This window comes from Mesorhizobium sp. C120A (assembly GCF_030323105.1).
Lineage (GTDB): Bacteria > Pseudomonadota > Alphaproteobacteria > Rhizobiales > Rhizobiaceae > Mesorhizobium.
Genome location: NZ_CP100476.1, coordinates 400812 through 457369 on the forward strand (window position 1 = coordinate 400812; position 56558 = coordinate 457369).

The following is a 56558-nucleotide window of genomic DNA, read 5'->3' on the forward strand; positions in this document are numbered from 1 at the left end:
TTCCGCCACCAGCTTTTCGCCCGGATCGTGGGTTTCGAAGCGTTCGGCAAGCTCGCTCATCGGCGTGCCTCCTTGTCGCGGATGCCATCTTTTTCGCGGATGGCGGCGCGGATGCGCGTCGGCGTCGCCGGAACCTTGGTGATGAGAACGCCGGTGGCGTGGCGTATGGCGTTGAGGATGGCGGGTGCGGTCGGGATCAGCACATGCTCGCCCAGGCCCTTGGCGCCGAACGGTCCCTCCGGATCGGGAACCTCGATCAATATGTGCTCGATCTCAGGCACATCGCCGATGGTCGGGATGAGATAGTCGTGCAAATTCTCGGTGCGGCCGGGGATGTATTCCTCCATCAGCGCCATGCCGATGCCTTGCGCGATGCCGCCTTCGATCTGGCCTTCGACCAGCAGCGGGTTGATAGCCTTGCCGACATCGTGCGCGGCGGTGATTTTCAAGAGCTTCACCGTGCCGAGCTTGAGGTCGACCTCGAGTTCGGCGATCTGCGCGCCATAGCCGTAGACGGCGTAAGGCTTGCCCTGGCCCTTGGCATCGAGCGGCAGCGTCGGCGGATCGTAGGTCTCCTCGGCGCGAAAGACGAAACTGTCCGCATCGACATCGAGCGCGGCGAGATCGATACGCCGAGTGGCTTCGCCCTCGCGAATGACGATCGCCGGGCCGTCCAATTGCAGGCTCGCGTTCTCCGAGACATTGGCAAAACGCAGGATCTTTTCGCGCAAGGCGCGGCCGGCCTTCTCGGCCGCCTTGCCGGTGACAAAAGTCTGGCGCGAGGCCGATGTTTTGCCGGCGTCGGGGCTGATCGCGGTGTCGGCGCTTCTCAGCTTGAATTTTTCAAGCGGCAGGCCGAGTGCGTCGGCGCAGATCTGGGCAATGACGGTGTTGGAGCCCTGGCCGATATCGACGGCGCCCTGATGCAGGATGACCTCCCCCTCTGGCGAGATACCGACCCTTATGGTCGACGGATTGGGCAGCGAAGTGTTGCCGCAGCCATACCAGCAGGACGCGATGCCGACGCCGCGCTTTTTGCTCGTATTGGCATTGTTGAAGGTATCTGCGTCGGCCGTCGCGCGAGCCCAATGCGGCCGCAAGGAGTCGAGGCACTCGAAAATACCGACTCCCGACTCCAGTCGCTGTCCGGTAACCGTTTCGGATCCGTTCCGAAGGCAGTTCTTCAGCCGAAAATCGAGCCGGTCCATGCCCAGCTTGCCGGCGAGCTCATCATAGAGCGTCTCCTGCATGATCGTCGCCTGCGGCACGCCGAAGCCGCGGAAGGCGCCGGAAATCGGCCCGTGGGTGTGGATGGCGCGGCCTTCGGCGCGGTAGTTCGGCGTCGCATAGGGACCGGAGGCATGCACCGGCACGCGGTTGGCCACAGTCGGCCCCCAACTGGCATAGGCGCCGGTGTTGAAATCGCCGGAAAAGATCATGCCGGTGACATGGCCTTCGGCGTCAGTGCCGATCGTCGCCTTCATCTCGGCGGGGTGGCGCTTGGTGGTCGACATCATGGATTCGTTGCGGGTGTAGGCAAGCGCCGCCGGCCGGCCGGTTTTCAGTGCCACAAGGCCGATGAGCGGCTGTAGCGACACGTCGAGCTTCGAGCCGAAGCCGCCGCCGGTCGCGGTCGGCACGATGCGCACCTTGTCGACGGCAAGACCGAGCACCTTCGCCGTTTCGTCGCGATCCATGTAGGGGGCCTGGGTGCAGGCGACGACGACCAGCGTGTCGCCATCCATATAGGCATGGCCGGCTTCCGGCTCGATGTAGGCGTGCTCGACATAGGAGGTGTCGATGGCACCGGACACTGTGAAGGCAGCCTCGCCAAGCGCCGCCTCGGGGTCGCCGCGCTCGACAAAGCCCTTGGTCAACAAATTGGCCGGGCGGTTCGCGTGGATGAGCGCCGCCCCTTCTGCCTGCGCGTCGCCGGGCTGCAGAAAATGCGGCAGCTCGGTCCAGCGGACCGGGAAATCCTGGAGGTCGAGATCGAGCATGGCCTCGCGCTCGCCGGCGACCAGCGCCACTGCCTCGCCGCGCAGTCGCGCAAAGCCTTCGGCCAGCGCCGGCTGGTCGGCAAACGGACCGATGACGCCGAAACAGTTTTTTCCCGGAATGTCGGCGGCGGTGAAGACGCCGACGATGCCGGAATGCGACTTCACCCAGCCCTCCAGGTCGCCGAAGGCGAAGCCGGCATGATAATGCGGCGAGCGGACCACCAGCACGGCCAGCGCATCGGCGGGAAAGGCATCGGCGCCGAATTTTTCAGCGCCGGTGACTTTTGGCACGCCGTCGAGCCGGACCGGGGAGGCGCCTACAGCATTCCCTGTGGTTGGCATTCTACGTTCAAAGTTGAATTCCAACGAATGACGTTGGCGCTGCCCCTCACCCTTACCCTCTCCCCGTGAAGAACGGGGAGAGGGGACCGTCGGCGCTGGAGCACTTCCCTTCTCCCCGTCACTATACGGGGTGAAGGTGCCGGCAGGCGGATGAGGGGCAGCGCCGTCGGTCGACGTCTCGAACCGTCCCGCATCCATCACTGCCGCAATGATCTTTCTGTAGCCGGTGCAACGGCACAGGATGCCACCCAGCGCATCCTGCACCTCGGTCTCGGTCGGATTCGGTGTGCCATCCAGCAGCGCCGTTGCCGCGACCAGCAGCGCCGGCGTGCAGATGCCGCATTGCGCGGCGCCATGTGCCAGGAAGGACGCCTGCAGCGCCGAGAGAAGGCCATCGGCGAGGCCTTCGACGGTCGTTACGGACGTCCCGGCTGCGGAGGCCGCCGGCATCAGGCAGGCGCAGACGGCGTCGCCGTCGACCAGCACCGTGCAGGCGCCGCAATCGCCGGCATCGCAGCCGATTTTGGTGCCCGTCAGCTGCAATTCGTCGCGCAAAACCTGCGACAGACGGCGCAGCGGCGGCACATTGACCGAGACGGCGGCGCCATTGACGGCGAAGGCGATCTCGGCGCGATCGAGGCCGACGTCCGGCACGAGGTCGGGCAGAGCTTCAAACATCTCGGAGTGGCTCATGCCGCCACCATGCTGTTGTCGTTCGTCAGCCCGCAAGCCCCCAGCACGGCGCGGGCGACAAGCTCGCGCGCTGCGTCGAGCCGGTATTCGGCGCTGCCGCGCACGTCGGCGATCGGCGAGAGCTCGTTCATCGGCGCGGCCAAGATCGCACCGGCGAGTGCCGGGCGGACAGGCTTGCCCACCAGCACGGCTTCGACAGCGGCGAGCCGCTTGGCCACGGCCGAGCAGGACCCGACCGCGACAGCGGCTTCCATGACGATGCCAGCCTCGGCAACGAGGCGCGCCGCCACCATGGCGATGGAGATGACGAGGTAGCGCCGCGCACCGAGCTTGACGAAGGCCGACGTGCCGGCGGCCCTGGGCTTCGGCACCCGGATGGCGGTGACCAGCTCGCCCGGTAGCAGCGCGGTGCGGCGGTTGCCGAGAATGAACTCCTGCAGCGGCAGATTACGCGTCGCGGCTGCAGAGCGCAGCTCGACCTCGGCGTCCAGCACCAGCAGTCCCGGAACGCCATCGGCGGCAGGCGAAGCATTGCAGAGATTGCCGGCGATCGAGGCGACATTCTGGATCTGCAGGGAGCCCACTTCGCGCGCGGCCTGCTTCAGCGCATCGAAAGCCGCCGGCAATGGATGGCGGACAAGGTCGGTCCAGGTGGTGCGGGCGCCCAAAACCCAATGGGTTTCGGTCTCGGCAATGCCGCGCAGCGAGTGCAGGCCGTTAATATCGAGAACATTCTCGCGGAACGGTTTGGCGCCCTGCGCTGGATAGAAATCGGTGCCGCCGGCAAGCACGCGCCAGGCGCCCTCGCCCAGCAGAGCGAGCGCCTCGTCGAGCGTGGTGGGTTTCGCGTAACGGATCACGCTTTGCCTTCCAAAAAAATCGGCCTTCCCATTGGGGCCTTCAAAGGTGGGGACTTCCCGAACCCGCCAGTGTCTGATCAGGCCAAATTCATTCGTATGCAAATGATATCAAGCTGGCGGAAATTGTCAAAGCCGGAGTTTAAGGGAACCCGGCCGCCAAGCATTTCTTACGCTTGCAGAGGTTGACGCAGGCGGCCATCCGGTCAAGTTTCAGCATCCGGTCGCATCAGCGGCGTATTTCACTCGATCCCCCGTTCGAGACGTAGAAGAGGAGAGGCGCCATGGCCGACGAAGCGCTTGTTGTCATCGACCTGCAAAACGACTTCTGCCCCGGCGGCGCACTGGCGGTTGCCGGCGGCGACGAAATCGTGCCGCTGGTCAACGATCTGATTCGGCATGCCGAGCATGTCGTGCTGACGCAGGACTGGCACCCGGCCGGTCATTCGAGCTTTGCCTCCAGCCATCCGGGGGCGCAGCCCTTTAGCGCGATCGAGATGCCCTATGGGCCGCAGACGCTGTGGCCGGACCATTGCATCCAGGGCAGCCTCGGCTCGGATTTTCACTCGGGGCTCGCCTGGACCAAGGCCGAGCTGGTGATCCGCAAGGGATTTCGCCCTGATATCGACAGCTACTCCGCCTTCTTCGAGAACGACCACAAGACGCCGACGGGGCTCGCCGGCTACCTCAAGGAGCGCAGCATCGACAGTGTGACCCTGGTTGGCCTGGCGACCGACTTCTGCGTTGCCTTTTCGGCCCTCGACGCGGTCAAGCAAGGCTTCAAGACGACGGTGCGGCTCGACGCGTGCCGCGGCATCGATCTAAACGGTTCGGTCGAGGCGATGCTGAAGAGGATGCGCGATGCCGGGGTGAAGCTCGAAGACCCGATCTCGGAGTGACTGGATCGTGACGCATCGAGGGGGCTGCACACAGTTGGGGAAGGCTTTCGCGGCAGGTGTACTCGCTTCCGCTGTGTCTCCGCAAATGGCCTTCGCGGCCGAGGCCCGCGGCCTGCCCGATGCTGCCATGTCGCTGTGGTGGGCGCTGCCTTTCGCCGGCCTGCTGCTCTCGATCGCCACCGGACCGCTGCTGTTCCACTATGTCTGGGAGCATCATTACGGCAAGATCGCCGCCGGCTGGGCAGCGCTGGCGGTCATCCCGCTGATGGTTGCATTCGGCGTTCCGGTAGCCGGTGAAGCCGTGCTGCACACGCTGCTCACCGAATACATGTCCTTCATTATCCTGCTGTTCGCGCTCTACACCATTTCGGGCGGCATCCTTGTCGCCGGCAACATCCATGGCACGCCGCTGGTCAATGCCGGGCTGCTGCTCGTCGGGGCGATGCTGGCCTCGGTGATCGGCACCACCGGCGCCTCGATGATCCTGATCCGGCCGATGCTGCGCGCCAACGACAACCGGCAGTTCAACGCCCATGTCGTCATCTTCTTCATCTTCCTGGTGTCCAACATCGGCGGCTCGTTGACGCCCTTGGGCGACCCGCCATTGTTCGTCGGCTTCCTGCGCGGCGTCGACTTCTTCTGGACGTCGGCGAACCTCTGGCGCGAGACGCTGTTTACCGGCGGCCTGGTGCTGCTTGTCTTCCTGGCCATCGACATCATGCTGCATCGCCGTGAAGGCGGCGCGCCGAAGATCAAGGATCCGACGCCGGATACGAAGGTGCGCCTTCGCGGCCTGGCCAATCTGCCGCTGCTGGCCGGCGTCATTGCCGCGATCCTGCTGTCGGCAGCGTGGAAGCCGGGCGTGAGCTTTTCAGTGCTGGGCGTGAGCCTCGAACTGCAGAACCTGGCGCGCGACGCCATTATCCTGGGGCTCGCCGGACTGTCGCTTGTCGTGTCACTCAAGAGCCATCGCGAGGCCAACGGCTTCACCTGGGGCCCGATCGCGGAGGTGGCGAAACTGTTTGCTGGCATCTTCATCTGCATCGTGCCGGTCATTGCCATCCTTCGCGCCGGCCATGACGGCGCGCTGGCGCCGCTGGTCGCGCTGGTGACGTCACCCACCGGGCAGCCCAATGATCTCGCCTATTTCTGGCTGACCGGCGGGCTGTCGTCCTTCCTCGACAATGCGCCGACCTATCTGGTGTTCTTCGAACTCGCAGGCGGCGACGCGCGGCACCTGATGACGGAGGCGGCCTCGACGCTGGCCGCGATCTCGGCCGGCGCGGTGTTCATGGGGGCCAACACCTATATCGGCAATGCACCCAACTTCATGGTCTACGCCATCGCCCGACACCGCGGTGTGAAGATGCCGGGCTTCTTCGGCTACATGGCATGGTCAGGGCTGGTGCTGATCCCGATCTTTTTGATCGCCGGGTTCCTGTTTTTCGGCTGATCAGCCGACGCCGACATAGCGCCTGACTGCCGATGGGTCGGCGCGCAATTGCTCGACATCGACGGTCTCGCGGTTGCGGCCGTTTTCGATGAAGCAGACGCGGTCGGCGACCGACAGCACGGCGTCGACGCGCTGTTCGACCAGAATGGTGGAGACACCTAGCTCACGCAGCTTCACCACCGTCTCGCGGATCTTGGCGATCATCGACGGCATCAGCCCTTCGGTCGGCTCGTCTAGCAACAGCACCTGCGGCTCCAGACAAAGCGCGCGGGCCATGGCCAGCATCTGCTGTTCGCCACCGGACAAAGTGCCGGAGCGCTGCCGCAGCCGCTGGCGCAGCAGCGGGAAGAGGTCGAGCACGCTCTCGCGCGTCGCTCTTCCCTTGCCGCGCGCCATCAGGCCGATCTCGATGTTTTCCGCCACCGTCATCTCGGCGAACAGCCGCCTGCCCTGGGGCACATAGGCGACGCCGGCCTTGGGCACCTCATGCGCCGCCAGGCCGGTCAACTCCTTGCCGGCGAGCCGGATCGAACCGGCGCTCGACCGAACCAGCCCCATGATCGCTTTCAGCGTCGTCGTCTTGCCGGCGCCGTTGCGACCGAACAGGCACAGCACCTCGCCCTTGTTGAGCACTAGGTCGAGCCCATAGAGCACCTGAACCTCGCCATAGAAGCAGTCGAGCCTGGAGATAGTCAGCGCTTCAGTCTCGTGGGCTTCAGTCTTGGGGGCTTCGCTCATGGCGCCGTCCCCAGATAGGCTTCCTGCACCTGTGTGTTGGCGCGAACCTGTTCGGGCGTGCCTTCGGCCAGGATCCTGCCGGCGTTGAAGACCGTGATGCGGTCGGCCAGCTGCATGACGACAGGCATGTTGTGCTCGATCAAAAGCACGGTGGCGCTCTTGGCGATCTCGCGCACCAGTTCGATGAAATTGTCGATCTCGCTGTCGGCCAGCCCTTGCGTCGGCTCGTCGAGGATCAAAAGCCGCGGCTTCAGCGCCAGGCCCATTGCCACTTCCAGCAGGCGCTGATGGCCGTAGGAAAGCTGGCCGGCCGGCATATGGGCGCGGCCGGCCAGTCCGGTGCGTTCCAGCGCGGCCATGACGCCGGTGCGCACCGCACCTCTCGAGCGGGCATCGGTCAGCGTGCGCTGCACCGGCAGCGCGACATTATCGTAGGCAGAGAGGTTGGCGAAGACGCTGGTGATCTGGAAGGTGTAGGCGATGCCCCGGCGCACCCTGAGATAGGCCGGCTGGCTGGTGATGTCGGCGCCGTCGAAGACGATCATGCCGGACGATGGCTGAATGCGGCCGCTGACCAGGCTGACGAAGGTGGTTTTGCCAGCGCCATTGGGACCGATGACGGCGCGGATCTCGCCCGGCATCAGCTGAAAATCGACACCGTCGACGGCGCGCAGGCCGCCGAAACTGCGCGCCAGGCCTTTGGTGGTCAGCAACGGCATCATGGCAGCCACCCGAGCCAGCGCTGGCGGATGGTGCCCAGAATGCCTTTGGGGAAAAACAGCACCAGCAGGATGAGCGCAATACCGACGATCAGGAGATAGGCGGAGGTGTAGCCGCTGGCGGTGTCGATGACATAGTACATGAACACCGTGCCGAGCAGCGCGCCCAGCGTCGTGGCGGCGCCGCCGAGCAGCACCCAGAGCAGCGGCAGGATGGAATACTGCACCGAGGCAAAGCTCGAGCCGACATAGCCGAACAGCAGCGCATAGGCCGCACCCGAGGCGGCGCAGATGGTGCCGGAGACGACGACGGCGATCAGCTTGTTGGAGAAGGTGTCGTAGCCCAGCATTTTCGTGCGCTCCTCGTTCTCGCGCACCGCGACCAGCACGCGGCCATAGCGGGAGCGGACGATGGCGAGGGTGATCAGCAGCACGACCGAGAACAGCGCCAGCGCGCTCATGTAGCGCACGGTCGGGTTGGTGAGGTCGAGCGATGTCGAGCCGAAGGCCAGAACCCGCGCCGGCTGCGGCACCACCAGACCCTGGTCGCCGCCGGTCCAGGCGGCGAAATAGAGGATGGTGAGGTAAAACACCTGCGCGAACATCATGGTGACGATCATGAAGGCGACGCCGGTGGTGCGCAGCGCCAGCAGGCCGATCACAAGTGCCAGCAGCGCGCCGCAGGCGATACCGGCGAGGAAAGCCAAAGGCACGCTCCAGCCGAGATGGATGACGGCGAGACCAGCGCCATAGAGCCCGGCGGCGAAGAACATGGCGTGGCCGAGGCTGAGCAGGCCGACATAGCCGAACAGCATGTTGTAGCCCATGGCGAACACCGCCAGCACCATGATGCGGGCGAGCAGGCCGTGATGATAATCCGGCAGGACGAAGCTCAGGGCGAACAGCAGCGCGATGGCGCCGATATGCAATGCATACGCTTTTGCCGGCGAAGCTTCGCTCATCGCGGCGCCTGCCCGAACAGGCCTTGCGGCCTGAACACCAGCACCATGGCCACCAGCAGCGTGGCTATGATCTTGGCCAAAGTCGGCGAGAAGAACACCGAGATGATGCCATCGGACAGGCCGATCAACACGGCGGCAACGACGGTGCCGCGCAGCGAGCCGAGGCCGCCGATGATGACGACGATGAAGGACAACAGCAGCGGGTCCTGCCCCATCAGGTAGTGCGCCTGACTGATCGGCACGATCAGCACGGCGGCGATGGCCGCCAGCATGGCGCCGAGCGCGAAGACGCCGGCATAGACGCGGGCGACCGGAATGCCGAAGGCCTGCGCCGTCTCGCTGTCATATTGGGTGGCGCGCATGATGAGGCCGATCTTGGTGCGCGTCAGCACCAGCCAGGTGGCGATGAGCAGAAGGGCCGAAGCGGCAATGATCGACAGCTTGTAGCCGGAATAGCCGAACCAGGGCAAAAGGATGCGGTAGCTGAAGGGCGGCTCCACCGGGCGGGCTTCCGGGCCATAGAAGCTCAACGCCAGCTGCTGGATGATGTAGAGCATGCCGATCGTGGCGACGATGGTGGCTTCCGGATTGTAATTGAGCCGCCGCAGCACAAGCCGCTCGGCTACCAGCGCAATGGCGCCGACAATCAGCGGCGCAATCACCAGCGCCGCCAGGAAGCCGAGCGTGGGATGGCCGGGTATCGCCGTCGAGATCGCCCAGGCCAGCACCGCGCCCAGCATGAAGAACTCGCCATGGGCGACGTTGACGACGCGCATGACGCCGAACACCAGCGACAGCCCAAGCGCCGTCAGCGCCAGCACGGCTGAGGTGACAAGGCCTTCGAGGGCGGCGAGGAGGAGATGGGGTCCGAAATGCATTCAGGGCGCCCTTACCCTCCCCTTGTGGGGAGGGTGACCGCGCAGCGGTCGGGTGGGGTTGGGCACGGGCCGTCGCGACCCCCACCCCGTCTCGCAAGCTTCGCAAAAGTGCGAAGCTTGCGTGCCGACCCTCCCACAAGGGGGAGGGTAAGGCGCCTCACAGCGCCTGCGTCGTATAATCCCCTTCGGCCTCGTAAAGCCCGTCCTCGATCTTGGTCTTGTGGACGACATTCAGCTTGCCACCTTCGACCTTGGAGATGTTCTGGATGCCAAAACACTGGTGGATCTTGCCGTTGAAGGTCTTCGGCCCCTGCGGATGCTCCGGCCCTTCGGCGAATTCGGTCAGCGCCTCGGTCGCCTCGACCAGCTTGGCGCGGTCTTCCAGGCCCTTGTAGCCGGCGTCTTCCATCGCCTTCTTGACGACATAGAGCGTCTCCCAGCAGCCGAACATGTGGGCGGCGGTGGAGACGTCCTTGGGGTCGCCGACGGCAGCGCCATTTTCGTCGATGCCAACGGCGGCGCGGTAGGCTTTCTGCGCGGCCGAGTCATTGGCCTGGGCATAGCGCGGCGAGCCTTCCCAGAAATGGCTGCCGTCCAGGAATTCGAGGCCGGGGCTGTTGATGTCGGTGGCTTCGAGCGAATCGATGAAGCCGAACAGCTGCGGCCGGTTGGAGCCGTAGAACTCGCCGAGTTCCTTGACGAAGGTGAGCACGGCCGGGCCGACCATCACGTGGTAGATGACTTCGGTCTCGGCCGGTATCTGCGGGAAGTATTTCGTAAAAGACGACTCTGTCGGCGGGATGGCGATCTGGGCGATGACCTCGGCGCCTTGCGCCTTCAGCGCCGGCGGCAGGTAGTCGCGATGGTCGTAGCCGAAGGCGAAATCCGGGAAGATCTGCGTCACCTTCTTGCCGGCATTGGCCGCGATCCATGGCGCCATCGACTGGATCTGGCTCTTCACATCGGTGATGCCGGGCTGGAAGACGTAGCGGTTGAGCTTGGTCGAAGCGACATGGTGGCCTTCGCTGACGACGAAATAAGGGATCTTGTTTTCGCCGGCGGCCGGCGCCGAGCCGATCACGACATGCGAGAACAGCGTGCCGAAGACGATGTCGGTCTTGTGCTGGGTGGCGAACTTGCCGACCACTTCGGCGCCACGGCCGGGATCGGTGCCGTCATCCTCGATCACCAGTTCGACCGGCCGGCCGTTGATGCCGCCGGCATCGTTGATCGCCTTGACCGCGGCGGCACTGGTCTTTTCGTACCAGCGGCCATAGGCGGCGCCGATGCCGGTGCGGTGCGACTGGAAGCCGATCTTGATTGGCGCCGAACTCTGCGCCTGGCTGTAGCGGACGAAGCCGGGCGCGAGCGTCAGCCCGGCGCCGGCGGCGAGACCTTTCAGCGCGGTGCGGCGGCTAAGGGTGGATTTGGAGAGATCGAAAAACCCATTCTTGTCAGTCACGGCAGTTCCCCTGTTTTTGAGTTTTGACTGTCTGTAACGAGGCAAGGCCACTCCCTTGCAGGAGGGGCAGAAATTGCATGTGTACAAACTAAATCACCAAAGCACAGAGCTTGCAAGCGGGCTTTCCGCAAAGGCATGTTGATCAGCTTGTCTCATCCGGCCGTCGGCGTGGCAAGCAACCACAGGCCGAAGATCGTGTAGGCAATCATCAGCATGGTGAGCGGCAACTGGCTGAGGGCGGCGCGCGATGGCACCTGGTGCAGTCGCCAGGCCAGTCCATGGGCAACGAGCACCGCCAGCATATGGCCGGCGATGATGATGCCGGCCTGCAGGTTCCACAGCCACCAGGCGGAGTGGGCCCCGGCGACGATGCCGGCCTCGATCTGCATGTCGGCGGCGCCGAACAGGTTCCATCCCAGCGCGAACGGGTCGGACAGAGCGGCGATCGCATACTGGCCGTCGACCAGCAGCGCCGTCAGATAGTGCGCGACATGATAGGCGAGCGCGATCGGCACGATCGACCACACCAGCAGCCTGGCGGCCTCGCGGAGGGAATGTCGGCTGCCGGCGAGGCGCTGGCCGAGGATGACGGCCAGCAGGAATGCCGCCGCCAGCAGAACGAAGGTCAGCACGAGGCCGAAGCTGCTAATGCCGATGAGCGCGGTGCGGCCGGGATATTCCAGCGGGTTGATGCCGGACAGGCCGAGCCAGAAGAAGGTTTTCGACAGGCCGTCGAAGGACACCGATGACAGGCTGAGCAGCAGGAAAGCGATGCCGCTTGCCGGCAGGGGTGCCGCGCCGAGCAGTTTTGAGCCCGGCCAGCAGAGAGCGAGCCGCCCGTGTTCATTGCGCTCGACGATGGCGAAGCGCGCCACCATGGCGAAGAACACCGTCAGGAATTCGCCGCGCCGGCTCCAATCGCGGTAGCCGAAGGCGAGCATGGCGATGAAGGTAAGCAACCAGTAGAGGCCGGCGGCATAGGCCAGCCGCGCCGGGTCGTCGGGCGCCGGGTCGATCAGCTCGAACCAGGCAAAGGCGAAGAACAGGATAACGGCTGGCCAGCAGCCGAGCCATGAAGGCAAACGCAATTTCTGTCCCTCACCGCCACGAAGCTTGAACAGGCGGCTTACGATCCGCCACGGGCCATACCATGGATTCGGCCACGACCAGACATCGCCGAACAGGCCTTGCGCGATGGCAAGGCCGACCCAGAGCAGCGTCCAGATGGTCAGGGGCAGCGGATTGGAGAGCGGATCGCGGCTGCCGAACAGGCCGGCGGCGATGAGCGTTGCGAAACCGGCAAAGGAGATGAGGCTGATGATTGTGCGAGGGGTGTCGGCGAATGGGAAGAGCGGCAGGCGGCGGCGCCAGAAGCGGTCGAGGGTTGCGGGTGGCAGCAGGGCGAGGACGAGGAAGCTTACCGCGACGGCAAGCGCGCCGCCGGCGATGTAGTAGCCGGTCGGGAGGAGGAGGACGTGGCCGCGGTCGGAGGCGTGGGCGAAGGCAGGGGTGGGGAGGAGTGTGAGGGTGGGGGAGCAGGCGACATATGTCAGCCTGACGCGATCCTTCACACCCCCCTCTGGCCTGCCGGCCATCTCCCCCGCAAGGGGGGAGATTGGATGTCGCCGGGGCTTTCGCCAACTTTCAAGGGTAAAGAAAGAGGCGCGGTACTCGATGCTGCCAATCTCCCCCTTGCGGGGGAGATGTCCGGCAGGACAGAGGGGGGTGGGCGGCAACTCACGCTATCGCGATTTCCATTTCGTCCAGCAAGGCACCCGCCGACCCTCAAACCTTGACCAGCTGCTCCACGCGGTCCTTCGCCCCAAAAATCCGGAGATAGCGCTCGATCTCCTTCTTGTCGCCCGTCGCTTTCGCCGGATTGTCCGACAGCTTCACCGCCGGCCGGCCATTGGCCTCCGTCACCTTGCAGACCAGCGATATCGCATCCAGGCTGTTGGTTTCGGTCGGCGCGCAGCCTTCGAAATCGTTGGTGAGGTTGGTGCCCCAGCCGAAGGACATGCGCACCTTGCCCTTGAAGTGCCTGTAGGTCTCCTCGATGGTTTCGACCTCGAGACCGTCGGAGAAGATCAGCAGCTTCTGCCTGGGGTCCTTGCCCTTCTCGCGCCACCAGTCGATGATTTTTTCGCCGCCTTCGATCGGCGGCGCGCTGTCGGGGCGGAAGCCGGTCCAGTCGGCGACCCAGTCCGGGGCGTCGCGCAGGAAGGATGCGGTGCCGAAAGCGTCGGGCAGCACGATCAGCAGGTTGCCGCCGTAATAGCGCTGCCAGTCCTGCAGCACCTTGTAGGGCGATTCCTTCAATTCCTTTTCCGACTTGGCAAGGGCGGCAAAAACCATCGGCAATTCATGCGCGTTGGTGCCGAGCGCTTCGAGGTCGTTGTCCATGGCCAGCAGCACGTTCGAGGTGCCGGTGAAGGCTTCGCCAATGCCTTCCTTGAGCGCCTCGACGCACCAGCGCTGCCACAGGAAGGAATGGCGGCGGCGGGTGCCGAAATCGGAGATGCGGATGCCGGGCAGCGCCTTCAAGCGTTCGGTCTTGGCCCACATCTTCCCCTTGGCGCGTGCATAGAGCACGTCAAGCGCGAAGGGACCGAAGGCGCGCATGGCGGCGCGGGAACGAAGCTCATTGATGATCGCCAGCGCCGGGATTTCCCACAGGGTGGTGTACATCCAGGGACCGCTGAAGGAGAGCTCGTACTGACCGTCGCGCTTGGACAGCTCGTAGTCGGGCAGCCGAAAACCTTCCAGCCAGGCGAGGAATTCCGGCTCGAAGATCTGCTTGCGGCCATAGAAATTGTTACCGCCAAGCCAGATCATCTCCTTCTTGGAGAAGCGCAGCGTGCGGGCATGGTCGAGCTGGTCGCGCAATTCGCCTTCGTCGATGTCGTCGGCCAGGCGCACCGAGGTGGTGCGGTTGATCAGCGAAAAGGTGGCGTCGACCTTGGGGTACATGCCCCAGATCATCTGCAGCATCAGAAGCTTGTAGAAATCGGTGTCGAGCAGGCTGCGGACGATCGGGTCCAGCTTCCAGGTGTGGTTGTAGACGCGCCGCGCTATATCGGTTCTTGCCATGTCCTGCCGTCGCCTTCGCTGCTCACGTCTTTCTTACGCAATTCCGGACGGGAAACCGCCGCACAGTTTTCCTGGAATTGCCGGGCAAGAGCTTATTAGCATTGAATTTTTGAAAGCGCCTCCCGCTTTCCGGGCTGGCCCGACAAAAAGCAGCCGCTCAGGTCCAGCCTCAACTCTTGGCGCCCACCACCCGCAGCGCCGGACGCTTCCTGCGGCTGCCGATGCGGCCGGCCACCGGCGCGTCGGCCCGGCTGTCGGCCTGTTCCTTTTCGGCAAACAGCCAGTCGACGAACAATTGCACGATAGGCGCCGAACGCATCTCGTTGCGGCAGACGACGTAGAAATCATCGACCGCCGGCACCGACAGGCTGAACGGCGCCACCAGCAGGCCCCTGGCGAGCAGCATGCTGGCGGTGACGGAATCGCCGAGAGCCACGCCATGTCCGTGCACCGCGGCTTCGATCGCCGTACGGGCGTCGCCGAGATGGTGGCGGCGGCCACGTTCGAGGTCGAGCCCATCGGCGGCGGCCAGCCAGGTGTGCCATTCGCGGCCATCATCGCCATGCAGGATGACATGGCCAGCAAGATCCCGGCAGATGCGGAGCGGCCGGTTGTTGATCAGCGTCGGGCTGACCACCGGGAACAGTTCGAGGCCCGACCATTTGCGCATCCAGCAATCGGTCCAGCTGCCGTCGCCATAGAGCACGCAGACATCGACCTGTGGGGCGCGGATGTCCTTGGGGTCGTTGGACGGGATCAGCGTCAACCTGATATCAGGATATTGCGCCATGAAGCTGCCGAGCCGCGGCGTCATCCACAGAAGCAGCAGCGCCGGCACGCAGGAGACCGACAGCGTACCGGCGCTGGCTGGCCTGGTCATGCGCTGGGTGGCGGCGGCGATGCCGTCGAAGGCGGTCGAGACCGCCGGCAGCAATTCGGCGCCGTGCGGGGTGAGCTTTACCCGCTGTCCGGTGCGTTCGAACAGTTTTACGCCGAGTGATTGCTCGAGCGCCTTGATCTGGTGGCTGATTGCGCCGTGGGTGACGTTGAGCTCACTCGCCGCCTTGGTCAGCGAGGCATGCCGCGCCGTCGCCTCGAAGGCGCGCAAGGGATTCAAGGGGGGCAGACGCTTGGCCATGAGCAACCGGATACTCTGTGAGATTTTCTCACAATCAGCACCGTAACAATATCAATTGATTTTTCAATGCGGCTGCCGGACACTTTGGCAGGTCAACAGCATCAATGACGTGAAATCTAAAGGCAGCCAGCGGGACAGCGACCCGGCCGGATGATGGTCAGTTCGCAGATGTCGCCACGGCCGCATGCATCAGCCCGCAGGAGGAGACCGACATGGGTTATGACAGAGGCAAGCTGGAAGCCTTGCGCCGCAAGTATGGCGAGAGCCATGGCGGCGAGATGTTCGACCCGAAGTTCCGCAAGGTCGCGGACAAGATCTTCTCCAAGAGCGGCACAAGGCTGGCGCCCTATGCCGGCATCCCCACCTTCCTCGCCGCGCCCTACCGTGAAATCGCTGCCGACAATCCGGATTTCGGCGATTTGCAGGTGGCGATCATCGGCGTGCCGATGGATCTCGGCGTCACCAACCGGCCCGGCTCGCGCTTCGGGCCAAGGGCGCTGCGCGCCATCGAGCGCATCGGCCCTTACAATCATGTGCTGGAATGCGCGCCGACGCATGAGCTGCGCGTCGCCGACATCGGCGATACGCCGTTCCGCAGCCGCTACCGGCTGGAGGTCAGCCACGAAGATATCGAGCGCCGCACCAACCAGATCGTCGATGCCGGCGTGCTGCCGCTCTCGGTCGGAGGCGACCACTCGATCAGCCATCCGATCCTGAAGGCGGTCGGCAAAAAGGCGCCGGTCGGCATGATCCATATCGACGCTCATTGCGACACAAGCGGGCTGTTCGACATGACCAAGTTCCATCATGGCGGACCGTTCCGCAACGCGGTGCTGGACGGCGTGCTCGACCCCACCCGCACCATCCAGATCGGCATCCGCGGCTCGGCGGAGTATCTGTGGGAGTTCACCTATGAATCCGGCATGACGGTCGTGCATGCCGAAGAGGTGACGGGTCTCGGCATCCCGGCCATCATCGAGAAGGCGCGCAGAATAGTCGGCGACGGCCCGACCTACATTTCCTTCGACGTCGACAGTGTCGATCCGGCCTTCGCGCCAGGCACCGGCACGCCGGAAATCGGCGGCCTGACGACGCGCGAAGTGCTCGAACTGCTGCGCGGCTTGAAAGGCCTCAACATCGTCGGCGGCGACGTCGTCGAGGTGGCGCCGCAATATGACGCGACCACCAACACCGCCCATGTCGGCGCCCAGGTCCTGTTCGAGATCCTGAGCCTGATGGTGTTCAGCCCGGCGATCACCGGCAAGGGGGCCTGACGGATTTCACATGCAAAGGCGGCCGCCGCGCTGGAGCCGGCGGCCGTTTCCAAAACAAACAAGCTTCCAGAAGGGGAATACCAATGACAATCCAAATGAAATCAACCATCGCCGCCGCGCTGATGCTCGCCGGCCTCGGCTTCGCCGCCCAGGCCAATGCCGACGCCGTCGACGACATCACCAAGGCCGGCGCCATCAATGTCGGCATCTTCTCCGACTTTCCGCCCTTCTCCTCGGCCAGCGCCGATATGAGCATCAAGGGTTACGACGTCGACGTCGCGCAGGCGATCGCCGATTCACTCAAGGTGAAGCTCAATCTGGTCAGCGTCACCGGCCAGAACCGCATCCCGTATCTCACCGACAAGCGCGTCGATATCCTGATGAGCGTCGGCTATTCCAAGGAGCGCGAGGAGGTGATCGATTTCGCCGCCGCCTATGCGCCCTACTACATCGCCGTCATCGGTCCGGCAGCGCTTTCGATCAAAGGCAAGGAAGATCTCGCCGACAAGTCGATCGCCGTCAATCGCGGCACGCTCGAGGATACGTCGTTGACCGAAGCGGCGCCGTCATCGGCCGACATCAAGCGCTTCGACAACTACAATTCCGTCATCCAGGCCTTCATCTCCGGCCAGACCCAGCTGATGGTGGTCGGCAATGATGTCGGCGCCCAGGTGCTGGCCAAGCAGGACGCGCTGAAGCCGGAGCAGAAGTTCCAGCTCTTGACCTCGCCTTCGCATATCGGCCTCAACAAAAAAGAGGACCGGCTGAAGACGGCGGTCAATGATGCGGTTGCCAAGATGCTGGCCAACGGCAAGCTCGACGAGAGCTCGAAGGTCTGGCTGAAGACGCCGCTCAATCCCGACAACCTCAAGGATTGAGTTCTCGTGGCTTTTGCCTGGCTCCCAGGTGCTGTGGGCGACATCGCGCGCGGCGCGGCCACGACGATCCTGTTGATCGTCGTGACCACGCTCGTGGGCACGCTGCTCAGCATCCTGGGCGCTGCCGGCCGGCGCAACGGCCCGGTATTCGTGAAGCGCGCCATCGCGGTGTATGTCGAGGTGATGCGCAACACGCCGTTCCTGGTGCAGCTGTTCTTCATCTTCTTCGGACTGCCCAGCCTCGGCATAAGGCTCGATCCGATCCTGGCAGCCATGTTGGCAATGACGCTCAACATGGCGGCCTACACCATTGAAATCGTCGGCGCCGGTCTCGATGCCGTGCCCGGCGGACAGACGGAAGCCGCCTTGGCACTCGGGCTTCGGCCACGCCAGGTGTTTGTCAAGATCGTGCTGCCGCAGGCGCTCAAGGTGATCTATCCGGCGCTGACCAGCCAGATCGTCATCATGATGCTGGAATCGGCCGTGGTGTCGCAGATCGCCGTGCGCGAGCTGACCTATGAGGCCGACATGCTGCAAGCCCGCACCTTCCGGTCCTTCGAAACCTATTTCGTCGTGACCTTGGTCTACCTCGTCCTGTCCATGGCCTTGCGCCGGCTGCTGGTCACAGGCGGGCGCCGCGTGTTGGGGGCAGGTGTCACATGATCGAATTCACCTTCTGGGACATCGTTCGCAATCTGCTGCTCGCCGCCCGCTGGACGGTGCTGTTGTCGCTGGCGGCCTTTGTCGGCGGGGCGGTGGTAGGGCTGATCGTGCTGTTCTTCCGCATCGCCGAAAATAAATGGAGCCGGCGCATCGCTTCCGGCTACATCGCCCTGTTCCAGGGAACGCCGCTGTTGATGCAGCTGTTCCTGATGTTCTTCGGCCTGCCGATGCTCGGCCTGCGCATCGAGCCATGGACGGCAGCGGTGCTCGGCCTGACCTTCTTCGCCAGCGCCTATCTGGCCGAGATCTGGCGCAGCGGCGTCGATGCGCTGCCGCGCGGGCAGTGGGACGCTGGCGCCAGCCTTGGGCTGCACCGTCTGCAGGAGCTCAGGCTGATCATCCTGCCGCAGGCGTTCTCGATCACAAGGGCGCCGATCGTCGGCTTCCTGGTGCAGTTGATCAAATCGACGGCGCTGACCTCGATCATCGGCTTCGAGGAGCTGGTCAGAACCTCCAACGCCATCAACAACGCCACCTTCGAACCGTTCAAGGTCTACGGGCTGGTGGCGCTGATCTTCTTCGTCATGTGCTTTCCACTGACGCAATACGCCCGTACGCTCGAACAACGAGCGGCGGCCCACTGACGCCAGGCGGCGACAGTGCGTGAAGGGAACCTGCCGGAATAGAACGGCATCAACTGAGGAGAAACCAGATGAACAGACTGATTGGAAAATCCCTGACACGGCGCGGCGTGCTTGGTGCGGGCCTCGCTACAGCCGGCGTGCTCGCCATGCCGTCGATCCTGCGCGCGCAGGACAAGTCGCTGAAGGTCGGCGTCTATGGCGGCTATTTCAAGAAATCCTTCGACGAGCACGTCTTCCCCGATTTCACCAAGGCCACCGGCATTGCAGTGGAATCGGTCGCCGAGCCGACCGGCGAAGCCTGGCTGGTGCAGCTCGAACAGGCGTCCAAGGCAGGCCAGGCGCCGGCCGACCTTTCGATGATGTCGCAGACCTCGACGCTGAAGGGCCAGTCGACCGAATTGTGGACGCCGCTCGATACGTCGAAGTTCAAGCACTACAATGACCTCTTGCCGCGCTTCGTCAACAAATATCCGGATGGCCGTGTTGCTGGCATCGGCGCCGTCGCCTGGTGGATCACGCTGGTCTCCAACACCGACGTCTACAAGGATGCGCCGACCTCATGGGAGACGCTGTGGGACAAGGCCAATGAGGACAAGCTCGGCCTGCTGGCGCTTGCCTCGAACTCGTTCCTGCTCGAAGTGACGGCCAAGACCTTCATGGGCGGCACCAATGCGCTCGACACCGAGGACGGACTGAACAAGGCGTTCGAAAAGCTCGCCGAGCTCAAGCCGAATGTCCGGCTGTGGTATCGCGACGAGGCGCAGTTCGAGCAGGCGCTGAAGTCGGGCGAGATCCCGATGGGCCAGTATTATCACGACGTCACCGGCCTCGCGGTCGCCGACGGCTTCCATGTCCGCTCGACCTTCCCGAAGGAAGGCGGCATCCAGGACTCCGGCAATTGGGTGCTGTCGCGCGCCTCGACCAAGGTCGACGAGGCACATGCATTCATCGACTATATGAGCCAGCCGTCAATGCAGGGCCTGATGTCGCGCAAGGTCGGCACCACGCCGACGCTGAAGAAGGAGGTGCTTGATCTCAAGCCGGAAGAGTTCGCCGCGGTGTCGTCGGATATCGATCCGATCATCCCGCGCTATGACCTCTATACGTCGAAGGCCGACTGGATCAACCAGAAGTGGACCGAGCTCATCGTCGGCTGAGCCGTTCGATCCGCTTAAAAACTGATCGGCCGCCGGACCTCTTCCGGCGGCCATTTCCTGGAATTGCTCCAGCGCACAGCCTGAGAGGGATGAGCATGTCCGGACTAGATATCAACGCCGTCACCAAAAAATTCGGCAACTTCGCCGCCGTCGACAATGTCCAGCTCAACGTGCCGCATGGCATGTTCGTGTGTCTGCTCGGCCCATCGGGCTGCGGCAAGACCACGCTGCTGCGCATGATTGCCGGACTGGAGGAGCCGACCAGCGGCGCCATCGTCCTCGACGGCGAGGACATCACGCCTTTGCCGACGCACAAGCGCAATCTCGGCATGGTGTTCCAGTCGCTGGCCCTGTTTCCGCATCTCTCTGTTGGCGACAACATTGCCTATGCGCTGCGCATTCGCGGCGCCTCGAAGGAGGAGCAGAAGAAGCGCGTCGACGAGTTGCTGGGCCTCACCCATCTGACCGGCTTTGCCGACCGCCCGGTGGCCAAACTGTCGGGCGGTCAGCGCCAGCGCGTGGCAATTGCACGGGCCTTGGCGCTGTCGCCGAAACTGTTCCTGCTCGACGAGCCGCTGTCGGCGCTCGACGCCAAACTGCGCGAGGCCATGCAGGTGGAACTGCGCCAGTTGCAGCAGCGGTTGGGCATCACCACCATCGTCGTCACCCACGACCAGCGCGAAGCCATGACCATGGCCGACCTCGTCGTCGTCATGGGCCACGGCAGGATCCTGCAGGCGGCGCCGCCGATCGAGATCTACCGCAAGCCGGCCGACGCCTTCGTCGCCGACTTCATCGGCATCACCAATCTGCTGCCGGCCGAGATCGACAGCACCGGGCGCACCACCATTCTGGGCACAGCCATTCCAGGTCTTGCCATGCCGGCGGGTCAGACTAAAGCGTCTGTATCGGTCCGCCCCGAGGATGTGCATCTCGGCAGCCCCGGCGGCTCGGCCATCACCGGCGAGGTGAGTTTCGTGCGCGATCTCGGCGGCACCATCGAGACCTTCGTCGACGTCGGCGGCACCAGCATCATTGCGGTGACGACGCCGCGCGAGCGGCATGACGTGCCGGTCGGCGCCAAGGTCGGCGTCACACTGCCGCCGGCAAGCTGCGTGGTGCTCGGCGCATGAGACGCGAAGCGCCGAAGTCGATAGCCGACTACACGCCGCTGTTCTTTCCGGCGCTGATGCTGATCGTCTTCTTCGTCGTGCCGTTCTCGACGATGATCGCGGTGAGCTTCTTCAAGCGCAACCCGTCCGGTTTCTACACGCCGGATTTCGTGTTCGACAATTACGCCCGCTTCCTGTCGGTGTTCTTCGGCGGCGTGCTCGGCTTTTCGCTGCTGCTGGCGGTGCTGGTCGCCGTCTGCTGCGTGGCCATCGCCTTTCCCTTCACCTACCTTTTGACCCGTCGGCCGCGCCGTGTGCAGACGCTGTGGCTGGTCGGCCTGCTGTCGGTGCTGTCGCTGTCGGAAGTCATCATCGGCTTTGCCTGGTCGACGCTGTTTTCGCGCACCGCCGGCATCACCAATTTGTTCGTGGCGATCGGGCTGATGGACAAGCCGGTGGCGCTGCTGCCGACCTTTGGCGCGGTGCTGACCGGCATGGTCTACCAGGCGCTGCCCTATACGATCCTGGTGCTGTACCCCGCCCTCGTGCGCCTCGACCCGACATTGCTCGAGGCAGCGCGCACGCTCGGCGCCTCGCCGATCCGCGCCTTCTTCAACGTCGTCGCGCCGGCATTGCGCAACACCATTGTGGCGACACTGATCATGGTCTTCGTGTTCGCCCTCGGCTCGTATCTTTTGCCGCAGATTCTGGGACGGCCGCAGCACTGGACGCTGTCGGTGCTGATCACCGACCAGGCGATCTACCAGTCCAACATGCCGTTCGCGGCCGCAATGGCGGTGTTCCTGGTGCTGATCTCGCTGGCGCTGGTCGGACTGACGCTGCTCGTCGGACGAAGGGAGAACGCCCTATGACCGCGACCTTGCTGCGCCGTGTCTATTTCACCATCGTCGCTTTGTTTCTGGCGGCGCCGCTGATCGTCGTCGCCGGCGTGTCGGTGAATTCGCGGCAGGAGCTCAGCTTCCCGCCGGTCGGCTTCTCGCTCGCCTGGTACGCCCAGATCTTCACCGATCCGGAATGGCGCCTGGCGCTGATCCATTCGGTGACGCTGGCCGTCTGCTCGGCGGCGATTGCCGTGGCGGTGGCGCTGCCGCTGGCCTGGTTCCTGTGGCGGCGCATCGCGCCCTGGGCAAACATCTTTCAGGTGCTGGGGCTTGCCCCCTTCATCCTGCCGCCGGTCATCACCGCGCTTGGCTTCCTCTCCTTCTGGGCGACGGTCGGGCTGTTCGGCCAGTTCTTCACCGCCATCATCAGCCACGCTATCTTCTTCGTGACGCTGCCGCTGGTGACGCTGTCGCTGGGCTTTGCCTCGATCGACCGCTCGCTGGTAGAGGCCGCCGCCACCATGGGCGCGGACGACCGCACGTTGCTGAAGACCGTGGTGCTGCCGCTGATCCTGCCCTACCTCGTCTCGGGCTACGCCTTCGCCTTCGTCTTGTCGCTCAACGAATACATCGTCGCCTACATGACGATCGGCTTCACCACCGAGACGCTGCCCATCAAGATCTTCAACGCGCTGCGCTATGGCTACACGCCGACCATGGCTTCGGTGTCGGTGTTCTTCGTGGCGGTGGCGGCACTGGTGTTCGGCTCGATCGCCAGGTTCGGCGATATACGCAGGCTGCTCGGCGCGATGTCGTCGGACGGGAGCTGAGCGCATTCATTTGTAACAGCACCAGTACAGCACCCCTCGATCGCTGCTCAGACCACCAATGCCATGAAGGTGCTGAGTGCACCCTCGCGCAGGCGGCAGCTTCGCGCCTCATCTCGGACTCAGGGGTGAACCTAAGTGCTCCTCGAAAGCGGACAACTGACTTCTTCGCCCGACTAGTCGCCAGGGTCGAACTCACCTTTGAACAAGACTGTCTTCACCGGCCCGAGGGGATTGACGATCCGGCTCTCCAGGACTTCGACAAGTTTGCGTCCGACACCCGCTATGTCCACGAAATGAACGCCGATCTTCGCAGGCAAGAAACGTGACAGCCGCGTGCTGTCCCGAGTGACAATGTGGATGTCACTCCCGGGCGCGAGACCTCTTCTGCCAAGAGCGTGTAGTGCCCCCAGAAGGCCCAGTTCGTTGGCGCAAGCCAAGCCCGTCGGCGGATCTGACCAGGCCAGCATGCGATCGAACCAGGCTGCGCTCGATTCCATGGTGAACATTCCATGACCGATCAGCGACTGGTCGATCGGAATACCAGCCTCGGCCATTGCCCTTCCATACCCGGAAAGACGCATGGCACTCGCCTGGTCGCCCGGAACGAGAAGTTGCAGCGCAATGCGTCGGCAGCCCTTGTCCATGAGCCGCCGGGTCGCCTCGTAGGCAATCTGTTCATTGTCGATGTCGACATAAGGATATGCTGTATCCAGGTCAGTTCTTCCAAACGCGACGAATGGCATGCCTCTATCCAGCAATAGCTTAACGCGTGGATCACCCGAGACCATGCGCGTGATAATCAGTCCGTCTGTGCTGCCCGCCTGAAGCTGTCGCTGCACACTCTCGATGGGGTCATCATCGGGCGTGGTGGAGTAGATGGATAGACTATAACCCGCTTGCCGCGCCGCCAGCGTCATGCCTTCGATTAACGGAAGCTTCAACAGATCGGACAGATGATCTTGTGTTTCCATCGGGTAGATTGCTGTCATCGTCAGCGTGCGGCCAGTTTTGAGCGCGAAGCCATGATGATTTGGCACATAGCCGACCCGCTGCGCCACTTCCTTGACGCGAGCGATGGTGGCGGGATGAACCTCCGGCCCATCCTTCAGCGCGCGGGATACGGTGGTCACCGAAAGGGAAAGTTCCGCCGCGATCTGTTTCAGGTTGGTCATGTCGCCCGACCTCATTTGCGAAAGCGCCGGCTGATTTGCTGCCTTCCACTACGTGACCGAATTCCACCTCACGGTCAATCCAAGCTCTCGCTAAAGCAGCTTGACTCTCCTGCAATTGGATGCAATCGTAACGTTACGATTGGCAACAATTGGCCATTTTTAGCGCGTCTCAACAAATTCTAGGGAGGAGAACCTATGTCTTGGTTACGCATTTCATTGACGGCATTCGCATTCTCGGCCGCCGTGCCGGTCTATGCCCAATCAGTCACCATCACGACCGCGGGCGGCGATTATGGCAACGCCATGAAGGAAGCCATGTGGGCCCCCGCTGCAAAAGAGCTTGGCTATGCTGTCCGCGAGGAGACCCTCAGCGACGGCTTGGCCGCCCTGAAGATGCAGGTTACCTCGGGCGCGGTCACAACCGACGTCATTCACCTGGGCTCACCGGAGGGCGCGCAGGCCGCCGCACAGTCGCTGCTGGAGCCGCTCGACTACACGATCATCGACCCAAAGGCCGTGCCGGACGGCGCAAAGTCCGACTACTGCTATCCATTCGACTCCTATGGCACCGTCTTGTCGTGGAACACCAAGACCTATGGCGAAAACCCGCCGAAGACATGGGCGGAGTTCTGGGACGTTGCCAAATTCCCCGGCCGTCGTGCGCTGCGTGCCAATGCCCAGGACTCGATCGAGATCGCGCTGCTCTCCGATGGCGTAGCACCGGCGGACGTCTATCCCGTTCTCAGCACGCCAGAGGGTCTGGATCGCGCTATCAAGCGGCTCGAAGCACTCAAGCCAAATGTCGCCGTTTGGTGGACCTCGGGAGCGCAGTCGGCGCAGTTGCTGAAAGATGGTGAGGCGGATTTGGTCGTTACCTGGAACGGGCGGGCCCAAACCGTAAAAGCAGATGGCGGCGCGGCCGACTACACGTTCAAGGGTTCCGTCATTGGCACCGACTGTCTTGCGGTGCCGAAAGGGGCGCCGAACAAGGAAGCAGCTATGAAGCTCATCGCAGCGATGACACAGCCCGCGCGCGTGGCGAAGCTGACCGACTTCATAGCCTATGGCCCGGTCAATCCTGCTGGCTATGAGGGTGGCCTTATCCCCGAGGACCGTCTCAAGACGCTGGCGACCGCGCCTGAAAATGCCGGCACTTCGGTGTTTTCGAATTCAGAATGGTGGGTCAGGAATGGCGAGGCTGCCCAAAAAGCCTTCGATGAGATGATGGCCCGCTGAGTCTCAGCTCTAAGGCTTGAGCACATGATGAAGTCGCTCCCGATCACCATCGACAGCGTGCGCAAGACCTATGGATCTTACGTCGCGCTGGACGATGTCTCGCTCGATATTCGGGCTGGCGAATTCCTCACGCTGCTGGGGCCATCGGGATCGGGCAAGACCACGCTGCTCATGGCTCTGGCCGGCTTTGTCCGGCCGGATTCCGGTAGACTTCTGTTGGGCGATCGCGACATTACCCGCCTGGCCCCGAACAGGCGCAACATCGGCATAGTCTTCCAGAACTACGCCCTGTTTCCCCACATGAACGTTCTGGCAAATGTTGAGTATCCGCTGGTGCTGCGCAAGGTACCGAAAGCCGACGCCCGCCAGCGGGCGCTCGACACTTTGGACCGCGTGAAGCTCGAAGGTTTGGCGGAGCGCAACATTGCCGCATTGTCCGGCGGCCAGCGCCAGCGGGTTGCGTTAGCGCGGGCGATCGTCTTCGAGCCGCGCGTGATGCTGATGGACGAGCCGTTGTCGGCGCTCGACAAGAATTTGCGCGAAACCATGCAGTACGAGATCCGGCGTCTGCACGACGATCTGGGGATCACCACGATTTATGTGACGCATGACCAGCGCGAAGCACTGATCATGTCAGACCGGGTCGCGGTGATGAATTCCGGCCGTATTCAGCAGATCGACACGCCACAGCGGATTTATGATCGTCCATCGACCCGCTTTGTCGCGGAGTTCATGGGTGAGGCCAACATTGTGGCCCCGGGCGCGGTGCGCAGAATAGACGGCGCCGATGCATCAAGCGAAGCTCTGATGATCCGCGCCGAAAGTTTCCATCTTGATGCGAAGCTCGTCGGGCGAGACGGGGTGGCGCTCGAGGGAACGCTGCGCGCCAAGGCGTTTCGCGGCGAGAACTGGCTTTTGACGCTGGCACTTGACGGCGGGCAAGAGATTCTTGTCTGCGTTCCGGCGGCGATGGCCAGCGGCTGCGGCGAGCTTGCGACCGGTCAGCGAGTGACCGCATATGCACCGGCAGCGAAAGTTCACGCGATACCGGGAGCAGGAGCGTGACCGTCATCACCGATCCTGCGCTCGCGGCAGACGCACGACGCGAGCGGCGGTTCTTCCTGTCGCTTTCAGTGCCCGCGCTTTTGATCGTTGGGCTGGCGGCGATCCTGCCCATCGTCTGGATTATCCGGCAATCCTTCCTCACCACAGCGGGTGAATACACCGTCGGCAACTACGAGAAAGTGCTTTCGACCGGACTGACATGGTCGGCACTCGTCACCACCCTTGAGCTGTCCGTGGGCACGCTGGCGATCTGCATCCTACTCGGTACCCCCTTGGCGCTCGCCCTGGCCAGCACCAGACCAAGGGTGGCCAATTTGCTGATGGCCTTCGTCATGCTGCCGTTGTGGACCTCCATTCTGGTGCGCACCTATGGCTGGCTCGTTCTGTTGCGACGCGATGGCCTGATCAACGCGGCTTTGACCGGTTCAGGCCTGACAGCTGAGCCCTTGCCGCTGGTCTACAACTTAACGGGAACGCTCATCGGCATGGTTCACTACATGCTGCCGCTCTTCCTGCTCCCCGTTTATGCGGCGATGCGCGATATCGATGCAAACCTCGTTCGCGCGTCGGCGAGCATGGGCGCTACGCTCGGACAAACGATCCGCACGGTCATTCTGCCGCTTTCGGCCGGCGGCATCTTCTCGGGTTCGATCATCGTCTTCATTTACACCATAGGGTTCTTCATCACGCCCGCGGTGCTTGGCGGCGGCAAGGTAAACCCTCTTTCCACCCGGATCGAGCGCACGCTATCGACCTTCCAGGATTGGGGCTCGGCGAGCGTCCTGGGCATCCTGCTCCTCGTACTAATGGCGTTGGTGGGGGTGATGTTCCTGGCTGCGCGGCGGCTGATTGCCGGACGCAGCATCGGCACAGCCCATGCTTGAAGCCTATCCAGATAGCAGGCTGGCCCGCATCCTCCTGTGGAGCTTTTGCGCGCTCGTTATGGCGTTCCTGATGCTGCCGACGCTCGTCGTCGTGCCGCTCTCTTTTTCGGCGTCCAATCTTTTGGAGTTCCCGCCGCGCGCATACTCGTTGCGCTGGTACGAGGCTTTCTTCGGTTCGGCGGCATGGATGGCCGCACTCAGGACGAGCCTGATCCTTGGCACATTGACGGCGATGATCGCAGTGCCCCTGGGGCTGCTGGCCTGCATTTCGATAAATCGGCTCGGCGGAAAGGCCGCCATTGCCATTCAGGGTATTCTGCTAACCCCTTCTATCGTGCCGGGAATCCTGCTCGCGATTGGTCTCTTCTTTGTTCTGGCGGCCCAACGTCTGGTCGGAACGCTGTTCGGTGTCCTGGTCGGACATGTGGTGCTGGCCATTCCGGTCGCCTGCATTGTGTTGGTGCCCGCCTTGGCCCGCTTTGACTGGAACCAGGTTCAGGCGGCGCGCAGCCTGGGCGCAAACTGGGCAAGAGCCATTGGCGGAATAATTGTCCCCCAACTTCGGATAAGTCTGTTGTCGGCCACGCTGATGGCCTTCCTGACCTCGCTCGATGAATCCGTCATTTCGATCTTCGTCGCGAGTGGTCAAAACAGCACGCTGCCGAAGCTCATGTTCCTGTCGCTGCGCGATCAGATCGACCCGACCATTGCGGCGATTTCGACCTTGTGGACCGTCATCGTCGTGGTCGTTGTCCTCGTCGTGACCCTTCGCCAAAAATCCTGACCGAGATTGGAAACATGCCCAACAATCATCATGCAGCCGACGATCTGGCGGATCATTCAACGGACATACCCCAGGTGGGGTTGGCGATCATCACCGGCTCGGCGAATTGGGGTCTCGCCTTTCCGGAAGATGTCGAAGTCGATGGCGTCCGCACCTTGCAACGAGACATGAGTTTCGAAACCCCTTTCGGTCCCAGCGACAATTGGAAACTGCTCGAATTCGATGCATCTATTACCGTCGAGGGCAAAACGAAACGTGCCCTGTGCATGTATTCGCACGGCAATCCCCGAGACCATATCGACCATTCCTGTCATCGCCGCGCGTTCTGGGTCTTGATGAAAGCGGGTGTAAGGCAAGTGCTGGCCTGCTCGACCGTTGGCGCCGTCAACAAGGCGATCCAGCCCGGCGACATAGTCGTAAACGCCGATATCATCGAACTGTCGCAGACCCCGTTTTCACTTCTGCCTGGCCGCCAGAGCTTCGACTGCTCGGGCAAGCAGATCGTATGTCCAAGATGTGCGGCATTGTTGGCCGAGACCGCCCGGCGCCATTGGCCAGCCGGATGCCGCGTCCATGGCATCGAGCAGCAGCTGGTGGCTGCCCACTGCTACGGGCCGCGACTGACAACTCCCGCCGAAGCTCTGGCGTATCGACACATGGGAGCGGACGTGCTCAACCACTCGATCGCCCCTGAGGCCACCTTATCGCGCGAGATCGGCGCCTGTTTCGTGCCCCTGGCGTTCGTCACGGCCGGCTTCAACGACTATATGGACCGCGAGCGCCAGAAATTGCTGCAGGAGCACGTGCTGCCGAGCCTCTCTATGACAGCCTCGCGGGTTGCGCTGGAGACCGCGGCGCGACTTCCGGCCAATCCGGAATGCTCTTGCCACGGCTTGAAGTCGCCCCAACCGGCAGAGCGTTCTACCCGGTTCTGAAAAGCAGCGAGAGTCTGGGATCGTTCACTCGCAACGATGCTCGCGTCGAACTGAGAGTCCGCTTTTGAAGATCCCACGCCCGAAGCGTTCGGCCGCTTCCGGTCCAAAAGGCGACAACCAGACATCTGCTCTGCAGTGAATGCTTCGGGCAGTTGGCGGACCGCTTGGTGCGTCTTCAATGGCTGAAGACGAGCGGCGGTGCGATGCGGTCCCGCCGCAGCCAGCGCGCGAGCAGCAGCACCGCCACCACGGCGAGCCCCGAGGCCAGGCCGATCCAGATGCCGACGCCGTGCAGGCCGAAATGGAAGGCGAGCAGCACGCCGAGCGGCAGGCCGATGCCCCAATAGCCGATCGCGGCATAGATCATCGGCACCTTGGTGTCGTGCAGGCCGCGCAGCATGCCGGCGGCAACAGCCTGCGCGCCGTCGAAGATCTGGAACAACGCGGCAAAGGCCAGGAACGACACGGCCAGCGCGATCACCCTGGCGTTGGCCGGGGCGGTCATGTCGATGAAGGCGCTGATCAACAGATGCGGCCACAGCACCATCACCAGCGCCATCAGCGCCATGGACGAGACGCCGATGACGAAGGCGGTCCAGCCGGCGCGCGAAACGCCTGCCGGATTGCCGGCGCCGTGGGCCAGCCCGACGCGCACGGTGACGGCCTGGTTGAGACCGAGCGGCACCATGAAGGAGATCGAGGCGATCTGGATGGCGATAGCGTGCGCGGCAAGCGAATCCGCATCGATCAGGCCCATCAGCAGGGCTGCCGCGTTGAAGATCGTCACCTCGAAGGCGAGGATGCCGGCGATCGGCATGCCGAGCCGCAGCAGACCCTTGAAACGCGGCCAGTCGGAGCGCCAGAAGCGGCCGAACAGGCGGTAGCGGCGGAACTTCTTCTCCAGCATCACCACGGCTGCCAGGCCGCAGAACATCAGCGTGCTCGACAGCGTGGTCGCCAGCCCCGAACCGGCAATGCCCATCGAGGTGACGCCGAGATTGCCAAACATGAACACCCAGTTGAAGAAGGCGTTGCAGGCGACGGCGACGAAGACGATGATCAGCGCCCAGCCCGGCCGCTCCAGCGCCGAGATGAAGGAACGCAGCACGATATAGCCGTAGAAGGGCAGCACCGCCCATTCCAGCCAGCGCAGATAGATGCCGGCCTGATGTGCCAATGCCGGCTCCTGGCCCATGGCCAGCAGAATGGCCTCGCCATGCCACAGCACCATCCAGATCGGGATCGAGATCAGGATCGCCAGCCACAGGCCCTGGCGCACGGTACGGCGCAAATCGCGCACCGAATAGCGCCGGCGGCCAAGCTCGGTGGCGATCATCGGCGAGGTCGCCAGCATCAGGCCGAGGCCGAAGATCAGCGGCATGAAATAGAGGTTGGCGCCGAGCGCGCCGCTGGCCAGCGTGTCCGCGCCCAGACGCCCCATCATCATGACGTCGGTCGCGGTCATCGCGGTCTGGCCGAGATTGGTCAGCACCATTGGCCAGGCCAGCGCCAGTGTCGCCCTGATTTCCTGACGCCAAAGATTTTCCGGCGCACGAGCGCCGGCTTCGATCGCAGACATTGTCCTGCTCTTTTCCGGTTGCGGCGCGTCGGCAACGAGGCCGGAAGCCGCACTTCCAAACGGCAAAACCTTCGGTTTCGCGGCGTTTGTGTCGTTCTATTGGACGAAATGCGAGATGAAGGCAAGGGAGGACGGGCAGCCGGCGATTGAGCCAGAGGCGGGAACCCTCCTATCCGGCCGCCCTTGGATCAGCCGATGCTTTCGCCGCCGTCGATCACCAGCGCCTGGCCGGTCATGAAGGATGAGCGGTCGGAAACGAGGAACAGGATCGCTTCGGCGATCTCCTCGGCGCTCGCCCAGCGCCCCATCGGGATCTTGGTGCGGACATAGGTCTCGATCGCCTCGCGTCCGCCCATCTGGGCGATGAACGGCTCGTTGAAGGGCGTGTCGACCCAGCCCGGGCAGAGCGCGTTGACGCGCACATTGTGGCGGGCATAGTCGAGCGACATCTGCCTGGTCATCGCCACCACGGCATGTTTGGACGTGGCATAGGCGATCATCTCGCGGTCGTAGAACACGCCGGAGTTCGAGGCCGTGTTGAGGATGACGCCGCCGCCTTGCGCGACCATTGCCGGCATGACCAGCCGCGCGGCCAGAAACTGCGCCCGTACATTGATGCGCCATGACGCATCCATACCATCGACCTCGACCTCGGTCAGCGTGCCGCCGACCTGGATGCCGGCGTGATTGTGCAGAATGTCGATGCGGCCATACTTGCCGAGAGTGCCTGTGATGAGCTTCTCGACCGCGGCGTCGTCAGAGACGTCGGTGACAACGGCCTCGGCCTGCCCGCCCACTGCCCGGATGTCCGCCGCCGTGGTCTCGCCGCTGGCCAGATCCCGGTCGGCGATGACCACCAGCGCGCCTTCCCTGGCCATGATCATGGCGCCGGCGCGGCCGATGCCGGAACCGGCGCCCGTCACCACGGCGATGCGGTCTTTGAGGAGCATGAATTTGTCTTTCAGCTGGATGGCTTGTTCAGTTTGACGGCTGGCGCTGGCGCAGCTGCCATTGGGCAAGCACCACCAGCAGGACCGAGGCGACGAGCACGATGGTGGCGATGGCGTTGATTTCCGGCGTCACGCCGCGCCGGATCGAGGCGAAGACATAGATCGGCAGCGTCGTCTGCGCGCCGGCGACGAAGAAGGCGACGATGAAATCGTCGAAGGAGAAGGTGAAGGCGAGCAGGAAGCCGGCGATCACCGCCGGCATGATCTGCGGCAGCACGATCGAGCGAAACGTCGTCAGCGGCGTGGCGTAGAGATCGCTCGAGGCCTCGACCAGGTTGCGGTCGAGGCTGGCGAGACGCGTGCCGACGATCATCGTCACCAACGCCATCGAAAACAGGCCGTGGGCGGCGATGATCGATCCATAGCCGAGCGACAGGCGCGGCGGCTGGTCGTTTGGCCAGATCGAGGCGAGGAACGGGTTGAGCACGCCAAACAACTGGACCAGCGCGACGAGCGTCGAGATGCCGATGACGACGCCGGGAACGACGATCGCGGCACCCATCAGCGCGTCGAAGACGGCGCGGGTTCTGAGCCCGACCCGCGCCAGGCCGAGTGCCGCCGCCGTGCCGCACACCGCCGCCAGAAGGGCGCTGGTGGTGGCGATGAACAGGCTGTTCTTCAACGCCTCGACCAGGAACGGGTTCGACAGCGCCGTGCCGTACCACTGCACCGAAAAGCCGGTGAACTCGCTGGCATGGCGGCCGGCGTTGAAGGAAAACAGCACGACCAACGCGATCGGCAGATAGAGGAAGGCGAAGACGGCTGTGACGAAGGCGCGCATCAGATCAGATCCACCCTGCGGGCGCCCGACACCCGTGTCGAAATGCGGTTTGCCGCGATCAGCACCACCACCGAAACCGCCACCAGCGTGATGGCGATGGCCGATCCGAACGGCCAGTTGCGCGACTGCAGGAACAGGTCGACCAGCGCATTGCCGATGAAGAACACCTTGCCGCCGCCAAGCAGCGTCGGGATCAGGTATTCTCCGAGCAGCAGGATCATGACCAGCGAGAAGCCGGTCATGACGCCCGGCAGCGACAGCTTCAGCGTCACCCCCAGAAAGGTTGAGAGCGGGGTCGCGCCGAGATCGGCGGAGGCTTCCAGCAGCCTTCGGTCGAGCCGCTCGAGACTGACATAGATCGGCAGGATCATCAGCGGCAGATAGCCATAGACGATGCCGAGCAGCACGGCGCCCGGCGTGTTGATCAGCCTGACATCCTCGATACCGACAAAGGCCAGCAGCGCGGGAATGCCGCGTCCGCCCAGAATGTACATCCAGGCATAGGTACGCATCAAAAGGCTGGTCCAGAACGGAATGACGACGAGCGCAAGCAGGATCAGCCGCCAGCGTTGCGGCGCCTTCAGGGCAAGGTAGTAGGCGACGGGGTAGGCGACGAGCAGGCAGGCAAGCGCGCCCACCGGCGCCAGCATCATGGTGTTCCAGAAGGCAGTCGCCCGCGCCGGGAGGTTGGCATATTGCGCCAGCGTGAAGGCGGCCTGGTAGCCGCCCTCCGGCGCCCGCTCGCCGACGCTGAACACGGCAATGGCGACGAACGGCAACACCAGAAACACCACCAGCCACGCTGTAGCCGGAGCGAGCAGCAGCGCTGTCAGGATGTTATACCGAAATCTGTTGCCGTGCATGGAAACCGCCCCGATGCCGGCGGACATAGGCCCACCGGTTTCCGTTTGCGTCAGGCCGGCCTCAAGCCGACTTGAAGCGCGCCATCAGCTCGGCGCGGCCGGGATCGGTCAGCGTCGCCGCCGCACCGAATTCCAGCGGTGTCAACAGGTCGGCCGCCGGATAGAGGATCGGATTGTCCAGCACTTCCTTGGGCAGCAGCTTGTTGACGCGTGCGTCGGTCGAGGGCGCGCCGTTGGCGAGATGCTCCTTCACCGCGACCTCAGGGGTCATCAGATAGTTGAGCAAGGCATAGCCGGCCGGCTTGTTCGGCGCGTCCTTCGGGATGGCGTAGAAATCGGTCCAGATCTCGCCGCCCTCCTTGCCCAGCACATAGGCGATCTCCGGGATATCGCGATGCAGCTGTGCGCCATCATTCGTCCAGCACATGGTCAGCCAGGCGTCGCCCGCCCGCATGCCCGGCTGGTAGTCGGACGAGACCGCGAACAGATGCGGCTTGACCTTGAGCAGCAGCTCCTCGGCCTTGGCGAGTTCATCCTGCTTCAGCGAGTTGAAGGAATAGCCGTAATATTTCAGCGCGTTGCCGATGGTGGTCAGCTGGTAGTCGTGCACCATGGTGCGGCCATCGCCCTCAGCCATGGCGACGTCCCAGAATTCCTTCCAGCTGGTCATCGGCTTGGCCAGCTTCTTGGTGTTGACGGCAAAGCCCGTGGTGCCCCAGTTCTTCGGCACCGCGTAGGTCGTGCCGTCGATCGTGCCTTCCGAGGTGAAGCGCGGGTCCTCCTGGGAGCTGTCGAAATTCGGCAGCTTGGCCATGTCGAGCGGATCGATGATGCCGAGTTTCTTGTAGGTCGAGATCGTGTAGTTGGTCGGCACGAACAGGCTCCAGCCCGAGGCGCCGGCCTGCAGCTTGGCCAGCATCTCCTCATTGGAGCCGAACACGTTGACCTCGACGGCGACGCCGGTGTCCTTCTTGAAATTCTCGAAGGTCTGCGGGTCGTGATAGTTCGGCCAGGTGGCGATCGACATGCGGTCGCCGAGGTTTTCGGCGGCGAAGGCCGGCGTCGGCATGATGCCGAGCTCGCGCGCCATCACCGCGGTTGCGATGCCCAGGCCGGTGAGGCCGAGGAAATCGCGGCGGCCGATCGAGCCGCGCTTCAGGCGCATCAGCTGGTCGACGAAGTTCTCAGGGCTTATCGGCAGTCCGTCACGATATGATTTCGACATTTTTTGCTACCCTCTGGTTGGTCCCGTTGTTCTTGGTCTCCGGAAACGCCAGCGGCGTCCCGGAGGCAAAGCCGATGGCGACGGGTTCACCCGGCTTGAAGAGATTGCCGTGGCCGATCACATGGTCGGCCTTGGCCAGCAGCGTTCCGATGCCCTGCACCTCGATGGCGTATTCCGCCGTCGAGCCCAAGAAGATCCGGTTGCGCACGATGCCCTTGAAAGGGCTGCCTTTGGTGGCGCCGAGGCTTAGCGATTCAGGACGCAGGCTGACAGACACGGTCTCGCCCTGCTGCAAGGCGGTTCGTTTGCGCGCGGCAATGACGGTTCCGTCCGCCAGCGCCACATTGACAAGATCGCCTGTATGCCCGGCAACCTTGCCGCTCAACAGATTGGTCTTTCCGACGAAGTCGGCGACGAACAGGTCGGCCGGCTCGTCATAGATCTCGCTCGGCTGGCCGAGTTGTACGATGCGGCCGCCATTCATGACGCAGACGAAGTCGCTCATCGACAGCGCTTCCTCCTGGTCGTGGGTGACCAGCACGAAGGTGATGCCGATCTCGCGCTGCAGGTTCTGCAACTCGATCTGCATATCGGTGCGCAGTTTCTTGTCGAGCGCCGCCAGCGGCTCGTCGAGCAACAGCACCGCCGGCTTGTTGACCAGTGCGCGCGCCAGCGCGACGCGCTGCTGCTGGCCGCCGGAGAGTTCGTGGATCTTGCGGCGGCCATAGCCGGCGAGCCGCACCATTTCGAGCGCCTCGCCGGCGCGCCGGCCGATTTCCTGCGACGACAGGCGTGGCCGTGCCTGGCGCAGCCCGTAGGATACATTGGCTTCGACATCGAGGTGCGGAAACAGCGCATATTGCTGGAACACCATGTTGACCGGGCGGCGATAGGGCGGTGTGCCGGCCATGTCTTGGCCGCGGATGAACACCTGGCCTTCGCTCGGCTGCTCGAAGCCGCCGATCATGCGCAGGCATGTGGTCTTGCCGCAGCCGGACGGTCCGAGAAGGGCGACAAAGGCGGAGGGCGGCACAGCCAGATCGATGCCGCTGACAGCGGTCACGGCGCCATAGCGCTTGGTGACGCCGCGAAACTCGATGTCGGGCACTGCGGTCAAAGTGCTGGCTCCAGCAACAGGGCTATTTCAGGACGCTACCAGAGCCGATGGCGGCTAGTATATACCTCGCAGGTGGTATATCTGATCTATTTTCTCGTTTGAGGGGGTATAGGTTGAGTGCGTCCCGCAGCGACGAATACAGCCGGCTCGCAGCCCTTGTCGCGGCAACGCGAGAGACCAGCGGCGACCTGTTCGGCAAGGCAATGGTCGGCTGGCTGAGCCAGCATGTCAGCTTCGACCACTGCGTTATCTTCGGCTATCGCGGCGCATCGCGACCGCCGCTGCTGTTCGAAACCTTCTCGCCGGCCGAGAGCCATGTCTTCGTCACGCTCTATCAGGAAGGACCTTACCTGCTCGACCCATTTCATCACGCGGCGGTGGAGCGCAAGGAGGGGTTCTGGCGCATGCGCGAACTGGCGCCCGACCGCTTCTATGCCAGCGAGTATTTTCGCACCTACTATAGCCAGACAAGGCTGGCCGAGGAGGTCGGCTTCTTCGTGCCGCTGCCCGGCAAGGATGCGCTGGTGCTGTCGCTGATGCGATTGCACGCCTCGGGTCCCTTCGGCACCGCCGATGCCAGGCTGCTGCGCGACATGGCGCCGGCGGTCATCAACTTCGCCCGGTTGCGCTGGCCCGCACTTTCGGCCGAGGAGCAGGACGAAGCGGAGCAGGGCGAGACGATCGCCGCAGTCAACGAGTTCGACCGCGCACACATTTGGGAAAGCCTGTCGCTGACCCCGCGCGAAAAGCATGTCGTCGATCTGGTGCTGCAGGGGCATTCCACCGAGTCGGTCGCAAGAGCCATGCGCATCGTGCCGGGAACGGTGAAGGTTCACCGCCGCAACATCCACCGCAAACTCGGCATCAAATCCCAGGCCGGGCTGTTCGCCCGCTTCATTGAGATCATCGAGAGCCGGCGTTGAAATCGCTGAGGCAGACATCGTTCACTTGCGGGCGACAGACTGCTACGGATTACCCGAAACCAGTCGCTTCCTCATACGCCCCGGAGAGCAGACGATGGCATTCAGGCGCAGAAAGAACACGGCCGCGATCCCTCGCACGGTGCCGGCTTTCGAGCACATCGTCACCGAGGCGAGCGACAGTTTCCTGTGGCGGCTCGACGACTATCCCTGGGAGCGCAATGTCTGGAATTTTCATCCGGAATACGAGATCCATCTCCTGAGGAAGTCTTCCGGGGTCGCGCTGGTCGGCGATCACATCGGCGAATTCGGGCCGGGCTACCTGAGCATCGTCGGCGGCGGGCTGCCGCATGACTGGGTGACATCGGTGCAACCCGGCGAGCTGATCGAAGGACGCGACATCGTGCTGCAATTCGATCCGCAGCGGCTGCGCGGCTCGGCGGGACTGCTGCCGGAGCTGCGCGAACTAGAACCGTTCCTGGAGCGATCGCTGCGCGGCATCGTCTTCCATGGCCGCGCCGCGCTCGACGGCGCTGCGCTGATGGAACGGATGGGCACCGTGCACGGGCTCGCCCGGTTTTGCCTCTTCCTCGAACTGGTCGATCTGCTGGCCAGGACAGACGAATACGAGCTTTTGTCCTCGCCGGATTTCTCACCCGCGCTCGACGCAACCTCGCTGGACATCATCCAGCGCACGCTGACCTATCTCTTCCAGCACTTCGCCGAGGACCTGAAGCTGCCGGAGGCGGCGGAGCTGGCGGGGATGAGCGAAAGCACGTTTTCGCGCTTCTTCCAGAAAAACACCGGCAACAGTTTCAGCGACCACATCGCCAAGCTCCGGCTCTGGCAAGCCTGCAAGCTGCTGGCGGACACCGACATTCCGATCACCGACATCTGCTTCCAGGTCGGCTACATGAACATCTCCAACTTCAACCGCGCCTTCCTGCGCAAGCACCGGATGACGCCGTCATCCTACCGCAAGCTGTCGCGGCAGCGGCTGACGATGCGTGCCTGAAAACCGGCCTTCCTCTCTCCATCGGTACTCATGTGACAGAGGCCGTTCGGGTAGGCCGGATTTTGCACCGCACAATGCATAAAAGTACAGGTCTGCTGCAACGGGGCTTCTAGCGCGGCCTTTAGCAACTCCTCATTTTGGCGATGGGTGGCTTGTCGCTCGGGCGATGGCGAGGATCGCGCAACCGAAGACTTCCGCTTCCTGCGACTGTTCCTGGAGGAGAAAATCAATGAAACCAATTCGGCTCGCTGCGAGCATAAGCGCAGCTTTCATGCTTACCACGACCCTCTCGACCATGGCGCTGGCGGCGCCGGTCTGCTCGGCGCCGGTCAAGGTGCTGGCGCAACCGCGTGACGGGCTGACGCTGCTGGAAGCGTCCAAGGACGAGTTCCAGAAACTGGCCGGCGCCAGCTTCCAGATCGACTATCTCAACGAGAACGACCGCCGGGCAAAGTCGCGCGCCGATGCGTCCACGGTCGGCAACTACAACGTCTACTATGTCGACGAAGCCAATGTCGCGCTGTTCGCCTCGTCGAAATGGATCGTGCCGCTCACCGACTATTACCCGGCTGACTACGACTACGCCGATTTCGACCCGGGCCGGCAGAAGGTCGCCACCTATGACGGCAAGGTGTGGTTCGCGCCGCTGACCGGCGGCGGCGACCTGATGGTCTACCGCAAGGACATTCTGGAAGCCGCCGGCATCCAGCCGCCGAAGACGCTCGACGAGTTGATCGCCGACGTGCCGAAGCTGACCGATCCCGACAAGGGCATGTACGGCATCGCGCTGCGCGGCGCGCGTGGCTCGGGCGCCAATGTCTGGCGCTGGATGCCGTTCTTCAAGGCCTATGGCGGAAAATGGTTCGACGGTGACAAGCCGGCTTTCAACTCCGAGGCCGCGGTCAAAGCGACCGAGACCTATCTTAAACTGTTCAAGGATTCAGCGCCCGGCACGCAGACCGGCAGCTGGGATGAATCGACCGGCGCCTTCCTGTCGGGCCAGGTTGCCATCTTGGTCGAATCGACGCCGCTGTCGGGCATGGCGGTCGACCCGAAGACCTCGCAAGTGGTCGGCAAGATCGGCTTCCTGCCGCCGCCCTCGCCACTGACCGGCGGCGGCTACGGCCACGGCCTCGCCATCGCCGCCAAGGCCAATGCCGATGACGCCGCGAAGCAATGCGCCGGCCTGTTCATCGCCTGGGCGACGTCGAAGGAGAACGAGAAGCGCCGGCTCGACGCGCACCAATTCGGCGAGCTCAACCGCACCAGCGTGCTGTCCAGCAAGGAGTTCGCCGACATCTATGGCGCCGATCTCGGCCAGGCGCTTGCCGATACCGGCAAGGTGACGGCGGTGAACTTCTGGCAGGATCCGCGCTGGCCGGATCTCGGCGACCGCTGGGGCATCATCCTGGAAGAGCTGGTCACCGGCACGCGCACCGACGTCAAGGGCGGCCTCGACGAACTCGAGGCCTACGCCAACGAGCTGGTGAAGAAGAAGTAATCCTCCCGCCCGCGGCGCGCGGTCCACGGCATTCGACCGGATGCCGGGACCTGTGCGCCGCGGGTCTCTCCAAAAAGGCACAGCCCGAGGATAGGCAATGCGCCGACGCTCTTCCCTGCCCGTGACGTTTCTGGTTCCGACGCTCGCCATTCTTCTGGTGCTGTCGATGGTGCCGACGCTGTACGCCATCGTCATTGCGCTGCAGAACCGCGAGCTGAGCTCGTCGGACTATTCCTGGGTCTGGCTGTCGAACTTCATCGACCTGTTCGCCGACCGGCGTTTCCTCAACGCGGTCTGGGTTTCGGTGAAGTGGGAAATCGTCACCGTGGTGGCGACGATGATGGTGGCGATCGGGCTCGGCGTGCTGATGTTCGAAGTAGCGTCGCCGCGGCTGCGCAACATCTACTGCCTGCTGTTCATCATCCCGGTGCTGTTGCCGCGTGTCTCGGCGGCCTTCGTGTGGAAGTTTGCCTATCATCCGCTCTACGGCATCGCCACCTATCCCTACAGGCTGATCACCGGCGGGCTGATCTTCGACCCGCTGTCGAAGCCGTCGACGGCCCTGTTTGCCGTCGCCTCGGTCGATGTCTGGCAGTGGGGACTGTTCTTCGCGGTCATCGTGCTGAAGCTTCTGGAGACCTTGCCGCCGCAGCCGATCGAAGCGGCGCGGCTCGACCACGCCAAACGCTGGCAGATCCATGCCTATGTGACCTTGCCTATGCTGAAGGCGCCGCTGATCAGCCTGATGTTCGTCAAGATGATCGAATCGCTGCGCTCCTTCGACCTGATTTATGTGATGACGCGCGGCGGGCCGGGCGTGGCGACCGAGACGCTCGACATGTACGCCTTCTCGCAAGGCTTCATCGAATCCGGCAAGGTGTCCTATGCCTCGGCCATGGCGGTGCTGATGATGATCGCGACTGTCATCACCTTCACCATGCTGTGGAAGCGGGTGCAGGCATGAGGCCGTATCGCATGAGACCGGGCCGCCTCATCGGCAAGATCATCCTGGCCTTCGCCGGCTTCATGGCGGTGTTTCCGCTCGCCTGGACGGCGGTCAATTCGCTGAAGAACAATGTCGACATCATCACCCGCGTGCCGCGCCTGGTGTTTACCCCGACCTTCGACAATATCAGCTACATCATCGGCCGCGACAGCGTCATGACCGGTCTCTATAACTCGGTCATTTCCTGCGGCGTCGCCGTGCTGATCGGCGTCATGCTCGGCCTTCCGGCAGCCTATGCGGTGGCGCGCTATCCCAATCGCTTCGCTGGCGACATCCAGTTCTTCGTGTTGTCGCTGCGCTTCCTGCCCCCGGTGGCAGTCGCCATTCCGCTGATGGTGATCTGGCTGCAGATCGGGCTCTACGACACCTTGCCGGCGCTGATCGTCACCTATTCGCTGCTCACCATCTCGGTGATCATGTGGCTCGCCATTCCCGCCTTCCAGGCGGTGCCGAAAGAAATCGAGGAAGCCGCTTTCGTCGACGGCTACGGCGCTTACTCGGTGTTCTGGCGCATTGCGCTGCCGGTAGCGGCGCGCTCGCTGATCGGCGCCGTCGCCTTCAGCTTCGTGCTGGTGTGGAACGAATTCCTGATCGCGCTGATGCTGTCCAGTTCCAACGCCAAGACATTGCCGATCGTCGCTTCCGAACTTTCACAGCAAGGCATGAACGTGCCGTGGGGAATCCTCAACGCCTCGGTCGTGCTGTTGTCGCTACCGCCGCTGCTGTTCCTCGGCGTGCTCAGCGGCTTCCTGAATTCCGTTTTCCGGCAAAAAAAGACTTGATGCGAGGACTTACCTATGCGGGCACTGGTGCTTGAGAAAAAAGGCGAACTGTCGCTGCGCGAGATCGCGCTGCCGCTCGACGTCGGACCGGGCGATGTCAAGATCGCCATCCACACGGTCGGCGTCTGCGGCAGCGACGTGCACTATTACACCCATGGCGCCATCGGCAGCTATGTCGTGCGGGCCCCGATGGTGCTCGGCCACGAAGCCGCGGGAACGATCGTCGAGATCGGCGCCAATGTCGGCACGCTGAAGGTCGGCGACCGCGTCTGCATGGAGCCGGGCGTGCCGAACCTGTCGTCGCGCGCGACCAGGCTCGGCATCTACAATGTCGACCCTGACGTCTCCTTCTGGGCGACGCCGCCTGTGCATGGCGTGCTGGCGCCCTATGCCGTGCACCCGGCCGCCTTCACCTACAGACTGCCGGACAATGTCACCTTCGCCGAAGGCGCGATGGTCGAACCCTTTGCCATCGGCATGCAGGCGGCGAGCCGCGCCCGCATCGTGCCTGGCGACGTCGCCGTCGTCGTCGGCTGCGGCCCGATCGGCATCATGATCGCGCTGGCGGCGCTGGCCGGCGGCTGCTCGAAGGTGCTGATCTCCGATTTTTCCGCACCCAAGCTCAAGATTGCCGCGCAATATCCCGGCATCGTGCCGGTTAATATAGGTGAGCAATCGCTGGTCGACGCAGTCTCCGCCGCGACCGACAATTGGGGCGCGGATATCGTGTTCGAGGCGAGCGGCAGCCCGAAGGCATTCGCCGACCTGTTCGATGTCGTGCGGCCGGGCGGCGCGGTGGTGCTGGTCGGACTGCCGGTCGAACCGGTCAGCCTCAACGTTCCGGCGGCGATCTCCAAGGAAGTGCGCATCGAGACGGTGTTCCGTTACGCCAACATCTTCGACCGCGCGCTGCAGCTGATCGCCTCGGGGAAGGTCGACCTCAAGCCGCTGATCACCGGCACTTATGATTTCTCGGACAGCATCGAGGCCTTCGAGCGGGCGGCGCAAGGCAAGCCGCAAGACGTCAAGCTGCAAATCCTTCTTACCGGCGAGAAGGGCTGACCATGTCCGCGATCGTTTGCTCCCATGTCGACAAGGCTTACGGCGCCACCACCGTCATCCGCGACCTCAATCTCTCGATCGAGGAGCACGAATTCGTCGTATTCCTCGGCCCGTCCGGCTGCGGCAAGTCGACCTTGCTCAGGATGCTGGCCGGACTGGAGGATATCAGCGGCGGGGAAGTGTCGATCGGCGGCAAAGTGGTCAACGATCTCGAGCCCGGCGAGCGCGGCATTGCCATGGTTTTCCAGAACTATGCGCTCTACCCGCATATGACGATCTTCGACAACATCGCCTTTGGGCTCAAGCGACAGAAAGTGCCCCCGGCCGAGATCCGGAAGCGGGTCGAGGCGGTGGCAACGACGCTCGGCCTCGAACCTTACCTCGCCCGCAAGCCGACCGAACTTTCCGGCGGCCAGCAGCAGCGCGTGGCGATTGCGCGCGCCATGATCAAGACGCCGAAAGTGTTCCTGTTCGACGAGCCGCTGTCCAATCTAGATGCCAAGCTGCGCAACCACATGCGGGTCGAGATCGCCCGGCTGCATCAGTCGCTGAAGACCACCACCGTCTATGTCACCCACGATCAGTTGGAAGCGATGACGCTGGCCGACCGGATCGTGCTGCTCAGGGATGGCGTTATCGAACAGATCGGCTCGCCTGCGGGGATCTATCGCCAGCCGGGCAATCTGTTCGTCGCCGGCTTCATCGGTACGCCGAACATGAATTTCATCGACGTGGCCGTCGGGCGGAAGGACGAACGCTGGACGCTGACAGGCGGCGGCTCGAGCTTCTCCATAGAAGGCTCGGGCTTCGATCTACGCGGCGTCCAGCGCGCCGTGCTTGGAATCCGACCGCCGGACCTGAAGACCGCCGGCGCTCAGAGCATCAATCTTCTGCAAGGCACCGCCGACCTCATCGAGTTCCATGGCAATGACGCGCTGGTGACGTTCGCCTGCGGCGGCAAGGAGGTCGGCGCGTTGGTATCGGCCCGCGAATGCCCGGCGTTGCGCGCGCCTGTGCGCTATACGTTCGAGGAGGAGAGCGTGCATCTGTTCGACGCGGCGACCGGCGCATCCTTGCGCCGGCGAGAAGCCTAAATCTGTACGCAATTCCGGACGGAAAACCGTTTCACACTTTTCCTGGAATTGCTCTAGCCGATCGCGTCGAGCGCCTGCCGCTGGCGGTGCATTTCGAGGAAGATCCTGTAGTCGCGGTCGAAGCGGCCTGACGCGGTCGGGTTCGAGGTGCGCGCCCTGCCGCCTTGCTGCATGGCGACGCAGGCGGCATTCAGGTCCGGGAACAGGCCAGCGGCAGTGGCGGCGACCATGCCGGTGCCGAGCAGAACGGCTTCGTCGGCCAGCGGCTCGATCACCGCGCAGCCGGTGGCGTCGGCATAGAGCTCCATCAGCAACGGGTTCTTGGTGTGGCCGCCGGTGACATGCAGCGTGTCTATGAGATAGCCGTTCTCGTTCAGCGCCTCCAGCACATGGCGCACGCCGAGCGCGATGCCGACGGCGGTGCGCCAATACAGCTTGCACAGACTGTCGAAGGAGGAATCCAGCGTCAGCCCGCTGACCACACCGACCGCATGCGGATCGGCAAGCGGCGAGCGGTTGCCATGGAAATCCGGCAGCACATGCAGCCTTGCCGCCAGCTTGTCACCTTCGGTGCTGCGCAGTTCGGCGACGCGCCTGGCGATTTTTGCATGCATGGCCGCGTCCGGCTCGCCGCCGGCGCCGTGCCAGCGGATGATATGGTCGAGCAGCGCACCGGTCGCCGACTGGCCGCCTTCCGACAGCCAGAGTTTTGGCAGTGCGGCGCCATAGTATGGACCCCAGACGCCGGCGAAAGGCTGCGGGTCGGGCGACATCGCCATGACGCAGGACGAGGTGCCGGCGATCAATGCCAGATGGCGGCCGATATTCTGCTCGTCGCCAGCAAAGCCGCCGAGCACGCCAAGCGCGCCGGCATAGGCATCGATGACGCCGGCGCCGACCCGACAGTTTTCGCTCAAGCCCAACTCCGCCGCCGCTTCAGGGGTGAGCGTGCCGATGTCTGCGCCGACAGCACTTGCCTTCTCCGGCAGGCTGCCGTGTTCGAACAGATCGCCAAGCCCGACCCTGTCGAAGAAGTCACGGCGCCAGCCGGTTTCCTCATGCGCCAGATAGGTCCATTTGGCGGTCAGCGTGCATTGCGAGCGCGCCAGCGACCCGGTCGCCTTCCAGGTCAGGAAATCGGTGAGGTCGAATAGGTAGCCGGCTTCATGCCAAGTTCCCGGCAGATTGCGCTTCAGCCACATCAGCTTCGGCGTCGCCATTTCCGGCGACATGACGCCACCGATATAGTCGAGTACGGCGTGGCCGCTATCGGTGCATTCATCTGCCTCGGCGATGGCGCGATGGTCGAGCCAGACGATGGTGTCCCAGCGCCGTTCGCCCGTCACCGAGACGCTGAGCTGGCCGGCATTCCTGTCCAGCACCACCAGCGAGCAGGTGGCGTCGAACGACATGCCGACAATATCGTCGGCTGACACACCGGCCTTTTCGCGCGCGGCACGCACCGCGATGCACACAGCCGACCAGATATCCTGCGAATTGTGCTCGGCGTGATCGGCCTGCGGCTGGTTCATGACGATCGGATGCTCGGCGCGGCCGAGCAAGGTGCCTGACGTGTCGAGAATGCCCGCGCGGGCGCTCCCGGTGCCGACATCGACCGCGCAAACGAAGCTTTTCGTCAAGATGCTTTTACTCTCGCTCCCTAGAGCCGGATGATTTCAGGTCTGTTCGACCTGAAATCTGAATCCGTCTCTAAATCAAAGAAGTAGAGCATGATGTCGTCCGAAAACCGCTTCACACTTTTCGGCATCATGCTCTAGCCTGCAATCAGATCGGGCAATTGCAGCATGTCCGCGAATATAAAGTCCGGTTCACTCGACGCAAGCCGCGCTTTCAAGGCCGGGTTGCCGGCGTGCGAACCGCCGGTGAAAGCAAAGACGCGCATACCGGCCGCATGCGCCGCCGCGATGCCGGCAGGGCTGTCCTCGATTACGATGCAATTACCGGGATGCGCGCGCATAGCAGCGGCGGCATGGAGAAAAAGATCCGGCGCCGGCTTGCCGCGCGCGACCATGGCAGCGCTGAACAGATGGGGCTCGAGCAGGCCGAGCAGGCCGGTAACGTCGAGCGCATAGCGAATGCGGTCGAGCGTGCCGGAGGAAGCGACGCAGCAGGGCACGCCCAGCCTCGGCAGGATGTCGCTGATGCCGGGAATCGGCTTCAGCTCCTCGCGGAATTTGCGCATCAGCTCGACGCGCATATCGGTCAGGTGCACGTCGGTGATGTCGATGGTGAAATCGCGAAGAAGTATCTCGCGCACGCTCTTCATGCTCTTGCCGAGGAAATGCTCGTAGGCCGCATCCTCGCTGACCGAGCCCCCGGCGGCAGAGATCATGCCGAGCAGAGCCGAAACCGACAGCGCCTCGCTGTCGACCAGCACGCCGTCACAGTCGAAGATGACCAGTTCGGGCGTCATTGCGGCTGGCGTCAGAGCTTGCCGGAGATGTAGCGCGTCAGCGTCGCGCGCGTGCCATTCGCCCACAAGACGTTGAGCGCATGGGCAAAGGCCTCGGCGAACGCCGCCGAGCGGCCGACATCGCCATAGATGTCCTCCATCGCAAGCCAGGCGCCGGGCGCATCCTTCGCCGCCTTGGCGGTTGCCTGCAGCCGGTCCCAGCTGGGATCGTTGGCTTCGATGTCGGCGCCGCTGTCGGTGGTGCCGAAGCAATAGCGGCACCACAGCGCCGATTCCAGCGCGAGACCCGCAACGCTCTTCCCGGCTTTCAGCCGGTCGGCGATGGTCGGGATGATGAATTTCGGCTGCCGGTTGGAACCGTCGAGGCAAAGCCGGCGGATGGTGTCGCCGATCTTCGGGTTGGAAAAGCGGTGCTCGATGAGCTGGTAATAATCCTCCAGCACGGTGTCCGGCACCGGCGGCACGGTCGGGATGATCTCGTCATGCTCGAGCTTGGCGAGGAAGCCGCGCACCAGCGGCTCCTGCATCGCCTCATGGACGAAATGGATGTCCATCAACCCTGCGGGATAAGCGATCGTGGCATGACCGCCATTGAGGATGCGGATCTTCATCAGCTCATAGGGCGCGACATCCCTCACGAATTGCACACCGACCTTTTCCAGCGGCGGGCGGCCGTCGGTGAAACGGTCTTCCAGCACCCATTGCTTGAACGGCTCGCAGAACACCGGCCAGTTGTCCTCGAGGCCGAACTCGGTGGCGAGAATGCCGCGCTCGCGGTCGGAGGTGGCGGGGGTGATGCGGTCGACCATGCCGTTGGGAAAGGCGACATTGTCGCTGACCCAGTTTGCCAGATCCTCGTCGATCAGCCGGGCGAGGCCGATGACGCCATCCGAGGTGACATGGCCATTGTGAGGGATGTTGTCGCAGGACATGACGGTGAACGGCACGATGCCGTCGGCCCGGCGGCGCATCAGCCCGGCCAGGATGAGGCCGAACACCGTCTTCGGCGTCGTACCTGCCTGCGCGTCGGCAACGATATCAGGATGGGTCGGGTTGAACTTTCCCGAGGCCGGATCGATGAAATACCCGCCTTCGGTGATGGTCAGCGAGACGATCTTGATCGCCGGATCGGCGAGCTGGTCGATGATCGCATCCGCATCGCCGGGCGTCAGGAAATCGATCATGACGCCGGTGACGCGGGCGCTCATATGGTCGGAATCCTGCTCGACCACGGTGGTCAGCCAGTCCTGCTCCTGCAGCTTGGAACGACCGATTTTTTCGCCCTCGAAGACCCCGGCGCCGACCAGCGCCCAGTCATGGCCGATGCCTGCATTGAAGAGATCGTCGAGGTAGACCGCCTGATGCGACCGATGGAAATTGCCGACGCCGAAATGGACGATACCGGGTTTGAGCCTGGAGCGATCATATCTGGGACCGGCGACCTTGGCGGGGAGTTCCGAGAGGATCGAGGAGGAGAGTTTCACGGTCATTTTTCTACCCTTTTGGCCGGGCTGCGGCCTTCGTGATCCCGGCCCATCAACTCATCCATTGGCCGCCATCGACATTGTAGGTCTGGGCGACGATGTATTCGGCGTCGTCGCTGGCCAGGAAGACCGCCATGCCGGTCAGGTCCTCCGGCTTGCCCATGCGGCCATAGGGCACGCCCTCGCCGACCAGCCGCTTCTTCTCGCCCTTCGGCCGGTTCTCATATTTGGCAAACAGCGCATCGACCTCATCCCACATATCGCTGTCGACGACGCCGGGCGCGATGCCATTGACGTTGATGCGGTGCTTGATCAGGTCGAGCCCGGCGGACTGGGTCAGCGAAATCACCGCGGCCTTGGTGGCGCAATAGACGGCGACCAGCGGCTCGCCGCGCCGTCCTGCCTGGCTGGCGATGTTGATGATCTTGCCGCCCTTGCCCCTTGCGATCATCGAACGCGCCGCTGCCTGCAGCATGAACAAAGTGCCGGCGACGTTGACGGAGAACAATTTGTCATAGCTCGCTTCGGTGATCTCGACGATCGGCGCCAGGTCGAACAAGGCAGCATTGTTGATCAGTATGTCGAGGCCGCCGGTCTTTGTTTCGACCGCCTTGACCGACGCCTGGATCGAAGCAAGGTCGCTGACGTCGAGCCTGACCGGATAGGCGTTGGCGCCAATCTCGGCGGCCGTGTTTTCGGCAGCCGCCAGATTGATGTCGGCAATGGCCACCGTGGCACCCTCGCGCGTATAGGCTTCGGCAAAAGCCCTGCCGATGCCGCGCGCGGATCCGGTGATCAGCGCCGATTTGCCTTTCAGTCTCACTGCGTCAGCGCCTTTCCGTCGGGGCCGAAGCGATGCATGCGGACCTTGTCCGGCGTCAAATAGATGGTGTCGCCGTGGCGTACGGCCAGTTCGCCATCGGCGCGTACCGTCAGCGGACCGACGCCGTCGGCCTGGACATGCAGGAAGGTGTCGGAGCCCAGATGCTCGGCGACGCCGACAAGGGCTTTCCAGTCACCCGCGGTGGTCGATATCCCCATATGCTCAGGACGAATGCCGATGGTCTTGGCGTTGTATTTGGCCGCCGGCGCACCTTCGATCAGGTTCATTTTCGGCGAACCGATGAAGCCCGCCACGAACAGGTTCTTCGGCGACTTGTAGAGTTCCATCGGCGAGCCGACCTGTTCGATGTTGCCGGCGTTGAGCACGACGATCTTGTCGGCCATGGTCATAGCTTCGATCTGGTCGTGGGTGACGTAGACCATCGTCGTCTTGAGCTGATGGTGCAGCTCGCTGATTTCGAGCCGCATGGTGCCGCGCAGTGCAGCATCGAGGTTGGACAGCGGCTCGTCGAACAGGAATGCCGAGGGCTGGCGCACGATGGCGCGGCCGATGGCGACGCGTTGCCGCTGGCCGCCGGAGAGCTGGCCGGGCCGGCGTTCGAGATAGTTGGTGAGGTTGAGGACCCGGGCCGCGTCCTTCACCTTCTTGTCGATCGTCGCCACATCCTCGCCCGCCATCTTCAGCGGGAAGCCGATGTTCTTGGCCACCGTCATATGCGGATAGAGCGCATAGGACTGGAACACCATGGCCAGCTTGCGCTTGGCCGGCGCCTCGCCGGTGACGTCACGGCCATCGATGTTGATGGTGCCCCCGCTGGTGTCCTCGAGCCCGGCAATGAGGCGCAGCAACGTGGACTTGCCGCAACCCGACGGCCCGACGAAGACGACGAACTCGCCATTCTCGATGACGAGGTCGAGGCCTGGAATGATGACCGTCGATCCGAAATGCTTGGAGACGTTCTTGAGCGTGATGTTTCCCATGGTTTCCTCCCCGAGGGGTTATTTGGCCGGATTGCTTCAGGCAACGTCCGTTATTTTACCGCACCGAAGGTCAGGCCGCGCACCAGCTGCTTCTGGCTGAACCAGCCCATGATCAGGATGGGCGCGATGGCCAGCGTCGATGCCGCCGAAAGCTTGGCCCAGAACAGGCCTTGCGGGCTTGAGAACGAACTGATGAAGGCCGTCAGCGGCGCCGCCTCGGTGGTGGTCAGGCGGATGGTCCAGAACGCTTCGTTCCATGCCAGGATGATGTTGAGCAGCATGGTCGATGCGATGCCCGGCACGGCCATGGGGGTCAGCACATAGACGATCTCGCCCCACAGGGTGGCGCCGTCCATGCGTGCCGCCTCCAGGATTTCGCCGGGGATTTCGCGGAAGTAGGTGTAGAGCATCCAGATCACGATCGGCAGGTTGATCAGCATCAGCATGATCATCAGGCCGATGCGGCTGTCGAGCAGTCCGGCATCGCGGAAGATGAGGTAGATCGGGAATAGCACGGCAACCGCCGGCATCATCTTGGTCGAGAGCATCCACATCAGGATGTCCTTGGTCCACTTGCTCGGCGAGAAGGCCATCGACCAGGCGGCCGGAACCGCGACTATCAGGGCCAGGATGGTCGAGCCGACCGAGAGCAGCACCGAGTTGAAGAAGAACTTGAAGTAGCCGCTCTGCGCCTGGACCTCGGTATAGCTCTCGAACGTCCCCGACGGGATCAGCGCGAAGCCCTGGATGGCCTCCTGCTCCGACTTGAACGAGGTGATGATCGTGTAGAGGATCGGGAAGAAGATCAGCAGCGCGACGATCCAGGCGGCGCCTGTCGCAATGATCTTGTGTTGGGTGGTGACTGCACGTGCCATCGTATCCTCCCTTACTTGTCCAGGTTCTTGCCCACCGCGCGCATGGCGAAGAAGGCGACGATGTTGGCGAGAATGACGGCGATGACACCGCCGGCCGATGCCTGGCCGATTTTGAACTCCAGCAATGCCTTCTGGTAGACGAGGAAGGGCAGGTTGGTGGAGGCATAGCCGGGTCCGCCATTGGTGGTGACCAGGATTTCGGCATAGACCGACAGCAGGAAGATGGTCTGGATCAGGATGACGACGGTGATGGCGCGCGACATGTGCGGCAGCGTCAGATAGATGAAGCGGCTGACGAAGCCGGCGCCGTCCATCTCGGCGGCTTCCTTCTGCTCGCCGTCGAGCGACTGCAATGCGGTCAGCAGGATCAGCGTTGCGAAGGGCAGCCATTGCCAGGCGACGATGATGATGATGGCAAGCATCGGATGCTGCCCGAACCAGTCGATCGGTTGAGCCCCGAAGAAGCGCGCAATGTCGGCAAAGACGCCGTATTGCGGGTGCATGATCATGTTCTTCCAGACAAGTGCAGCCACCGGCGGCATGACGAAGAACGGAGAGATGACGAGGATGCGGACGATCCCCTGTCCCCACATCGGCTGATCGATCAACAGCGCCAGCATGATGCCGCCGATGACGGTGATCAGCAGCACGCTGCCCACCAGGACCAGCGTGTTGAGGATCGACTGCAGGAATGCCGGGTTGGAATAGAACAGCGAGTAATTCGAGAACCAGACAAACCCGTCGCGGATCGGATTGAGCGGATTGTACTGCTGGAAGGAGAACCAGATCGTGAGTGCCAGCGGCACGATCATCCAGACGAACAGCAGCACCACGGATGGCGCCAACATAAAGCGGGCAAGCGAACGGGTCTGCTGAGTAGCCATGACGGTCACCCTTCAAGGTCAGCCAAATTTTCAGGTGTGTGAAAGGGGCCGCCCGAACTGGGATTCGGGCGGCCGTTGCCGGCCAAGGAGGCGGCCGGCATTCGGCACCGGGAGGAGCCTTACTTGATATAACCGCCTTCGGTCATGGTCGCGGTGGCGGCGTCCTGCGCCTGCTTGAGCGCGTCGTCTACGCTGGTCTGGCCGGCGAGCGCCGCCGAGAACAGCTGGCCAACGGTTGTGCCGAGGCCCTGGAACTCAGGAATGGCGACGAACTGCACACCGACATAGGGCACCGGCTTGACGGTCGGATGCGTCGGGTCGGCGGCATTGATCGAGTCCAGCGTCATCTTGGCGAACGGAGCCGCCTTCTGATACTCGGCATTGGCGTAGAGCGAGGAGCGCGTGCCCGGAGGAACGTTGGCCCAGCCTTCCTTCGAAGCAACCAGTTCTGCGTAGTGCTTGCTGGTCGCCCAGGAGACGAACTTCTGTGCGGCGTCTCCCTTCTGCGTGCCGGCCGGGATGGCCAGCGACCAGGCCCACAGCCAGTTGCCGCGCTTGCCCAGACCATTGTCGGGGGCCAGTGCGTAGCCGACCTTGTCCGCGACGGTCGAGTTCTTCGGGTCGGAGACGAAGGAGGCGGCGACGGTGGCGTCGATCCACATGCCGCACTTGCCCTGCTGGAACAGCGCCAGGTTTTCGTTGAAGCCGTTGGACGAGGCGCCCTCGGGACCGTCGGCCTTCATCAGGTCGACATAGAACTGCAGCGTGTTCTTCCATTCCGGCTGGTCGAATTGCGGCTTCCAGTTCTCGTCGAACCAGCGGGCGCCGAAGGAGTTCGACATGGCGGTGAGGAAGGCCATGTTCTCGCCCCAGCCGGCCTTGCCGCGCAGGCAAACGCCGTTCACGCCATTGGCGCGGTCGGTCATCTTGTCGGCGGCCTGCTTGATGAAGTCCCAGGTCGGGGCGTCGGGCATCTTCAGCCCGGCCTTCTCGATCAAGTCCTTGCGGTACATGACGAAGGAGCTTTCGCCGTAGAAGGGCGCGGCATAGAGCTTGCCGTCGACCGACAGGCCGCCGGCGATGGCCGGGATGATGTCCTTGGCGTCATAGTCGTCGCCGAGCTTGTCGAGCGGCAACAGCCAGTTCTGCTTGGCCCAGATCGGAACCTCGTAGGTGCCGATGGTCATAACGTCATACTGGCCGCCCTTGGTGGCAATGTCGGTGGTGACGCGCTCGCGCAGCACGTTCTCTTCGAGCGTGACCCAGTTGAGCGTGACGTCGGGGTTAGCCTTGGTGAAGTCGTCGGTCAGCTTCTGCATGCGGACCATGTCGCCATTGTTGACGGTGGCGATGGTGATGGATTCGGCATGCGCGGCGAAAGCGAAGGCGCTGGCCGACAACAGGCCCAAAGTGAGCGTGCGCAGTTTCATCAAATTCCTCCCATGAACCAAGATGAGCATTTGCCTTGGTAGTGGGCAATTACTCACTTGGCGTTAATTATGTCAAGCCGGATTCGATGCTGCAGCGCAGCACACGGGGCAGGTGCGCGACGTTGCGCGCGTAGAGGATATTGAATGGATTTGGGAAGCTGTTTGCACGGGGATGTGAGAGCGGGTTGATGCCGACCCATCGCAACCCAATCATGGCGCCAAGGGAGCGATAGGGCCCAGCCAGTCAGCCGTGGGACGGGTAGCTTCCGACGGAATATTCGAAAACCCTGCCGTCGCGTGTTTGCTTGGCTCTGGTCAGCACTTCCGTCACCTGGATCCAGCTGGGCTCGTCCTTGCGCAGCCTAACTTCCCGGCCGATTGCCTTCACGGCAGCTTGAAACGGCGTAAATGCTTCGATCACCTGCGTCGTGCGCACGGTGTTGTTTTCGATTTCTTCGACGCGATAGACTTTCATCAGCCGGCTGATCGACCCTGTTTCAATCTGCAGACGATTGATCCTGCTCAATTGGGTCGTCACAAGCACAAGCCTATGCCGGGCGAGTGATATCGACAGCGTTTTTGTCAAGCTTGGTTAACCGGGTGGCCCGATCGCAGCTGTTTGTCCGCGAAAGCGAGCATTCGTCGCGGATCCATGGCTCGCTTTGCATCTCGGAAATCAATCCGCGAATCGCTCGCCCTCAGGCGCAGGCGATCTCGGCCAGGATCCAGTCCCGGAAGGCTTTTATCTTCGGCACGTTGCGACGCGCCGTCGGGTAGACCAGCCAATAGGCGTGGCCGTCGTCGCCGACCAGGTCGAAGGGCTGGATCAGGCGGCCGGCGGCGAGCTCGGTCTTGAACAATGCGGTGGTCAGGATTGCCACACCATGGCCGGCGATGGCCGCGTTCGCCTCATAGGCCTGCGCGCCCATGCTGGTGCCGGTGCGCCTGGCAAGTTCGTCCGCCGGGACGCCGGCAAGGGCGAACCATTCCCGCCACCAGATGTCGCCGGGATCGAGAATGGGCAGCTTGAACAGGTCGGCGGGTTCGTGGACGCCACCTATGGTGGCAGCGAGTGCCGGGCTCAGCACCGGGGTGAAATCGGCCTTGAACAAAAGATGGGTCTCCACTCCAGGCCACTTGCCGCTGCCGGAGCGGATAGCGATGTCCATGTCCTCGCGGGCAAAATCGATCACCCTGTTCGAGGTATCGACGCGCACCGCCAGCGACGGATGCGCGACCTGGAAGGAGCCGAGGTGCTGCGCCAGCCAGTTCGAGGCAAAGGTCAGCAGCGTCGAGACGCACAGCACACCATCGGCGCCCCCACGCGCGGCGGAATAGGCGCTTGAGAGCAGGCTGAACGCCTCGCTGACGGCGGGCGCCAGGCGCTGGCCGGGTTCCGTCAGCACAATCTGGCGCGGCTGGCGCAGGAACAGCGGCGAACCGATGCGCTCTTCCAGAAGCTTGATTTGGTAGCTGGCGGCGGCCTGCGTCATGCCGAGTTCCTGCGCGGCCTTGGTGAAGGAGAGATGCCGCGCGACGGCTTCGAACACCCTGATGGCCTGCAGCGGCGGCAACTGGGCGAGCTGTGGTGCCTTGAGATCGGGCATAAGCCCTCCTTATGGGTCGTGATCGACGTTTGATTGGCGGCAAGAGGCAATCAGGCCGATATCTGGTGTCAACGATCAATCAAGTTCAAGCATAGCGGAGGCTGAAGATCATGACCACGGTACAGCAAAAGCTCCATTCGACCCCGGCGCAGAGCTGGTTTTCCCTGCTGGTGCATGAATTTTCCCTGCTTGTGCACCGCCGGCGCGGCTACGTCGACGTCCGGGAGCTGTCGCCGCATTTGCAGCGCGACATGGGTTTTCTCGACGGCAACGACCCGTCCGGGCGCTGCAAATAAACGTGTTGGATTTTATCGATGGGCCGCTTAATCTATCAGGAACCGTCGAGCAAAGCCGTGGCGGTCCGCTCGTCGGTGATGAGGCCATTGACCAGCCGGCGGTTCACAGCGGCCAGGATGCCCGGCAACTTACGCTCGCCCATGGCGAGCGCAATGACCAGCGACTTTTCGCGTGACGGCAAGGCTGCCGACGATACCCGGTCGTTGGTGATGCCCTCGATCATGCGGCCTTCCCGATCGAACACCCAGCCGACGATCTCGGCGACGCCGCCAGCCTTTTGCAACGCCTTCAACTCGCTTTCCGAGATAAAACCGTCCTCGTAGAGCGGCGCCTTCGGGCCGAGATCGCCGATGCCGACAAAGGTCACGTCGGCTTCCGCGGCCAGCGCCAGCGTCGGTTGGATCATCGGCTGGGCAAGCAGCATCTCGCGCTCTTCCGGCGACGAGGCGATGACCGGCAGCGGCATCGGGAACGAGCGCGCCTTGACCCGGTCGGCCATGGTGAAGATGACGTTGTAGAAGGCGGCCGAACCGTCGGGCGAGATGTTGCCGGTCAAGGACACAACCTTGTGCTGCGAGCATTCCATCGGCGGCAATTGCTCGATCGCCGCCTTCAGCGTGCGGCCGGTGCCGATGGCCAAGACGATGGGCGTCGGTGACCGCAGCCGCCGCTCGATCTCGGCCGCAGCCGCCTCGGCAATGCCGATCGTGGTCGAGGATGAGGTTGGATCGCTCGGCACCACTTCGACGAGGTCGAGCGCGAAGCGTGACTTCAGTCTAGCTGCGAGATCAAGGCAATTGGCGATCGGGTGATCGACGCGAACCTTGATCAGCCCCTCCGACACCGCCAGCGACACCAGCCGCTGCGCCGTCTGCCGGGAAATGCCGAGCGTGGCGGCGATCTGGTCCTGGGTGTTGCCGGCAACATAATAAAGCCAGCCGGCGCGCGCTGCCTCGTCCAGCCTGCTGCTGCCGCCGTCTTGCCGCGAATTCAAAATGTGCCTCCAGCCCTGCCCCTTTGCCCGCCCTTGGGCGAAGCGTCATAGTCTTGCAGGGAATGTATCGGCGCGCAATTGTCTATCGGCAGGGCAATTGCTTGCTGCTTCGATCCGGCCGCCGCGCGGCAACCAACCAAGCGAAAATCGCCAGCGGACGGGCTCGGCGGTTTATCTCCTGATACAAACGCTTTAAGGGGATCGGCAAAGGAGCCTCGCATGACGCCGAAAGCGGTTTTCTGGGATATGGACGGCACGCTGGTCGACAGCGAGCCGCTGCATGAGGCGGCCTTGGTGGCGGCGCTGCGCAGCGTCGGTATCACGCCGCCGGCCGACCTGCATGAGCGGGTGCTGGGCGTCGCCGCCGCACCGGTCTACGAGATGCTGCGCAGCGAGTTCGGCCTCGACCTGCCCTTCGACGACTGGATCGTGCGCAAATACGATCACTACATGCCGATGGCCGAGACGCTGAAGCCGCGCCCCGGCGCGATCGAAGTGTTCAACGAATTGCGCGCGCTCGGCGTGCAGCAGGCGGTGGTGTCCAATTCCGACCGGGTGATCGTCGATGCAAATCTGAGCGCCGTCGGCCTGATCTATCCCGGCATGCGCACGATCAGCCGAAACGACGTGCGCGAAGGCAAGCCGCATCCCGAACCGTTCCTGCGCGCCGCATGGCTGGCCGGCGTCGATCCTTCAGACGCGGTGGCCGTCGACGACAGCGTTACCGGCGCCACATCAGGCCTGGCCGCGGGGATGCGGACGATCTTCTGGCCGGAAGCGCCGATGGCAGGACCGAAGGGCGCTGTCGTGATCAACAGTGCGGAAGAGTTGCGGGCTCAGTTGGGACTCTGAGTGAGCCTATGAACGTCGGCGCTGCCCCTCATCCCCCTGCCGGGACCTTCTCCCCGTGAACGGGGAGAAGGGTGAACTCATTCAGCTCCGGTACACCGGCTCTTCCTCGTCGAGGATCGCCTTCAGCTCGGCAAGGTGACGCTCTGCCTGGCCGGGATAGTCGTCCATCTCGCTGGCGGCCTTTTCGGCAATGGCATCGGACAGCGTGCGCAGCGGACGGCCGGTCCACAGAGCCTTGATGTAGGTTTCGGCGGCGCGCTCGAAATAGAACATGCGGTTGAAGGCGTCGGCGACGGTGTCGCCGATGACCATGACGCCGTGATTGCCCATCACCATCACTTTGACCTTCGGGTCGGTGAGCAGTTGCGAGCAGCGCTCGCCTTCTTCCTCGAAGGCCAGCCCGCCATAATGGGCATCGACGACGTGGCGGTTGAAGAACATGGCCGAGTTCTGATCGATCGGCGGCAGGGTCGAGTCGGCCAGCGATGCCAGCACGGTGGCGTGGATGGAATGCACATGCATGGCGCAGCGCGCATGCGGCACGTTGCGGTGAATGGCGCCGTGCAGACCCCAGGCGGTCGGGTCGGGCGCATTCGGGCCGGACAATGTCTCGGGATCATTGGCGTCGATCAGCAAAAGGTCGCTCGCCTTGATGCGCGAGAAATGCACCTGGTTGGGGTTCATCAGGAATTTGCTGCCGTCCTCGTTGACCGACAGCGAAAAGTGATTGGCCACGGCTTCATGCATGTTGAGCCGCGCCGTCCAGCGGAAGGCGGCGGCCAGATCGACGCGCTCCTCATAGTAGGGCAGGTTGGTCAGCGTTTCCTTTTGCAGGCGGGCGATGCTCATCCGAAAAACCTCCGTTTTTAAGAGAATGCCGCGCTCAGCCGTGGCCAGCAACCGCAAACTGGTGGGTCAGGTTGTCCCAAAACCGCTACGCACTTTTGGGCGACATGCATTACGCCGCCGAGCGAGCCGACTGCAGCCCGCCATGTTCGACGATGAAGTCGATGACTTCCTGCAGTCCCTTGCCGCGCGACAGGTCGGTGAAGCCGAACGGGCGCTTGCCCCGCATTCGGGCGGCGTCGCTCTCCATGACATCGAGGTTGACGTTCACATAGGGCGCCAGATCGCTCTTGTTGATGACCAGGAAATCGGAACGGGTGATCGCCGGCCCGCCCTTCCTGGGGATTTCCTCGCCCTGGCAAACCGAGA

55 protein-coding genes (2 of these 55 cut by a window edge) are annotated in these 56558 nt (G+C 63.3%); 24 read left to right on the forward strand and 31 right to left on the reverse strand.

All coding sequences use genetic code 11. The features are described from left to right. The 3 genes in view from NL532_RS01870 to NL532_RS01880 are tightly spaced (at most 11 nt apart) and all read right to left on the reverse strand, a layout consistent with a single transcriptional unit that may run on beyond the window. On the reverse strand, positions 1–60 hold the beginning of the coding sequence (locus NL532_RS01870; protein WP_023683557.1) for a hypothetical protein. The gene continues 1482 nt to the left of window position 1, outside the view; only the first 60 of its 1542 coding nucleotides appear in the window; its start codon is at positions 58–60; its stop codon lies beyond the left edge, outside the window. After that, a complete protein-coding gene (locus tag NL532_RS01875; protein WP_031203250.1) occupies positions 57–3020 on the reverse strand; it encodes a molybdopterin-dependent oxidoreductase in 2964 nt (987 codons plus the stop codon). Before NL532_RS01875 ends, NL532_RS01870 begins: the two co-directional genes overlap by 4 nt. Before the next feature lie 11 nt (positions 3021–3031). Continuing rightward, complete coding sequence (locus NL532_RS01880) at positions 3032–3895, reverse strand: FAD binding domain-containing protein (protein ID WP_023829341.1); 864 nt, start codon at positions 3893–3895, stop codon at positions 3032–3034. Positions 3896–4176: 281 nt separating this feature from the next. Between NL532_RS01880 and pncA the strand changes: the two genes are divergently transcribed. After that, positions 4177–4791, forward strand: coding sequence for a bifunctional nicotinamidase/pyrazinamidase (gene pncA / locus NL532_RS01885; RefSeq protein ID WP_023683560.1), 615 nt, complete (start codon positions 4177–4179; stop codon positions 4789–4791). Positions 4792–4876: 85 nt separating this feature from the next. Further along, entirely contained in the window at positions 4877–6244 is a 1368-nt protein-coding gene (locus NL532_RS01890; protein WP_050588706.1) for a sodium:proton antiporter, read from the forward strand. On the opposite strand, the gene NL532_RS01895 is transcribed toward NL532_RS01890, so the two are convergent. The 8 genes from NL532_RS01895 to gcvA form a co-directional block, all read right to left on the reverse strand. Further along, positions 6245–6982, reverse strand: a complete 738-nt coding sequence (locus NL532_RS01895; RefSeq protein WP_023683562.1) for an ABC transporter ATP-binding protein — start codon at positions 6980–6982, stop codon at positions 6245–6247. Beyond that, a complete protein-coding gene (locus NL532_RS01900; RefSeq protein WP_023829339.1) occupies positions 6979–7704 on the reverse strand; it encodes an ABC transporter ATP-binding protein in 726 nt (241 codons plus the stop codon). The genes NL532_RS01895 and NL532_RS01900 overlap by 4 nt, the downstream gene beginning before the upstream one ends. Continuing rightward, positions 7701–8663: a branched-chain amino acid ABC transporter permease gene (locus tag NL532_RS01905; protein ID WP_023683564.1), complete on the reverse strand. Its 963-nt coding sequence runs from the start codon at positions 8661–8663 to the stop codon at positions 7701–7703. The genes NL532_RS01900 and NL532_RS01905 overlap by 4 nt, the downstream gene beginning before the upstream one ends. Continuing rightward, positions 8660–9541: a branched-chain amino acid ABC transporter permease gene (locus NL532_RS01910; RefSeq protein WP_023683565.1), complete on the reverse strand. Its 882-nt coding sequence runs from the start codon at positions 9539–9541 to the stop codon at positions 8660–8662. Before NL532_RS01910 ends, NL532_RS01905 begins: the two co-directional genes overlap by 4 nt. Positions 9542–9698: 157 nt before the next feature. Beyond that, a complete protein-coding gene (locus NL532_RS01915; RefSeq protein WP_023683566.1) occupies positions 9699–11003 on the reverse strand; it encodes an ABC transporter substrate-binding protein in 1305 nt (434 codons plus the stop codon). Positions 11004–11155: 152 nt separating this feature from the next. Beyond that, complete coding sequence (locus NL532_RS01920; RefSeq protein ID WP_023700438.1) at positions 11156–12598, reverse strand: hypothetical protein; 1443 nt, start codon at positions 12596–12598, stop codon at positions 11156–11158. 190 nt (positions 12599–12788) lie between these two features. Further along, on the reverse strand, positions 12789–14093 hold the full coding sequence (pncB, locus tag NL532_RS01925; RefSeq protein WP_023683568.1) for a nicotinate phosphoribosyltransferase: 1305 nt from the start codon (positions 14091–14093) through the stop codon (positions 12789–12791). A 169-nt stretch (positions 14094–14262) separates the two neighbouring features. Next, entirely contained in the window at positions 14263–15231 is a 969-nt protein-coding gene (gene gcvA, locus NL532_RS01930) for a transcriptional regulator GcvA (RefSeq protein ID WP_023671280.1), read from the reverse strand. 212 nt (positions 15232–15443) lie between these two features. Here gcvA and speB point away from each other — a divergent pair, with 212 nt between their 5' ends. The 8 genes from speB (at position 15444) to NL532_RS01970 (ending at position 22631) form a co-directional block, all read left to right on the forward strand. Further along, entirely contained in the window at positions 15444–16505 is a 1062-nt protein-coding gene (gene speB, locus NL532_RS01935) for an agmatinase (protein ID WP_023714542.1), read from the forward strand. An 83-nt stretch (positions 16506–16588) separates the two neighbouring features. Continuing rightward, positions 16589–17383: a transporter substrate-binding domain-containing protein gene (locus tag NL532_RS01940; RefSeq protein WP_023711355.1), complete on the forward strand. Its 795-nt coding sequence runs from the start codon at positions 16589–16591 to the stop codon at positions 17381–17383. 6 nt (positions 17384–17389) lie between these two features. After that, positions 17390–18046 carry an amino acid ABC transporter permease gene (locus tag NL532_RS01945; RefSeq protein WP_023683571.1) on the forward strand — a complete coding sequence of 219 codons (657 nt, stop codon included), beginning with the start codon at positions 17390–17392 and terminating at the stop codon, positions 18044–18046. After that, positions 18043–18690 carry an amino acid ABC transporter permease gene (locus NL532_RS01950; protein WP_023671276.1) on the forward strand — a complete coding sequence of 216 codons (648 nt, stop codon included), beginning with the start codon at positions 18043–18045 and terminating at the stop codon, positions 18688–18690. Before NL532_RS01945 ends, NL532_RS01950 begins: the two co-directional genes overlap by 4 nt. 68 nt (positions 18691–18758) lie before the next feature. Beyond that, positions 18759–19847, forward strand: a complete 1089-nt coding sequence (locus NL532_RS01955; RefSeq protein WP_023671275.1) for an ABC transporter substrate-binding protein — start codon at positions 18759–18761, stop codon at positions 19845–19847. A gap of 95 nt (positions 19848–19942) precedes the next feature. Next, positions 19943–20980, forward strand: coding sequence for an ABC transporter ATP-binding protein (locus tag NL532_RS01960; RefSeq protein WP_023829338.1), 1038 nt, complete (start codon positions 19943–19945; stop codon positions 20978–20980). Then, positions 20977–21831, forward strand: a complete 855-nt coding sequence (locus NL532_RS01965; RefSeq protein WP_023703699.1) for an ABC transporter permease — start codon at positions 20977–20979, stop codon at positions 21829–21831. Before NL532_RS01960 ends, NL532_RS01965 begins: the two co-directional genes overlap by 4 nt. Beyond that, positions 21828–22631: an ABC transporter permease gene (locus NL532_RS01970; RefSeq protein ID WP_023752489.1), complete on the forward strand. Its 804-nt coding sequence runs from the start codon at positions 21828–21830 to the stop codon at positions 22629–22631. Before NL532_RS01965 ends, NL532_RS01970 begins: the two co-directional genes overlap by 4 nt. A gap of 173 nt (positions 22632–22804) precedes the next feature. Here the strand turns inward: NL532_RS01970 and NL532_RS01975 are convergent, their stop codons facing one another. Continuing rightward, positions 22805–23803: a LacI family DNA-binding transcriptional regulator gene (locus NL532_RS01975; RefSeq protein WP_023752490.1), complete on the reverse strand. Its 999-nt coding sequence runs from the start codon at positions 23801–23803 to the stop codon at positions 22805–22807. Between the two features lie 195 nt (positions 23804–23998). Here NL532_RS01975 and NL532_RS01980 point away from each other — a divergent pair, with 195 nt between their 5' ends. From NL532_RS01980 to NL532_RS02000, 5 genes are read left to right on the forward strand one after another with little or no spacing between them, the layout of a single operon-like run. Next, the gene (locus tag NL532_RS01980) at positions 23999–25039 is read left to right on the forward strand and encodes an ABC transporter substrate-binding protein (RefSeq protein ID WP_023829337.1); all 1041 of its coding nucleotides are present in this window, start codon (positions 23999–24001) and stop codon (positions 25037–25039) included. Between the two features lie 27 nt (positions 25040–25066). Beyond that, positions 25067–26104: an ABC transporter ATP-binding protein gene (locus tag NL532_RS01985; protein WP_023700444.1), complete on the forward strand. Its 1038-nt coding sequence runs from the start codon at positions 25067–25069 to the stop codon at positions 26102–26104. Continuing rightward, the gene (locus NL532_RS01990) at positions 26101–26988 is read left to right on the forward strand and encodes an ABC transporter permease (protein WP_023752492.1); all 888 of its coding nucleotides are present in this window, start codon (positions 26101–26103) and stop codon (positions 26986–26988) included. Before NL532_RS01985 ends, NL532_RS01990 begins: the two co-directional genes overlap by 4 nt. Beyond that, complete coding sequence (locus NL532_RS01995; protein ID WP_023703703.1) at positions 26981–27772, forward strand: ABC transporter permease; 792 nt, start codon at positions 26981–26983, stop codon at positions 27770–27772. The genes NL532_RS01990 and NL532_RS01995 overlap by 8 nt, the downstream gene beginning before the upstream one ends. Before the next feature lie 14 nt (positions 27773–27786). After that, the gene (locus tag NL532_RS02000) at positions 27787–28707 is read left to right on the forward strand and encodes a phosphorylase family protein (protein ID WP_023752493.1); all 921 of its coding nucleotides are present in this window, start codon (positions 27787–27789) and stop codon (positions 28705–28707) included. 175 nt (positions 28708–28882) lie between these two features. On the opposite strand, the gene NL532_RS02005 is transcribed toward NL532_RS02000, so the two are convergent. From NL532_RS02005 to NL532_RS02030, 6 genes are all read right to left on the reverse strand, one after another. After that, the gene (locus NL532_RS02005; RefSeq protein WP_023752494.1) at positions 28883–30286 is read right to left on the reverse strand and encodes an MATE family efflux transporter; all 1404 of its coding nucleotides are present in this window, start codon (positions 30284–30286) and stop codon (positions 28883–28885) included. Between the two features lie 188 nt (positions 30287–30474). After that, complete coding sequence (locus tag NL532_RS02010) at positions 30475–31236, reverse strand: SDR family NAD(P)-dependent oxidoreductase (RefSeq protein WP_023752495.1); 762 nt, start codon at positions 31234–31236, stop codon at positions 30475–30477. Between the two features lie 28 nt (positions 31237–31264). Further along, positions 31265–32077, reverse strand: a complete 813-nt coding sequence (locus NL532_RS02015) for an ABC transporter permease (RefSeq protein WP_023671267.1) — start codon at positions 32075–32077, stop codon at positions 31265–31267. Then, positions 32077–32940 (reverse strand): ABC transporter permease, encoded by an 864-nt coding sequence (locus NL532_RS02020; protein WP_023693099.1) that lies wholly within the window; start codon positions 32938–32940, stop codon positions 32077–32079. The genes NL532_RS02015 and NL532_RS02020 overlap by 1 nt, the downstream gene beginning before the upstream one ends. Before the next feature lie 61 nt (positions 32941–33001). Next, positions 33002–34165, reverse strand: a complete 1164-nt coding sequence (locus NL532_RS02025) for an ABC transporter substrate-binding protein (RefSeq protein WP_023819731.1) — start codon at positions 34163–34165, stop codon at positions 33002–33004. Continuing rightward, the gene (locus tag NL532_RS02030; RefSeq protein WP_023829336.1) at positions 34146–35282 is read right to left on the reverse strand and encodes an ABC transporter ATP-binding protein; all 1137 of its coding nucleotides are present in this window, start codon (positions 35280–35282) and stop codon (positions 34146–34148) included. The genes NL532_RS02025 and NL532_RS02030 overlap by 20 nt, the downstream gene beginning before the upstream one ends. 113 nt (positions 35283–35395) lie before the next feature. Here NL532_RS02030 and NL532_RS02035 point away from each other — a divergent pair, with 113 nt between their 5' ends. The 7 genes from NL532_RS02035 to NL532_RS02065 all read left to right on the forward strand — a co-directional run bounded on the left by NL532_RS02035 (position 35396) and on the right by NL532_RS02065 (position 42662). Beyond that, a complete protein-coding gene (locus NL532_RS02035) occupies positions 35396–36205 on the forward strand; it encodes a helix-turn-helix transcriptional regulator (protein WP_023829335.1) in 810 nt (269 codons plus the stop codon). A gap of 94 nt (positions 36206–36299) precedes the next feature. After that, positions 36300–37217 carry an AraC family transcriptional regulator gene (locus tag NL532_RS02040; protein ID WP_023829334.1) on the forward strand — a complete coding sequence of 306 codons (918 nt, stop codon included), beginning with the start codon at positions 36300–36302 and terminating at the stop codon, positions 37215–37217. A gap of 229 nt (positions 37218–37446) precedes the next feature. Next, positions 37447–38718 (forward strand): ABC transporter substrate-binding protein, encoded by a 1272-nt coding sequence (locus NL532_RS02045; RefSeq protein ID WP_023693095.1) that lies wholly within the window; start codon positions 37447–37449, stop codon positions 38716–38718. A gap of 97 nt (positions 38719–38815) precedes the next feature. Next, on the forward strand, positions 38816–39682 hold the full coding sequence (locus NL532_RS02050) for a carbohydrate ABC transporter permease (protein ID WP_023683583.1): 867 nt from the start codon (positions 38816–38818) through the stop codon (positions 39680–39682). 11 nt (positions 39683–39693) lie between these two features. Continuing rightward, positions 39694–40506 carry a carbohydrate ABC transporter permease gene (locus NL532_RS02055; protein WP_023671259.1) on the forward strand — a complete coding sequence of 271 codons (813 nt, stop codon included), beginning with the start codon at positions 39694–39696 and terminating at the stop codon, positions 40504–40506. Positions 40507–40521: 15 nt separating this feature from the next. Then, positions 40522–41568 carry an NAD(P)-dependent alcohol dehydrogenase gene (locus NL532_RS02060; protein ID WP_023683584.1) on the forward strand — a complete coding sequence of 349 codons (1047 nt, stop codon included), beginning with the start codon at positions 40522–40524 and terminating at the stop codon, positions 41566–41568. Between the two features lie 2 nt (positions 41569–41570). Then, entirely contained in the window at positions 41571–42662 is a 1092-nt protein-coding gene (locus NL532_RS02065) for an ABC transporter ATP-binding protein (protein WP_023816004.1), read from the forward strand. 53 nt (positions 42663–42715) lie between these two features. On the opposite strand, the gene NL532_RS02070 is transcribed toward NL532_RS02065, so the two are convergent. The 10 genes from NL532_RS02070 to NL532_RS02115 all read right to left on the reverse strand — a co-directional run bounded on the left by NL532_RS02070 (position 42716) and on the right by NL532_RS02115 (position 53200). After that, complete coding sequence (locus NL532_RS02070; protein WP_023816005.1) at positions 42716–44302, reverse strand: FGGY-family carbohydrate kinase; 1587 nt, start codon at positions 44300–44302, stop codon at positions 42716–42718. A gap of 134 nt (positions 44303–44436) precedes the next feature. Then, positions 44437–45096 (reverse strand): HAD family hydrolase, encoded by a 660-nt coding sequence (locus tag NL532_RS02075; RefSeq protein WP_023816006.1) that lies wholly within the window; start codon positions 45094–45096, stop codon positions 44437–44439. Between the two features lie 11 nt (positions 45097–45107). Continuing rightward, positions 45108–46586 (reverse strand): mannitol dehydrogenase family protein, encoded by a 1479-nt coding sequence (locus NL532_RS02080; RefSeq protein WP_023689169.1) that lies wholly within the window; start codon positions 46584–46586, stop codon positions 45108–45110. Positions 46587–46632: 46 nt separating this feature from the next. Continuing rightward, positions 46633–47403: an L-iditol 2-dehydrogenase gene (locus tag NL532_RS02085; RefSeq protein ID WP_023683590.1), complete on the reverse strand. Its 771-nt coding sequence runs from the start codon at positions 47401–47403 to the stop codon at positions 46633–46635. Then, positions 47400–48404, reverse strand: a complete 1005-nt coding sequence (locus NL532_RS02090) for an ABC transporter ATP-binding protein (RefSeq protein WP_023689168.1) — start codon at positions 48402–48404, stop codon at positions 47400–47402. The genes NL532_RS02085 and NL532_RS02090 overlap by 4 nt, the downstream gene beginning before the upstream one ends. Before the next feature lie 50 nt (positions 48405–48454). Continuing rightward, positions 48455–49279 carry a carbohydrate ABC transporter permease gene (locus NL532_RS02095; RefSeq protein WP_023829333.1) on the reverse strand — a complete coding sequence of 275 codons (825 nt, stop codon included), beginning with the start codon at positions 49277–49279 and terminating at the stop codon, positions 48455–48457. An 11-nt stretch (positions 49280–49290) separates the two neighbouring features. Continuing rightward, positions 49291–50163 (reverse strand): carbohydrate ABC transporter permease, encoded by an 873-nt coding sequence (locus NL532_RS02100; RefSeq protein WP_023671249.1) that lies wholly within the window; start codon positions 50161–50163, stop codon positions 49291–49293. 119 nt (positions 50164–50282) lie between these two features. Further along, complete coding sequence (locus NL532_RS02105; protein WP_023671248.1) at positions 50283–51593, reverse strand: ABC transporter substrate-binding protein; 1311 nt, start codon at positions 51591–51593, stop codon at positions 50283–50285. A gap of 244 nt (positions 51594–51837) precedes the next feature. Beyond that, the gene (locus tag NL532_RS02110; RefSeq protein ID WP_023683593.1) at positions 51838–52119 is read right to left on the reverse strand and encodes a hypothetical protein; all 282 of its coding nucleotides are present in this window, start codon (positions 52117–52119) and stop codon (positions 51838–51840) included. A 172-nt stretch (positions 52120–52291) separates the two neighbouring features. Continuing rightward, positions 52292–53200 (reverse strand): LysR substrate-binding domain-containing protein, encoded by a 909-nt coding sequence (locus NL532_RS02115; RefSeq protein WP_023671245.1) that lies wholly within the window; start codon positions 53198–53200, stop codon positions 52292–52294. Between the two features lie 110 nt (positions 53201–53310). Between NL532_RS02115 and NL532_RS02120 the strand changes: the two genes are divergently transcribed. After that, on the forward strand, positions 53311–53496 hold the full coding sequence (locus NL532_RS02120; RefSeq protein ID WP_023671244.1) for a hypothetical protein: 186 nt from the start codon (positions 53311–53313) through the stop codon (positions 53494–53496). Positions 53497–53531: 35 nt separating this feature from the next. Here the strand turns inward: NL532_RS02120 and NL532_RS02125 are convergent, their stop codons facing one another. Then, a complete protein-coding gene (locus NL532_RS02125) occupies positions 53532–54491 on the reverse strand; it encodes a sugar-binding transcriptional regulator (protein WP_023671243.1) in 960 nt (319 codons plus the stop codon). A 219-nt stretch (positions 54492–54710) separates the two neighbouring features. Between NL532_RS02125 and NL532_RS02130 the strand changes: the two genes are divergently transcribed. After that, positions 54711–55343, forward strand: coding sequence for an HAD family hydrolase (locus NL532_RS02130; RefSeq protein ID WP_023671242.1), 633 nt, complete (start codon positions 54711–54713; stop codon positions 55341–55343). A gap of 81 nt (positions 55344–55424) precedes the next feature. Here the strand turns inward: NL532_RS02130 and NL532_RS02135 are convergent, their stop codons facing one another. Beyond that, entirely contained in the window at positions 55425–56192 is a 768-nt protein-coding gene (locus NL532_RS02135) for a class II aldolase and adducin N-terminal domain-containing protein (protein ID WP_023671241.1), read from the reverse strand. Between the two features lie 109 nt (positions 56193–56301). Beyond that, on the reverse strand, positions 56302–56558 hold the 3' end of the coding sequence (gene ureG, locus NL532_RS02140; RefSeq protein ID WP_023671240.1) for an urease accessory protein UreG. It continues 376 nt past the right edge of the window; the window shows 257 of its 633 coding nt (coding positions 377–633); its start codon lies beyond the right edge, outside the window; its stop codon occupies positions 56302–56304.

What these genes read in the sequence shown, in the direction of transcription:
- NL532_RS01875 (WP_031203250.1), bottom strand. Translation starts at nt 3,020, where the DNA reads ATGTTTGAAGCTCTGCCCGACCTCGTGCCGGACGTCGGCCTCGATCGC.
- pncA (WP_023683560.1), top strand. Translation starts at nt 4,177, where the DNA reads ATGGCCGACGAAGCGCTTGTTGTCATCGACCTGCAAAACGACTTCTGC.
- NL532_RS01890 (WP_050588706.1), top strand. Translation starts at nt 4,877, where the DNA reads ATGGCCTTCGCGGCCGAGGCCCGCGGCCTGCCCGATGCTGCCATGTCG.
- NL532_RS01895 (WP_023683562.1), bottom strand. Translation starts at nt 6,982, where the DNA reads ATGAGCGAAGCCCCCAAGACTGAAGCCCACGAGACTGAAGCGCTGACT.
- NL532_RS01900 (WP_023829339.1), bottom strand. Translation starts at nt 7,704, where the DNA reads ATGATGCCGTTGCTGACCACCAAAGGCCTGGCGCGCAGTTTCGGCGGC.
- NL532_RS01905 (WP_023683564.1), bottom strand. Translation starts at nt 8,663, where the DNA reads ATGAGCGAAGCTTCGCCGGCAAAAGCGTATGCATTGCATATCGGCGCC.
- NL532_RS01910 (WP_023683565.1), bottom strand. Translation starts at nt 9,541, where the DNA reads ATGCATTTCGGACCCCATCTCCTCCTCGCCGCCCTCGAAGGCCTTGTC.
- NL532_RS01920 (WP_023700438.1), bottom strand. Translation starts at nt 12,598, where the DNA reads ATGGCCGGCAGGCCAGAGGGGGGTGTGAAGGATCGCGTCAGGCTGACA.
- pncB (WP_023683568.1), bottom strand. Translation starts at nt 14,093, where the DNA reads ATGGCAAGAACCGATATAGCGCGGCGCGTCTACAACCACACCTGGAAG.
- gcvA (WP_023671280.1), bottom strand. Translation starts at nt 15,231, where the DNA reads ATGGCCAAGCGTCTGCCCCCCTTGAATCCCTTGCGCGCCTTCGAGGCG.
- speB (WP_023714542.1), top strand. Translation starts at nt 15,444, where the DNA reads ATGGGTTATGACAGAGGCAAGCTGGAAGCCTTGCGCCGCAAGTATGGC.
- NL532_RS01940 (WP_023711355.1), top strand. Translation starts at nt 16,589, where the DNA reads ATGACAATCCAAATGAAATCAACCATCGCCGCCGCGCTGATGCTCGCC.
- NL532_RS01950 (WP_023671276.1), top strand. Translation starts at nt 18,043, where the DNA reads ATGATCGAATTCACCTTCTGGGACATCGTTCGCAATCTGCTGCTCGCC.
- NL532_RS01955 (WP_023671275.1), top strand. Translation starts at nt 18,759, where the DNA reads ATGAACAGACTGATTGGAAAATCCCTGACACGGCGCGGCGTGCTTGGT.
- NL532_RS01960 (WP_023829338.1), top strand. Translation starts at nt 19,943, where the DNA reads ATGTCCGGACTAGATATCAACGCCGTCACCAAAAAATTCGGCAACTTC.
- NL532_RS01965 (WP_023703699.1), top strand. Translation starts at nt 20,977, where the DNA reads ATGAGACGCGAAGCGCCGAAGTCGATAGCCGACTACACGCCGCTGTTC.
- NL532_RS01970 (WP_023752489.1), top strand. Translation starts at nt 21,828, where the DNA reads ATGACCGCGACCTTGCTGCGCCGTGTCTATTTCACCATCGTCGCTTTG.
- NL532_RS01975 (WP_023752490.1), bottom strand. Translation starts at nt 23,803, where the DNA reads ATGACCAACCTGAAACAGATCGCGGCGGAACTTTCCCTTTCGGTGACC.
- NL532_RS01980 (WP_023829337.1), top strand. Translation starts at nt 23,999, where the DNA reads ATGTCTTGGTTACGCATTTCATTGACGGCATTCGCATTCTCGGCCGCC.
- NL532_RS01985 (WP_023700444.1), top strand. Translation starts at nt 25,067, where the DNA reads ATGAAGTCGCTCCCGATCACCATCGACAGCGTGCGCAAGACCTATGGA.
- NL532_RS01995 (WP_023703703.1), top strand. Translation starts at nt 26,981, where the DNA reads ATGCTTGAAGCCTATCCAGATAGCAGGCTGGCCCGCATCCTCCTGTGG.
- NL532_RS02000 (WP_023752493.1), top strand. Translation starts at nt 27,787, where the DNA reads ATGCCCAACAATCATCATGCAGCCGACGATCTGGCGGATCATTCAACG.
- NL532_RS02005 (WP_023752494.1), bottom strand. Translation starts at nt 30,286, where the DNA reads ATGTCTGCGATCGAAGCCGGCGCTCGTGCGCCGGAAAATCTTTGGCGT.
- NL532_RS02010 (WP_023752495.1), bottom strand. Translation starts at nt 31,236, where the DNA reads ATGCTCCTCAAAGACCGCATCGCCGTGGTGACGGGCGCCGGTTCCGGC.
- NL532_RS02015 (WP_023671267.1), bottom strand. Translation starts at nt 32,077, where the DNA reads ATGCGCGCCTTCGTCACAGCCGTCTTCGCCTTCCTCTATCTGCCGATC.
- NL532_RS02020 (WP_023693099.1), bottom strand. Translation starts at nt 32,940, where the DNA reads ATGCACGGCAACAGATTTCGGTATAACATCCTGACAGCGCTGCTGCTC.
- NL532_RS02025 (WP_023819731.1), bottom strand. Translation starts at nt 34,165, where the DNA reads ATGTCGAAATCATATCGTGACGGACTGCCGATAAGCCCTGAGAACTTC.
- NL532_RS02040 (WP_023829334.1), top strand. Translation starts at nt 36,300, where the DNA reads ATGGCATTCAGGCGCAGAAAGAACACGGCCGCGATCCCTCGCACGGTG.
- NL532_RS02045 (WP_023693095.1), top strand. Translation starts at nt 37,447, where the DNA reads ATGAAACCAATTCGGCTCGCTGCGAGCATAAGCGCAGCTTTCATGCTT.
- NL532_RS02050 (WP_023683583.1), top strand. Translation starts at nt 38,816, where the DNA reads ATGCGCCGACGCTCTTCCCTGCCCGTGACGTTTCTGGTTCCGACGCTC.
- NL532_RS02055 (WP_023671259.1), top strand. Translation starts at nt 39,694, where the DNA reads ATGAGACCGGGCCGCCTCATCGGCAAGATCATCCTGGCCTTCGCCGGC.
- NL532_RS02060 (WP_023683584.1), top strand. Translation starts at nt 40,522, where the DNA reads ATGCGGGCACTGGTGCTTGAGAAAAAAGGCGAACTGTCGCTGCGCGAG.
- NL532_RS02065 (WP_023816004.1), top strand. Translation starts at nt 41,571, where the DNA reads ATGTCCGCGATCGTTTGCTCCCATGTCGACAAGGCTTACGGCGCCACC.
- NL532_RS02075 (WP_023816006.1), bottom strand. Translation starts at nt 45,096, where the DNA reads ATGACGCCCGAACTGGTCATCTTCGACTGTGACGGCGTGCTGGTCGAC.
- NL532_RS02080 (WP_023689169.1), bottom strand. Translation starts at nt 46,586, where the DNA reads ATGACCGTGAAACTCTCCTCCTCGATCCTCTCGGAACTCCCCGCCAAG.
- NL532_RS02090 (WP_023689168.1), bottom strand. Translation starts at nt 48,404, where the DNA reads ATGGGAAACATCACGCTCAAGAACGTCTCCAAGCATTTCGGATCGACG.
- NL532_RS02095 (WP_023829333.1), bottom strand. Translation starts at nt 49,279, where the DNA reads ATGGCACGTGCAGTCACCACCCAACACAAGATCATTGCGACAGGCGCC.
- NL532_RS02100 (WP_023671249.1), bottom strand. Translation starts at nt 50,163, where the DNA reads ATGGCTACTCAGCAGACCCGTTCGCTTGCCCGCTTTATGTTGGCGCCA.
- NL532_RS02105 (WP_023671248.1), bottom strand. Translation starts at nt 51,593, where the DNA reads ATGAAACTGCGCACGCTCACTTTGGGCCTGTTGTCGGCCAGCGCCTTC.
- NL532_RS02115 (WP_023671245.1), bottom strand. Translation starts at nt 53,200, where the DNA reads ATGCCCGATCTCAAGGCACCACAGCTCGCCCAGTTGCCGCCGCTGCAG.
- NL532_RS02120 (WP_023671244.1), top strand. Translation starts at nt 53,311, where the DNA reads ATGACCACGGTACAGCAAAAGCTCCATTCGACCCCGGCGCAGAGCTGG.
- NL532_RS02130 (WP_023671242.1), top strand. Translation starts at nt 54,711, where the DNA reads ATGACGCCGAAAGCGGTTTTCTGGGATATGGACGGCACGCTGGTCGAC.
- NL532_RS02135 (WP_023671241.1), bottom strand. Translation starts at nt 56,192, where the DNA reads ATGAGCATCGCCCGCCTGCAAAAGGAAACGCTGACCAACCTGCCCTAC.